Source organism: Rubrivirga sp. SAORIC476 (assembly GCF_002283555.1).
Taxonomy (GTDB): domain Bacteria; phylum Bacteroidota; class Rhodothermia; order Rhodothermales; family Rubricoccaceae; genus Rubrivirga.
Genome location: NZ_MVOI01000018.1, coordinates 1 through 44,701 on the forward strand (window position 1 = coordinate 1; position 44,701 = coordinate 44,701).

Sequence of the window (44,701 nt, forward strand, 5' to 3'; positions counted from 1 at the left end):
GATCCCGATGTTGGCCTGGTACTCGTCCTCGGTGGCGCCGTCGTAGGTGCCGTCGCCGTTGGCGTCCTCCTGGAGGTTCACCTCGACGACCAGGCGGCCGTTGCCCTCGTTGACCGTCGGGCGGATGTAGAAGGTGAAGTACTCGGCGCCGGTCGCGTCGACGCCCATGCCCGGCGCCTCGACCGAGAACCCGGCGAAGGCCGTCGTGCCGCCCGCCATCGTCTCCGTGCCCGGGTCGACGCCGAGGTTGAGCGCCATGCCGTCCATGCCGTCACGGTCGGTGGTCGGGCCGGTGCCCGCCCCGCCGTTGGAGCCACCGTAGAAGGCGCCCGCGTTCGACGTGTCACCGTCGTTGAAGTCGTCGAAGACGATCTGGGCGAACGCAGGCGCCGTAGCGAGCGCGAAGAGAGCGAGGGCGAGCGAGGCGCGCTGCAGGCGAGAAGCCAGGGGCGCCGGGAGTAGCAGTCGGGTCATGAGAGAGAAGGTGGGGGTGGGAAGACTGAGTCAAGGTACAGGCTACGAAAACCTTTTCAAAGTGTTTTCTGAAGCGCTTCCAGGATGAGGCCTCCAACGCTCTCATTCCCACCCCAGGATCCGCCGTTCCGTAGGCAGGGGATCAGGAAACGCCCCGTTCTGCCGACCTGGGGCGGTCACAGACGCCCCAGCGTCGGCGTCGTCAGACGGACACCGGCGTCGCCGTTGACGCCCGGACCACCAGATCGACGGGCACCACCTGATGGTCGAAGTCGCCTTCGGGCAGCTCGCCATTGAGACGAGCGACGAGCCGCCCCACCGCCCGCGCTCCGATCTCGCCGATCGAGACGCGCGCCGTCGTCAGGGGCGGGACGCCGTACTTGGCGCTCATCAACCCGTCGAACCCGGCAACCGCGATCTCGTCCGGGACCGCGATCCCGAGCGTATGGAGCGCGCTCACGACGCCCATCGCGCAGTAGTCGTTTGCCGCCAGGATGGCGGTCGGGCGCACTGTGCTGGCCACGATCGCCTCGGCCGCGACGAATCCATCCTTCCGGTCGTAGCCGCCCTCGAACTCCAGTTCGTCGGTGTCCTCGATCCCTGCAGCGGCCATCGCATCCCGGTACCCGCGGGCGCGCTCTTTCGCATCGCCCGCCGTCTGAGGCCCGAGGACCAGCGCGATCTTGCGATGCCCCTGATCGAGGAGGTGCTGGGTCAGCGCGCGCGACCCGCCGTAGTTGTCGAAGTTGAACACGTCGGCGGGGAGGCCCTCGGCGTAGGTGTTGATGAACACCACCGGCGCGCCCGTGTGAAGGATCGACGCCGCGGCAGGCGCGTCGAGCTCCGGCGCCATGACGATCAGCCCATCGACCCGCTTGTCGAGAAACTGCATGGCCTTCTGGAACTCGGCCTCGTGGCGGTGCGACGTCGAAATGACGAGGATGAGTTCGTTCTCCCGCGCGGCCTCGTCGAGCGTGTTCAGCAACTCGGAGAAGAACTCCCCGTGGACCGACGGCAGGAGCACGCCGAGGGCGCCGGTCTTCTTGTTGAGCAGGCTGAGAGCCGCCGGATTGGGTGAGTAGCCCAGGTCCCGGGCTGCTTCGAGAACGAGGAGGCGCTTGTCCTCGCGGACCTTGCACGTGTTGTTGAGCACACGCGACACGGTCGCGATCGACACGCCCGCACGGCGCGCGACATCATGGATGGTGACACTCATGGGGCTCTCACTGCATCGGGGGGCCGGAAGATACCCGTGGCTCCGTGCTCGCCGAAAAGCTTTTCGCTACGTGCTCGCCGGGTACACCTTCACCGACTCGTAGCGCCTCAGTTGCACCGAGCCTGCCTTCGCGCCGCGCGGCTTGGTCACGTCACACGCACGGCAGACGTGGACGTCCACCTTGCCGGTCGCGTTCTTGGCCTTGGAGTGGCGGACGGCCAGCTCGGCGGCCTTCTTCACGACCCACCGCGGCACCTCCTCCCCCTCCGGCGTCCGCACGACAACGTGGCTACCGGGCGTGCCCCCGCCCACGTGGAGCCAGACGTCGTTGGGCCGGGCCACCTTGAACGTGAGCCGGTCGTTGTCGCGCGCCGTCTTGCCGACGAGCACCTCGTAGCCGTCGATATCGTGCGTGTCGTACTCGGCGAAGACGGGTTCCTTGCGGGCCATGGCGGTGGGATCTTGCGGCTCCGAAACCTAGCCCCGTGCGCACGCTCCTGACGCGAGACCCCGACGAAGCCGCCGCCGTGCTCCGGCGCGGAGGGCTGTGCGTGCTGCCCACAGAGACGGTCTACGGGCTCGCCGCGCTCGCCTACGACGCCGACGCGGTGCGGCGCGTGTTCGAGGCCAAGGGGCGGCCGTCGGACAACCCCCTCATCGTCCACCTCGGAGAGGCCGCCGAGGCGGACGAGGTAGCGCACGTCACCGCCCTCGGGGGGGACCTGCTCCGCGCCTTCGCGCCGGGACCGCTGACCGTGGTCCTGCCTGCGCGCCCGGGCCTGCCGCCTGCCGTCACGGCTGGGCTCGGCACCGTCGCCGTGCGCGTGCCCTTGGCGCCGCTGGCGCGCGCCGTGCTGCGGTCGACCGGCCCCCTGGTCGCCCCATCAGCCAACCGGAGCGGACGTCCGAGTCCGACGACCTGGGCGGCGGCGGCCGAGGACCTCGACGGGCGGGTCGATGCCATCCTGCAGGGTCCGCCGACGACCGTCGGGCTGGAATCGACCGTGGTCGACGCCACGGGCGACGTGCCGCTGGTGTTGCGACCGGGGGCCGTGACGCTGGACGCTCTCGAGGCGCAGTTTCCGGCGTCTCGCGCTGTCGCCGCCGAGGCAGAGCAGACGCGCCGTTCACCCGGCACCCGGCACCGCCACTACGCACCGCGGGCTCAGGTGCACCTCGTCGCACCAGGCGATGCCTCTCCGTCGGGCGACGCCGCCTGGATCGGCCTCTCCCCTCCCCCGTCCGGCTATGCGCTCGCCACGGTCTGCCCCGACGTGGAGGCCTACGCGCGCCAGTTGTTCGACGCGTTCCGCCGTGCCGATGCCGCCCAGCTCTCCCGCATCGACGCCGAGGCGGTGCCGGAGGTCGGCCTGGGGGTCGCCGTCATGGACCGGCTCCGACGGGCCGCAGCGGGCTGAATGCCGGGGAGCACACGGGCGTCCGCCTCGCCGTTCATGGAGAGGCACCTCCCCCGAAACCACGTCTCACCCGCTAGCCGCCTACGACGCCGCGGCCGACGTACATGAGGATGAAGAGCACCAGCCAGACGAGGTTGCCGATGCCGAGGCCCGCCGCGAGTCGCTTCCGGCCGGACTCCGCCTCCGGCGTCCCGACCCCCGCGACCAGCTTGTTCCACCCCGTCCGGATGAGCAGCAGTTGCACGGCGACCAGGATCAGCCCGAGCGTCAGAGCGGTGTGGTAGGGCCACGTGTTGTACTGGGCCTCGAAGCCGAGCTGCATGCCGAGCGTCCAGTTGGCGACCGCGAACCCGTAGAACAGGACCGCGGACCCGTTCATCGCGCCGACCACCTTGCCCCCCTCAGCCGCTCCGGGCCTCATGGCGCTGCGCACCAGCGCCGGGAGCGCGGACGCCATGCCGAACCACGCGGCGGCGAACAGCACGTGCAGGGCGAGGACGACGGTGTGAACGAGGGGAAGCATGGTCCGAGGGGTGAGGTCCCCAAAGCTACGGTGTCGCGTCGCGCTTCACGACCGCGTCTACCTCCACCTCGACGAGCAAGTCCGGCGCGATGAGCGCCGAGACCGCCAGCATCGTCGCCGCGGGTGGGTGAGCGCCGAACGCCTCCGCGTGGGCTCGCCCGACCGCCTCCGCGTCGGCCATGTCGACCACGAACATGCGGGTGCGAATCACATCCTCGGGGCGACCGCCCAATTCGGCCAGTGCGTCCAGGGCGATGCGGAAGGCCGCCGATGCCTGGACGTACGCGTCCGGCCCAGGCGCCGTCGTCCCGGCCACCGCGATCACGTCCCCGAGGCGAACGGCTCGGCGGTAGCCATACACCGCTTCCCACTCTGCGCCACTCGTGACCGTCCGGCGGCTCACAGCGGGATCACGATCCGGACCGGCTGGGCCGCGGCCTCGTCCCCGAACACGTCCGGCATCAGGAAGTGGACCGCCGCGCCCGTCGCCATGCCGATGGCCGCTCCCGCCAGCACGTCGCTCGGGTAGTGGACCCCGTGCCAGACGCGCGCCACGCCCATCGTGCCCGCCCATGCCGCCGCCGGCAGGACCACGTACCACTCGGGGTAGCTCAGGCTGACCGACGTCGCGATCACGAAGGCCGTCGAGGTGTGACCGGAGGGAAACGAGTGCGGGTCGAACACCTCGTCGCCCTGGTGGCCGCGGTCGCGCGCCGAGACCCCCTCCACCGCGACGTAGGGCCGGGGCCGGTTGATGAGGTTCTTCAGGGCGAACGTCACCCCGAAGTTGGCCGCCTGCGCGACGGTCAGCCGGAGGGCCGGATCGAGATCGGCGTCGGCCAGGGCAGCCCCGGCCCAGAGCGCGGGCGCCGCGCCGAAGTAGACCGGATAGGCCGTCTCGTTCACGACGCGGAGCGGCACCACCACGGCCGGGTTCTCCCACGCGTACACGGACAGGAGCAGCCCCACTTCGTACGGCTCGGTCTTGGGCGGCAGCGCCGTCGTGTCGACGGCAGCAGGCTGGGCCGCCAGAGGAGCGGTGAGGGTGAGGGCGATCAGAGACAGGACGAGACGCATGCCGCAAGCTATCCCGCCCCTGCGCGGACGTTCCCCCAAACGCGAGACGCCGCCCAGGCGAACCCAGGCGGCGTCTATGGAATGACGAGTCGAGAGGCTACGCGTCGACGAGTTCGTCCTCCTCGACCGAAGTCTCGGGGGCTTCCGGAGCCGGCGCGTCGGGGTCGGGCATCATGCCCAGCGCGATCTTGACCGCCTGCTTGACGGCCTCGCGGCGGTCGTCGTTGGTCTTCAGCCACTCCTTGGTGGCCTCGCGACCCTGGCCGATGCGCTCCTCGCCATACGAGTACCACGAGCCCGACTTCTGGATCACGTCGTGCTCCAGCCCGAGGTCGATCAGCTCGCCGAGGCTGGAGACGCCCTCGCCGTAGATGATGTCGAACTCGGCCTGCCGGAACGGCGGCGCCACCTTGTTCTTCACGATCTTGACGCGCGTCCGGTTGCCCGTCACCTCCTGGCCGTCCTTGATGGCGCCGATGCGGCGGATGTCCATACGGACCGACGCGTAGAACTTGAGCGCGCGGCCACCGGCAGTCGTCTCGGGGCTGCCAAACATGACGCCGATCTTCATCCGGATCTGGTTGATGAAGATCAGGATCGTGTTGGTCCGCTTGATGGTGCCGGTGATCTTGCGGAGCGCCTGGCTCATGAGCCGGGCCTGGATGCCGACGTGGCTGGCGCCCATCTCGCCCTCGATCTCAGCCTTCGGCACGAGCGCGGCGACGGAGTCGATCACGACCACGTCGATGGCGCCGGAGCGGACCAGCATGTCGCAGATCTCGAGCGCCTGCTCGCCGGTGTCCGGCTGAGACATCAGGAGGTCGTCCGTGTTGACGCCCAGCTTCTCAGCATAGGTCGGGTCGAAGGCGTGCTCGGCGTCGATGAAGGCGCAGGTGCCACCGAGCTTCTGCGCCTCGGCGATGATCTGGGTCGCCAGCGTCGTCTTGCCGGACGACTCGGGGCCGTAGATCTCGATGATGCGGCCGCGGGGCACGCCGCCGATGCCGAGCGCGTGGTCGAGCGTCAGCGAGCCCGTCGAGATGGCGTCCATCTCGACCGGCGGGGCGTCGCCCATCTTCATGACGGCGCCTTTGCCGAATTGCTTGTCGATCTGCTTCATGGCCAGGTCGAGGGCTTTCGACTTGGCCGCAGCGTCGGCGGGAATGGTTGCGGGAGACTTCGCCATGAGGGCAGGGCTCCGAAGAGCAGCTGTTGAATGAGTGGAGGGCCGAGGTTGTGGCCCCTCAGGCAGGGGGAACGCGACAGGGTACCGCCTCCAGGGTGACACCATCGTGTCACGTCCCGATGACCTTTAGACCGCCGTGAAGGACAGACGTAACCTCGGCCGCCCGGAAAAGTTGAGGAGGCTCCGAACTACGCGCCTCGAAGCAGCTGACGCCGGACGAGGTTGAGCACGGCTGTCACGGAAAGGGCGATGTTGGTCGCCCGGTCCGGCGTGAACTGCAGGCAGACGGCGCGCGTCGAGACGCCGTCGTCGTAGGCGAGCCACACCGTCCCGACGGGCTTTTCGGGCGTTCCGCCGCCGGGTCCCGCGATGCCGGTCGTGGAGACCCCGATGTCGGCGCCGAACCGCGTGCGGGCCCCTGCGGCCATGGCGAGCGCGACGGCCTCGCTGACCGCTCCCTCCACCTCGATCAGGTCGGCGGGGACGCCGAGGAGGTCGGTCTTGGCTTCGTTGCTGTAGGCGATCACGCCTCCCTGGAACACACCGCTCGCACCGGGAACCTCCGTGACGCGGCTGGCGATGGCCCCGCCGGTGCAGCTCTCGGCGACGGCCAGCCGCAGCCCGCGCTCCCGCAGCGCCTCGTTGACGACCGCCGCTAGCGTCGTCCGCTCCTCCCCGTAGACGAGCGTTCCGAGTCCGTCGCGAACGGCATCCGTGGCCGCGTCGAGAGCGTGTTGGGCGGCTTCCCGGTCGGCCCCACGAGCCGTGATCCGGAGGCGCACTTCACCGAGGCCGGGGAGGTAGGCCAGCGTCAGCCCCTCGGGGAGTCCCTCGACCTGCTCGCCGATCATGGCTGCGAGGTCGCTCTCCCCCTTCCCCGCCGTCAGCAGCGTCCGCGAGAGCACAACGGCGTCCTGGAGCGCCGCCAGCCGCGGCAGCACGGCTTCTTCGGCGAGCACCTTCATCTCGTGCGGGACGCCGGGCATCATCGCCACGATCTGGCGGCGGCCGTCGTCGAGGTCGCGCGTGCCCCAGAGGCCGGGCGCGCTGCCCTTGGGGTTGTGGAGCGGCTCGAACCCGTCCGGCACCTCGGCCATGAGGCGCCCGACGGCGGGCATCGTCCGCCCGCGGGCCGCGTAGCGATTCTCGATCCAGGTCAGCACGTCCGGGCGAACGGTGACACCGACGCCGAACGCGCGCGCCACGGCCTCCTTCGTGACGTCGTCGTGCGTTGGGCCGAGGCCGCCGGTGACGACGATGAGAGCCGCCCCATCGTCGGTGGCTCGGTCGATGGCAGTCACGATGGCGTCCACGTCGTCGCGCACTGTCTCGCTGCGGAGCACGTCCACGCCGACCTCGGCGAGGCGCTCGCCCAACCAGGCGGCGTTCGTGTTGACGATCTGGCCGAGGAGGATCTCGTCGCCGACGGTGAGGAGGAGACCGGTCATGGTGCGGAGCGATGCAAAAGGGAGGGAAGCCACTGGGCACCTCCTCAACCCCTCTGTGCCGTCGTGGTGCCGGGGCCCCCGATGACCGCCTCACCCCACGCGCTCCGGAATCTGAAGTCGGCGCGCGACCGCGGCCGCAGCGTCGGCCGCGGTCTCCTCCGAGGGGCTGAACTGATGCGTGAGCGGCACCGTCTCGCCCGAGCCGAGCCGCAGCACCACCCGGTACGTCGAGTCTCCGTCGCTGTCGGCCATCTCCTCGACGAACACCGAGCCGATGTCGCTCGGCACGAAAAACCGACTCCGAGCCGGTCGGAGCCCGCCCCGCTCGGTCCACTCGACGCCCCGGCGGCGGACGACGGCACGCGACCAGCGACTCGCACAGAGGAACAGCCCGGCACCGAGATGCGAGGCACCGATGAGGGCCAGGAGGAGGCGAGGCCCCGCGCCCGCCTCGTCGAGCCCACCGCCGCCGCCCAGCGCTGCCCAGAGCGCGAAACTTCCGGTACAGACGAACACGCTTCCGAAGACCCGCACGCACCCGATCGCGTCGACGACACGGTCTTCTCGGTGGGTGGAGACGTGACGGATCATCGAGGGGGAGTCGGTCCGGTTCGGGTATCGACCACCAGTGCGCCCCCTGAAGGCCTACCCCGCCCCGCCACGGGCTACGCTCCACGCGGCCGGGTCGTCGCGCCAATCGCGGAGGACCGCCCAGGCGTCGGGGCCGAGGGCGCCGGTCTCCTGCGCGGCTCGCGCGAGGGCGGCGAAGTCCGTCAGCGTCACCAGCGGCACGCCCGCAGTACCGAAGGCCTGGTCCGCCTCGGCGAAGCCGTAGGAGAACACGGCGAGCACGGCCGCCACCTCCGCGCCCGCCTCCCGGAGCGCCTCGGCGGCGCTGAGGACCGAGCCACCGGTCGAAACGAGATCCTCCACCAGGACGACCTGTTGCCCGGCCTCGACCCGCCCCTCGATCCGGTTTTGGCGCCCGTGCCCCTTGGCCGCGCCCCGGACATAGCTGAACGGTAGGCGTGCGCGGTCGGCCAGCAGCGCGCCGTGTGGGATCCCTGCCGTCGCTGTGCCCGACACCGCGTCCACGTGCCCGCCGAGGGCCTGCAGAGCGCCGAGGAACGCCTTCGCGACCCGGTCGCGGACGTCCGGCACCGACAGCAGCAGCCGGTTGTCGGTGTAGACCGGCGAGAGGCGGCCCGAGGCCCACGTGAACGGCGCGTCGGGGCGGAGCGACACCGCGCCGACCGCGAGCAGGTCGCGGGCGATGGCGTCGGCAGGAGTCATCGAGGCGGGCGAGGTCCTCACGTGGACGTCGGCGAGCGGAAGTAGAGGACGCCGGTGTAGACCGTCACGGCGGCGGTCACGACCAGGAAGACGAGGGCGGCCGGAGACACGAGGGCAGCGGAGAGAAACTGCCCGAGCGCCCCGAGCGCGCCGCCCATCGCTTCCAAGTGGCGCCCGGCGAGAAACACAAACGCGGTGATCAGAAACGTAAGCTGCCAGGCCGTCTTCCACTTGGCAGCCGTGGACGTGGCGAGCGATCGCCCCTGGCGCTCGTACACGGTCCGCAGCACCGTCACCGCCACGTCCCGCGCTGCGATGGCGCCGATGGCGAGCCACGGCAGCCACGCGCCCGCCGGCGCCGTCAGCCCTGTGCCGATCGGCTCCAGAAACGGGATCAGGAAGAAGGCGCCGAGCACCAGCACCTTGTCGGCGAGGGGGTCCAGAAACTGCCCGAGGCGGGAGGAAACGCCGTACTCGCGCGCCAGCCGCCCGTCCAGCCAGTCGGTGATGGCCGCCAGGATGAACAGCACCGCACCGGCCAGCTGTCCCCAGACGGTGCCGGTCCAGAGCAGGTACAGGCACACCGGGGCCGCGATGATGCGGCCAACGGTGAGGGCATTCGGGACGTGCTTCATCGCGGGGAGCACCCGGAAACGGGGGGGTACCGGAAGATACCCTCCCGGCGAGCGCGCTTGAGGAATCCTCGAACGCGCCTGCCATAACGGCAATCGAGACGCTCTGGCACGCGCCTTGTCGAGGTACGGGGGTGGCGTCGCAGGCCTGACGCTTAGACAGTCCGCCCGGTGCGGATCCTCCTCCGCGAGCCTGCGTAGCCACACCAATACCATTCGACCGGGCCGCTCGCTGGCCTTCACCAACAGACTTTACTACTCGACCCCAATGGGCAAGATCATCGGCATCGACCTCGGCACGACCAACTCCGTCGTGGCCGTCATGGAGGGCAACGAACCTGTCGTCGTCCCCAACGCGGAAGGCGGGCGGACGACCCCCTCCGTCGTCGCGTTCAAGAAAGACGGCGAGCGGCTCGTCGGCGCGCCGGCCAAGCGGCAGGCCATCACCAACCCGACCAACACCATCGCCTCGGTGAAGCGGTTCATGGGGCGGCAGTTTGCGGAGGTCTCCGAGGAGATGAAGACCGTGCCGTACGCCGTCACCAAGGGCGACGGCGGCGTGGCCCGCATCGAGGTGGACGCCGCAGGCGACACCAAGCTCTACACGCCGCAGGAGGTCTCGGCGATGGTCCTCGGCAAGCTCAAGCAGACCGCCGAGGACTACCTCGGCGAGCGCGTCACCGAGGCGGTCATCACCGTTCCGGCCTACTTCAACGATGCCCAGCGCAAGGCCACCAAGGAGGCGGGCCAGATCGCGGGCCTGGAGGTCAAGCGCATCCTGAACGAGCCCACCGCCGCCGCGCTGGCGTACGGCCTCGACAAGAAGCAGGAGGACGAGGTCATCGCGGTCTACGACCTCGGCGGCGGCACCTACGACATCTCGATCCTGGAGCTCGGCGACGGCGTCTTCGAGGTCAAGTCCACCAACGGCGACACGCACCTCGGCGGCGACGACTTCGACCAGCGCCTCATCGACTGGATCGCGGACGAGTTCAAGCGGACCGACGACGTGGACCTGCGGACCGACCCGATGGCTCTCCAGCGCCTCAAGGAGGCCGCGGAGAAGGCCAAGATCGAGCTCTCGGCCGCCTCCCAGACGACCATCAACCTGCCGTTCATCACGGCCACTCAGGAGGGTCCGAAGCACCTCACGCTGGACCTGACGCGCGCCAAGTTCGAGCAGCTCGTCGACGACCTCGTGCGCCGTACCATCCCCCCGATGGAGAAGGCCCTCGCGGATGCCGGGCTCACCAAGACCCAGGTGGACGAGATCATCCTCGTGGGCGGCTCCTCGCGCATCCCCAGGATTCAGGAGGTCGTCAAGGAGTTCTTCGGCAAGGCGCCCAACAAGTCGGTCAACCCGGACGAGGTCGTCGCCGTGGGCGCGGCCATCCAGGGCGGCGTCCTCTCGGGCGACGTGACGGACGTGCTGCTGCTCGACGTGACCCCGCTCAACCTGGGCATCGAGACCCTCGGCGGCGTCATGACGGCGCTCATCCCGGCCAACACGACCATCCCGACGCGCAAGTCGGAGACGTTCTCGACGGCCTCGGACAACCAGCCGTCGGTCGAGATCCACGTGCTCCAGGGCGACCGCGCCATGTCGGTCGACAACCGCACCATCGGCCGCTTCCACCTCGACGGCATTCCGCCCGCCCCGCGCGGCCTGCCCCAGATCGAGGTCACGTTCGACATCGACGCCGACGGCATCCTGTCGGTCTCGGCCAAGGACAAGGCGACCGGCAAGGAGCAGTCGATCCGCATCGAGGCGTCGTCGGGCCTCTCGGAGCAGGAGATCGAGGCCATGCGCCGCGCCGCCCGTGAGCACGCCTCCGAGGACGCGCAGCGCAAGGAGTCGATCGACAAGCTCAACCAGGCCGACAGCCTGATCTTCTCGACCGAGAAGAACCTCGCCGAGTACGGCGACAAGATCCCGGCGGAGAAGAAGGCGGCCATCGAGGCCGGTGTGGAGCGTCTCAAGGAGGTCCACAAGAACCAGGACCTCGATCAGCTGGACTCGGCCATCGAGCAGCTCAACACGGCGTGGAGCGCGGCCTCGGAGGACCTCTACCGGGCCCAGCAGGCGGAGGCTGAAGCGGGCGGCGCGCAGGCAGCCGCCGACGCGCAGGCCAATGGCGGCGCCACGCCGGCCGCCGAGGAGGCGGACTTCGAGGTCGTCGACGAGGGGGACACGAACTAGGCTTCGCCTCGCCTCACTGGCGGCGCGCTGCCAGCCAGGATCGCACCGCCCCGGTGGCTTCGGCTGCCGGGGCGGTCTCGTGATGGCCCGTCCGGGCCGAGGCCGTGTGGGGTTGGGTGACACTCCAATCACAGAATTCTGGTGTCAGGGCTACACCCCTTTCCCGCCCATCATGCTCTTGAGCCGATTCGTCGTCCTCCTCTCTCTCACGTGCTCCCTGACTGCCTGCTCTGTGAGCGCCCTTGGAGACATCGCAAGCATGGCTGGGGTGGGAGGCCCTTCCGGGAATGGCCCAGAGGGGCCGGTGTCGCCGCCTGCACTCACCGGCTCCGCCTCGGCCTGCCACCAGGGCACCTGGGCACTCGTCCCTGAGTCCGCGTGGAGTGCCGATAACCTCCAGCGCATGGGGCTGGGAAGCGATGAGTACGAGTACGTCGGCTCCGAGGGCGATGCGTGGCTGACGCTTCAGCCGGACGGGACGTACCAGTGGTCGCTCAACCGGTTCGCGGTGACGCTCCGGAGTTCTGCCGCGAGCCCGTCGTCGCCGACCGATGTCACAGTCCACCTTCACGGCATGCTGTACGGAACCGCTGAGCCGTCCGGTCGAACCGTGCTCGAGATGCACCATGCCGCTCCCGGCACTCCGCCCCTGGCGCTGACAGCCTACGCGCAGGTCACAGGCGGGCCAGCGCCGCTCGGCCGGATCAACCTCAACGCGGGCCGCCTCCTGGGCGCCAATCAGTGGACTGCCGACGTGTCGTGCTCGACGTCCACCCTCTCACTGTCTTCCCGAGACGACGAGACCGGAGCTCTTCAGAACGCTCGCTACACACGCGTGCGCTAGCTCCGCGAGGCCACCGATGGCGCGGCTCCCGACCGCCATGCCGCTGCGCTCTCCGACGGCCGCTGCAGCCGCGAGATCGTCGGAGCACGCGACATCCTGAGGCAGGTCTGGATCAATCGGACCAGGTGGCGTAGGTGCCTCGGATGGGGCATCGCATCAGGGGCGTCTGTACGTTCGGGCGACCCTGCCCCGAGCCTGATGTCCGACTCGACTGACGCCCCCCCGCCCCCCCCCCCTGTCCCGCGGCTGCCCACCCCGAGGTCGCTGCGCCCGCCGAGGGTGCCGTCACCGCGCCGGTCGCTGGCGCTGAAGGTGCTCGCCATCGTCGGGATCGTGCTGATCCTGATGGTGCCGCTGGCGCTGCTGAGCGGTCTCATCTCGGAGCGCGAGCAACTGCGTGAGGAGGCCCGGAGCGAAGTGTCGGCACAGTGGGGCCAGGACCAGACCCTCGGCGGCCCGGTGCTCACGATCCCGTACACGGCCACCGAGCCCGCCGAGGGCGGGGGCCAGCGGACCGTGACGCGCTACGCGCACCTCTTTCCCGACGCGCTCGACGTGGAGGGCCGCCTGGAGCCGCAGGTCCGCACGCGGGGCATCTTCCGCGTCGTGCTGTACGAGACGCAACTGACGGTGCAGGGCCGCTTCCCGTCGGTCGACTCGGCGGCGTTCGGCGTCGCGCGCGGCGCGCTCCGCCTCGACGAGGCGTTCGTCCAGATCGGCCTCTCCGACCTCGTTGGCGTGCGCGACCCGATCCGACTGGAGTGGGACGGCACCACGCGCGAGGCGGACCCGGGCATCGTCACCGGCGACGTGTTCTCGACCGGCGTCTCGATTCCCGTCACCGTCGACGCCGACGGGGCTGCCTTCTCGTTCGACCTGAGTCTCAACGGCAGCGGCAGCCTGGGCGTGCTGCCCGTCGGCCGGGAGACGACGCTGAAGCTGGCCTCGCCCTGGGACACGCCCCGTTTCGCAGGCGCGTTTCTGCCGGAGGAGCGGACGGTCGCCGCCGATGGCTTCGAGGCGCGCTGGCGCGTCCTCCACCTCAACCGGAACTACCCGCAGGCCTTCACCGGGTCCTTCGGCCGGCCGACGGCGCTCCCGAGGCGGGCCAGCTACGAGTACTACGAGCCGGGGTTCGACGGCAGCGGCCCCTCGGCCTTCGGCGTGGAGCTGCTGCTGCCCGTCGACGAGTACCAGAAGACGAACCGGGCCGCCAAGTACGGCGTGCTGTTCGTCTTCCTGACGTTCCTGACGTTCTTCTTCGTCGAGGTGCTCGGCGGGCGTCGGATCCACCCGATCCAGTACCTGCTGGTCGGCTTCGCGGTGACGCTGTTCTACCTGCTGCTGCTGGCCTTCGCCGAGTACATGCCGTTCAACGGAGCGTACGGCGTCGCGGCGGTCGCCATCCTGTCGCTCGTGACCCTCTACGCGCGGGCGGTCTTCGGGGAGTGGCGGCTGGCTGCGCTCGTCGGCGGGCTGCTGACGCTGTTCTACGGCTACTTCTTCGTGCTCCTCCAGCTCGAGGCCTACGCCCTGCTGGCCGGGAGCCTCGGGCTGCTCGTGACGCTCGCCGTCGTGATGTACCTCTCGCGCAAGGTCGACTGGTACGGCGACCCCTTCGGGGGCATCGGCGACCCGGCGGACGCGCCGCCTTCTTCTGACCCCTCCTGACCCATGCCGACGGACGCCGTCCCCCTCGCTCGCCTCCTCGTCACGTGCCCGGACCAGCCGGGCATCGTGGCTGCGGTGAGCGGCTTCCTCCGCAACCACGGCGCCAACATCACGGCGCTCGACCAGCACTCGACCGACCCCGTCGGCGGGACGTTCTTCCTGCGGGCCGAGTTCACCACCCCCGACCTCGACCTCGCGGCGGAGGCGCTGGAGGCCGCCTTTGCGCGGGTCGTCGCCACGCCGTTCGCGATGGACTGGCGGATCGACTACCAGGCACGGCGCAAGCGGATGGCGCTCATGGTGTCGAAGTTCGACCACGCGCTCTTAGAGCTCCTCTGGCTCTGGCGCCGCGGCGAGCTCGACGCCGACATCCCGCTCGTGGTCAGCAACCACGACACGCTGCGCGACGAGGTCGAGCGGTTCGGCGTCGCGTACCACCACGTCCCGGTGACGAGGGAGACCAAGGCGGAGGCCGAGGCGGAGACGGTCCGGCTGTTCACCGAGGCAGGCGTGGACGTGGTCGTGCTGGCGCGCTACATGCAGATCCTCTCCCCCGCGCTCGTCTCGCGCTACGCGGGCCGCATCATCAACATCCACCACTCGTTCCTGCCTGCCTTCATCGGGGCCGACCCATACCGCCAGGCGTTCGAGCGGGGCGTCAAGGTGATCGGCGCGACGGCGCACTACGTGACCGAGGACCTGGACGAAGGCCCGATCATCGAGCAAGGCGTCGCCCGTGCCTCGCACCGGGATAGCATCTCGGACCTCAAGCGGACTGGCCAGTCCCTGGAGCGCGATGTGCTGGCCCGCGCGGTCCGCTGGCACCTCGAAGCGCGGGTGCTGGTCCACGAGAACAAGACCGTCGTGTTCGCCTGAGCCCCCCCGCCTCGGTCGCGCGACGGACCGTGCGGACGGGCTGCCAACGAGGCCTCTCGGCGGCGCGCTACGCGGCCTCCGCGCCCGACGGCGGTGCGTCGTCTACTTGCACCTCGGTCGCCGGGCCGGGGGGCACCCCCGGCGCCGTGGGGTGGTCATCGGCCGGGCCGAACTCCTCGGTGAAGATCTCCCAGACGGTCAGGAACAGACCCGCCACGACGGGCCCGACCACGAGGCCGGAGAACCCGAACGTCGCCAGCCCGCCGAGCGTCGAGAGCAGGATCATGTAGTCCGGCATTCCGGCGTCTCGCCCGACGAGGACCGGCCGGAGGGCGTTGTCGACGGTGCCCATGATCCCCGCGCCGATGCCCGCCAGAATGAGAGCCTTCCCCCAGGAGCCGATGGCCAGCAGGTAGATCGCGGCCGGGATCCACACGATCGCGCCGCCGACGGCCGGGATTAGGGAAAAGACGCCCATGATGACGCCCCACAGGATGGGCGACCCGATGCCGAGAAGTGCGAACGCGACCCCACCGATGGCCCCCTGGACGGCCGAGATCACGAACGTGCCCTTGACCGTCGCCCGCGTGACGGCTGCGAACTTGGTGAACAACCGCCGCTCCCGCGGGTCCCCCAGCGGCAGCGCCCGGATGAGCACCTCCCGCAACGCCTCGCCGTCGCGGACGAAGAAGAACATGACGTACAGCGACACCGCGAGCAGCAGCGTGAACGTCACCGCCTGCTGCCCGAACCCCAGCAGCCGGGAGGCCACCTCCTGGCTGACCGCCAGCGCGGACGTCGCCACGTTCTCCCGGATCTGGTCGAAGTCGACGCCCAGTTCCTGCGCGCGTTCGGACAGCTGAGGCACGAGCCGCTCGACCGCCGCCACCGGCTCCGTCAGGTCGATCTCGCCACTTGCGACCCGTTGGTACACGCCGACGGCCTCCTGAGTGACCAGCATGCCGAGCACGACGAGCGGCACCACGACGGCCACCAGCACCGTCCCCAGCGTCAGCAGAGCTGCCGGGGTCGCGCGACCGCCGAGGCGGCGCTCGAACCAGCGGAACAGCGGCGAGAACAGCACCGCCAGCACAACCGCCCAGAACACCGGCAGCAAAAAGCCGCCCAGCGTCCACGCGAAGGCGACCGTCACCAGGACGATGAGGGCGAGGAACGCGCGATTCTCGAGAGGCTGGATGGGAGTCGAGGAGAGTGGGCGGGCGGAATATCGCAGTGCACGGTGTCGGGTTTCACCTCCCGATGGAAGCAAAAATGCCCCAGGCCTTGACGGAGAAGATTCTGTTCCCTATCGTTCGAGCACCGAGTGAGGTCGAGCCTGGCGATCTGTCCGGGGGGACGACAACCGGCACGGCCCACTTGCTCCACCCCGACCGGCCTTGGGCCGGTCGGGGTATTTGTTGGTGCCTCCTCGGCACGACATCGGACGTGCCCACTGTCGCACAAGGGCTTCTGCGTATCGTCTGACCTGCTACGCGGGCTGCGGGCTCGATCCGCCGCTCAGCGCTCCCCCTCCGGCGAGGCCCGCGCGCCGTCCCGGCGTCCCTATATTCGTGGGTCCCCCCGGCCGCCTTCTGCGGTCGGCGTTGTCTCCTCCCCTCAGCGCCCCCCGTCATGGGCAAGGTCATCGCGGTCGCGAATCAGAAGGGCGGCGTCGGGAAGACCACGACGGCCGTCAACCTGGCTGCGTCGCTGGCCGCCTCCGAGCACCCGACGCTGCTCATCGACACGGACCCGCAAGCGAACGGCACGTCCTCCCTCGGCATCGAGCCGCGGACGGTCGCCTCGTCGGTCTACGACGTGCTCATGGGCGGCTCCTCGGTCGAGGACGTGTCGCTGCACACGGAGATGCCATTCCTGGATCTCATCCCGAGCCACATCAACCTGGTGGGGGCCGAGATCGAGATGATCGACCTGTTCGAGCGCGAGCGCGTGCTCAAGAAGGCGCTTCAGAAGATCCGGCGGCGCTACCAGTTCATCGTCATCGACTGCCCGCCGAGCCTCGGCCTGCTGACGCTCAACGCGCTCACCGCGGCCGACTCGGTGCTGATCCCGGTCCAGACGGAGTACTTCGCGCTGGAGGGCCTGGGGCAGTTGCTGAACACGATCAAGATCGTCCGCCAGCACCTCAACCCAGACCTGGAGATCGAGGGCGTTCTGCTGACGATGTTCGACGGGCGGCTCCGACTGTCCAACCAAGTCGCGGCTGAGGTGCGGCGCTACTTCGGCGACCGCGTCTTCGAGGCCGTCGTCCAGCGCAACGTCCGCATCTCGGAGGCGCCGAGCTTCGGCAAGCCGGTGCTCCTGTACGACGCCATCTCGTCGGGCTCGCGCAACTACATGGCCGTCGCGGCCGAGGTGGTGCGCAACAACCAGCGCTACCTCCAGCAGGCGCCCGAGGCGGCCGACGGCACGCCTCTCGACGACGCACCCGCTCTCCGCGTCCCGACGCCCGCGCCGCGCGTGACCGCCCCCGCGCCCCCTCCGCCTCCTGCCGAGCCGGCGCCCGCGGAGCCGATGCCCGCCCGGACCCGCCCGGCTTCCCCCCGTCTCCCCGCCGGCGACGGCGACGCCTCGGCCCCGCCCGACCGCGTCGTCCTCGCCTCGCGTGCCACCCCTCCCTCGGCCACCGACAGCCTGCCCCGCCCGAGCGGGGACGCTCCCGACGCCTGACCCCCACCATGGCCTCCCCCAAGAAAGCCGCCCTCGGAAAGGGTCTCAGCGCCCTCCTCCCCTCTCAGCCCGACGACGCGGGTGACGAGACGGGCTCGCGCACGCGCCTCTACAACTTCGAGGAGCGCCGCCGCCTCGCGGGCCGCGTCGCCGAACTCGATCTCGACGCGATCCGGCCCAACCCCTACCAGCCCCGGACCGACTTCGACGAGACGGCCCTCGACGAGCTGGCCTCCTCGATCTCGCAGCTCGGCATCATCCAGCCCCTGACCGTCCGCGCGCTGGGCGAGGGGCGGTACGAGTTGATCTCCGGCGAGCGGCGTCTCCGCGCCAGCCGCCGGGCGGGCCTCAAGCGGGTCCCCGCCTACGTCCGCGAGGCGGACACGGAGGCGATGCTGGAGATGGCCATCGTCGAGAACGTCCAGCGCGAGGACCTCAACCCGGTCGAGGTGGCGCTCGGCTACCAGCGACTGATGGAGGAGGTGGGCCTGACCCAGGAGCAGGTGGCCGAGAAGGTCGGCAAGAGCCGCCCGACGGTGGCCAACGCGCTCCGCCTGCTGAAGCTGCCGCCGCGCGTCCAGGCATCGCTGCGGGAGGGCGCGCTCTCGTCCGGTCACGCCCGCGCCCTCGTGGGCGTAGAGAACGACCAGGACCTGCTGGATCTCCACCGGTCGATCCTGGACGACGGCCTCTCGGTCCGCGACGTCGAGCAGCGCACGAAGCAGCTCCGGGAGGGGCCGCCTGCCAAGACGACCTCTGAGTCCAAGGCGACGGCCGACGGCCCCAGCCTGTCGGAGCGCGACCGCCTTCAGGTCGAAGCCATGGAAGCCCGGCTCCGCGAGCACGTGTCGAGCCGCGTCCAGATCAAGCACCGCGCCAGCGACGGAAGCGGCACCGTCGAGATCGCGTACTACTCAATCGACGATCTGGAGCGCGTCGTGGGCCGGCTCTCCGGCGCGTAGGGACGATGCGCTGGCTCTGCGCCGCCTTGCTCCTCGGCGCCCTCGCTGGAGCCCCGGCCGCCCAGGTGGCCGACTCGCTCGCCCGTCCGGCCGCGCCGCCGGTTTCCCTGGACACCCTCACGCGGACGCCCCGGGGAGCTGTCACGCGGGCGCTCCTCCTTCCCGGCCTCGGGCAGGTCTACAACCGGCAGTCGGTCAAGGCGCCCGTGGCCGCAGCGCTGGTCGCCGGGGCCGTGGTCTACTTCGTAGATCGGCAGCGACAGTACATCCTCTACCGCAGGGCAGCGGCGTATGCCGGGTGCGTGGAGTCGCCGGGCGACCCGGAATCCTCCCCGGACCGTGTCACACTCTGTGCCGACGTGCTGGTGGCGGACATGGATGAGTACAACCGTCTCAACGCGCAGACCTCGACGACGCTGACCTCCTCGACGCTGCGGTCGATCCGTGCGACGGCGCGCAGCCAGCGCGACATCGGGGGCGTGGTGGTGCTCGCGGCCTATGCGCTCCAGGCCCTCGACGCCTACGTCTCGGCCGAACTGGCCGACTTCGATGTGAGCGAGGACCTCAGCATTCGCCTTCTCCCCCGGCCGTCAGGTCCTGCCATGGGACTGCGCGTCCGGCTCTGACGAGGAGTTAACCGACAGCGGCGGAGGCCGATACCGTGGAGACGATCCATTCGTCCCATGCGTCTCCTCGTCCTGCTCGCCTCGCTCGCACCCGCCGTGGCTCTCGCCCAGTCCCCGGCGCCCCCCGACTCGACCGAGGCGGCCTCGACCGATACCACGGCGACGGCGTCCGCGCGGCCCCTGTTCTCGTTCGCGGCCCTGTCCGACTCCGTGCGCGCGAGGCAGCCGGCCGAGCCAGAGCCGGAGCCGAAGCCGGAGCCCACGGCGGCACCACTCACCCCCACCCTGCACGTCGTCGGGACGGCCGGTGTCACGATGCTCCTCCCCGCCGGATGGGACGGGCCCGTGTCGGCCGTCGAAACGGAGAACCCCGGGTACGCACTGTACTCCGCACGGAACGACGCACCAGACCACCTGCTGGCGGGAGCCGTGCTGCGCGTCGAGCGGATCACAGGCCTCAACCCGCTCCTGCGGGAGCGCTTCACGCGCGGCCAGACCGGCTACGGCTACCACGGCACCACACCCGTCGGCCCGGCCGCTGTCCCCGACGGCCTCGGCATCGAGGTGGCGGGACCCGGGACCGGTGGCGCGGTCGCGTTCATCACGCGAGGCCCCATCCTGTGGGCCGTGTCCGTCCAGGCGCCCGCCACGACCTGGACCGCGCACCGGGCCGAAGTGATGGGCCTGCTTCTGAGCCCACGCCTGCCGTAAACGCAAGGCGGGGCGCACCGGTGTCGGCACGCCCCGCTGGACCGGACGATGACGCCCGACTAGTTGGTGCAGATCGAGCGGAGCACGCGGCGGCGCTCGTCGAGCGTGTCGCGCCAGCGCCCCTCGCCCACCTCCGAGTCGCCGAGGAAGTAGTCCCAGCGGTCGACGGTGTCCTCGTTGAGGACGACCGAGGTGGTCATCGTGGCCGTCCGCTTGAGGAGGGGCTGGAGGCCCATCTGGTGGACGAACGTGATGCGGCAGTCCCCGCCCTCGACGCGGCGAACGGAGAGCCAGTTGTCGCCGCAGACGTGGCAGGTGAAGAAGCGAGCCTCGTGCTCGTCGGTCATGAAGTCGAGCTCGTCGGTCTCGTCCGCCTCGAGGTCCATCGGGAGCATCGAGAACGAGCCGCAGGCCTTGCACTGTAGGCGATCCATAGGGCGCGGGAGAGTCAGAGTTGGAAATGATTGTCAGGCCGAGGATAACGGGTCGCACGGGATCGTCGCACCCCTGCTGATCGTCTTCACCCCGCCTTGTCTCCCTACCTGTGGCCCGTCCGACCCGCGTTTCTCCCTACCTCGCCGAGCTGATCGCTCGTCCCCACGTCTCCCCGGCGCCCCCAATCGGGAAGACCTTCCGGATGGCGTCCTACAACATTCACCGCTGGGCGGGCGTGCGCGGGGGGAAGCAGTACGAGCCCGAGCGTGCCGTGGCCGTGATCGACGAGATCGGGGCAGACGTGCTCGCGCTCCAGGAAGTCCTCCGGCCGTCCGTCGGCGACGACCCGTTGCGGGCCCTGGCCGAGCACCTCGGCTTTCACCTCGCGTTCGTCGTGACGCGGCTGCACAAGCGGGGTGAACTGGGCAACGCCGTCCTGTCGCGATGGCCGCTGGCGGGCGCTCTCGCCATTGACCTCTCGTTCGGGAGGCTGGAGCGCCGCGCCGCGCTGGCGGTCCGCGTGAGCGACGGCGAGCGTCACCTGCAGGTCGCCGCGACGCACCTCGCGCTGGTCGACCGGACGCGCGCCCGGCAGGTCGAAACCCTCCTCGGGCACCCGCAGCTGGCCGACGGACCGACGGTGCTCGTGGGCGACATGAACGCGTGGCGCCCTACCAAGGCGTCGCGCGCCCTCGACGACCACTTCACAGCGCGCCACCACAACGCCAACTGGCCGGCCTCCTTCCCGGTCGTCCGCCCCGTGCTGGCGCTCGACCGGCTCTACGCGCGTGGCGTCACGGTCGTGGAGATGGGGGCGCACATCAGCGAGGCGGCGCGGCGTGGCTCGGATCATCTGCCGATCGTCGCGACGATCCAATTGGAGAGCCAGACCTCGTAACGCGTCCTCGCCTCGGCGCCGAGGCGGGATCGCTGGCGCGGAGACCCAAAAGCGAGCGGGGTGGGCGCGGCAAACGGCGCAGACCGCACAAGACTTGGTCACATGCACCGACGCATCAGGCAGTCGACACGCTGACAAAATAACGGCATTCCACCAAGCCATAAGTGAGCCAACTGAACAGACGGGTCATATACTTCTACGTATGCCGCACCTTCCTACCTATCCCTAGGCGACCTCAAAACAGTCTACGGTCCCCCTGGCGTATTTCTGTGTCGCTTGCATACCTACCCCGTCGGTTCCGCATCCTCGAAGGGATGCAAACAATGAAGGCTAGTACCATGCCGACTGGACACTGACTACCCTCTACACCTCGAGACCCATGTACAAAGCGTTCGTCGCTGGCCTTCTCATCCTCACAGGCTGCTCCGAGAACATGGACATGTCCGACACGCCCATTCCGGCTGCTGCGCGAGCCGACGTGTTCGGCTTGGCTCCCGAAGGCGAGTCCCCTCCCGACATCGGCGCGATGACAGACGAGCAACGCGACGCGTTCGGGGATGCGATGGTGCAGATGCGCATCGACATCGGGCGTGCGATGGCGACGCCGGGAGGCTGGACAGAAGCGGACGCCCAGCTCCGTCCTCTCCTTGACGACTACCCCGTGCTTCCTGCCTATCAGGTTCGCCAGACAGCGGGCTCGATCATGCTCAACACCTACCTGCTGGGGGACGAGGTGGACGACGCCAAGGCGGACGCCCTCGGCTTCTACACCACCCTGCTCGTCGAGAGCGGCAGCCCAAACGCCCCGCTCATCGAACGGGCGCTGGCCGGACTCCGCGGCCACTGGTCCGACGGGGAGATCGCCGAGGCGGCCACGGCGACCATCGCCGCGGGCGAGCGGTACGTGGCCACCACGGCAGACTGCGCCGACTGCTCCGCGACAGAGGCCCTTCGACGGGTCCAGTCGACGGCGACCGCAGACACCCGCGCTGTTCAGGTCTCGGCCTCCATCGCGAGACTGCAGGAGATGCTGTAGAGTCGCGCCGGTGATCCGTCAACGAGGCGGAGCGGCGAGAACGGGCCTCTCCTCGGGTGGAATCGCGGCTCCCGCCGAAGGGCGGCACGAGCGCCGAAGGCCCCAGCCGCCGACCACGATCAGCAGCACGCACACGGTGCCCCAGCGCCCTCGCCAGGGATGCGGACCCGCGTCCGCCTCGGCGAGCGGCAGCGACGACGCCCACGCGAGGAACGCGTCGCCGACGGGGAGACGGCCCAGGGCGTAGGAGCGCTCCCCCCGCCACTGCAGCGGCAGCCCTGCCGCCTCGACGGTCGCGCGGAGCGCCTCCGCCGTCTCAGCGTCCCCCACGGCCCGCGCCGCCGCCACCCCGACCACGGAGGCCGGCGCGCTCACGCCCAGCACCACCGGCCCCGAGTCGATGTCGCCCTGACCGCGTCGCCCGTGCGGATACTCGCGGACCGTCGGCGCGACGCCGAGCAGGCGCGTGCCGAAGGTCGCCTCGAAGCGCGCGTACTGGTCGCGGGCGAACGCCGGGTCGATGTCGGCGAGGAACGGGATCATCAGCGCCGTCGACGAGCCGCGAGCGTCGGGGCGGACGGCGTCGTGGGGGATCAGCCCGGTCTCCGGGTCGAGCTGCTGACGGACGCGGGCGAGCCATCGTCGCGCCCCCCGTGTGTATGTCGAATCCAGCTCGCCACACTGCGCGAGGGCAGAGGCCCCGACCACGGCGTCGGCGGGCCAGGCCAGCCCCGGGTACGAGTCGGGGAAGAGGGTCGCTCCGTCCAGCGCGGCGCCGAGGCGGCGGCAACTGGCGACGAGGGCGAGGTCGGGCTCCTCCCCCTCGCGCCGAGCGGCCAGCCGAAGCTGGGCCGTCCACGCCTCGTAGAACATCCCGTGCGGCAGCCCGCCCGCCGGGCCGAAGGGCGCGCGCGTCGGGCCGTTCGTCGCCAGGGCAAGGATGGACCGCACCTCGTCGCGCGCGTCAGGTGCGGTCACCGCAGCGCGCTCCACTAGGTGGTGCCACGCCAGCCCGGTGAGCGCGAGCGTGAACAGGCGCCCCTCTGGAAAGAGGCGTTGCATCGCATCCGCCCGGTCGGCTAGAGGATCTCCGTCGCTCGCACCGCCGAAGGCCAGGAAGTCGAGTTGAGCGGCAGTGCGGTCGTCCCAGGCCCGCTCTCCCGGGTCCGGCCCGGCCGTCGCGATCCACAGGCCCCGGACGCCCGCCACCAGCACGACGCTCCAGAGCATCAGCACGGCGACCCGGCGCAGCGAGCGCGTCACGTCCAGTCGAAGAACCACTCCGCGTGCTCGCACACGTCGGACTGGCGGTCCTCGTGGAGCACGAGCGTCTCCTCGCGGAAGGTGACCTCGAACGCGCCCGTGACCGGCACGGCGCGGTAGCGCTCGAACGTCATCCGATCGCCCGGCAGCACGAGCGTGCCTGCGTCGTCGCGGAACGACTGGCGGACGACGTAGGCGACGCCGGCTTCAAGATCGGTGATGCGCATGGGTCGCTCCGCCTCGGGGCCGAGGCGGGGTGGGTCAGGGATCGAGCGGGAGACGGCCGGAGCCGATCTCCGAGCCCAGAAGTTCGTCCGGGATGCCGAACGCGTCGACCAGCTCGACGGCCACCGGCCGGAGGCGGTGCAGCAGCGCGTTGACCTGGGTCCGGACCGCCTTCGCGACCGGCGCGTCGATCAGGTTCTGCTCCAGGAACCAGCCACGGTCGTCCTCGATCCGTTCGAGCGCGTAGAGGGCACACAGGAGGCCGAGGAGGGTCTTGCGCTGGTCGTCCGCGCCCGCCTCGGCCGCAGCCTGGAAGTCTTCGAGCACCAAGCGCTCGGCGTGCGCGCGGGCCAGGGTCAGCAGATGGTCCTGGACTTCGACAAACGCATCGAACGAGTCGCAGCCCTTGTCGATGCGGCGCTTGAGCCGCGCGGCGACCTGCACGAGCAGCGTCCGCTCGCGGCGTTCGAGGAGTTCGCGGTGCCACGCCGGGTCCATGAGGTGCGCCTCGGTCGTGTTGCGGCGGGCCAGCGGGTTGATCTCGCCGAGACGCACGTCCGCCTTGTCGCGCAGGTAGCGGACCAGGCCCCACGCATTCATGTCGGAGAACTCCTGGCGGTAGCCCGCCAACAGGCCCTTTGCGACCTGAAGCTGGAGGACCGTGTTGTCGCCCTCGAACGTCGTGAAGATGTCGGAGTCGGCCTTGCGGTGGGCGATCCGGGCGGACCAGCGGAAGCCCTCGCCGCCACACGCCTCGCGGGCCTCCTGGAGCGTCGAGGTCGCGTGCCACGACGCCATCGTCTTGAGCGCCGACGCCCGGGCCTCGATCTCGCGCGTGTCGCCGCCGGGCTCGAGCGCCGAGAAGTCCTCCGCGACGCGGTTGAGCGCGAACGTCAGTCCGTAGCTGGTCGCGATGCGCGGGATGAGCCGCCGCTGGTGGCTGAGGTAGTCCAGGATGACGACCTCCTGCCCTCCCGCCGGGCCGAACTGCCGACGCCGCGCGCCGTAGCGCACCGCCACCGTCAGCCCCGCCTTGGCCGCGCTGTTGGACGCCGTACCGACCGCGATGCGCCCGCCGACGAGCGTGCCCAGCATCACGAAGAAGCGCTTGCCCGCGCTCGGGATGGGGCTCGTGTAGGTGCCGTCCTCCGAAACCTGCGCGTAGCGGCTGAGCAGGTTCGTGCGTGGGATGCGGACCGCGTCGAACCAGAGGCGGCCGTTGTCGACGCCGTTGAGGCCCATCTTGTGGCCGCTGTCGCCGATGCGGACGCCCGGCGCAGGGTCGCCGTCGGGGGTGCGGATGGGGACGACGAACGCGTGGACGCCGTAGCCCTGCCCGTCGACTTCCAGCTGGGCAAAGACCGTCGCCATCTGCCCGTGGGCGGCGGCGTTGCCGATCCACTCCTTGTGGTCGTGCTCGGTGGGGGTCTGGATCACCCACTCGTCGGTGTCCCGGTCAAAGGTGGCCGTCGTCTCCAACTCGCGGACGTTGGAGCCGTGACCGCGCTCGGTCATGGCGAAGGCGCCCGGCAGCGCCAGCGTCCCGATCTGCGGCAGCAGCTCCCGCCGCTGAGCGTCGCTCCCGAGCGCGTTGATGCTCCCGCCCCACAGCCCGAACTGGACGCCGTACTTGACAACGAGGCTCAGGTCGTGCGTCGCGATGGTCTCGAAGGCCGCCACGAACTTGGCGATGTCCCCTTCGCCACCGGCCCACTCCGGGTAGGCCAGTGCGCCCAACCCCTGGTCGGCCAGCAACTGGGTCCAGCGGAGGACGGTGTCGCGGTAGTCCGCATTCGACACCGACGGATCGGGGTAGGCGAACGCCGGGTCGCTGAGCAGACGCCGAACGCGGTTCTTGATCTCTGCGTGGCGCCCGTCGAGCAGCGCCTGCATGGCGTCCACGTCGAACGCCCGCCGGGGGAGCGCATCGTCCGCCTCGGGCCGGGCTGCGATCAGGTCGCGCACCGCCTCCTCGCCGACGACGCCCAGCAGCGCCTCGACTTCGCTGAGCGCGAGCCGGGCCTCCTCGGGGAGCCCGGCGCCGTCCCCACGTCCGGTGAGGGTGGCGAGGTCGGCGCCGAGGTCGGCGAGCGACTTCTGGGAGACGTCCGGAATGTGATGCGCCGCGCGCCGAATGGCGCGGATCCACCCGAAGTAGGTCGTCGCGGACGGCGGGGCGGCGGGGTCCATCCAAGCAGAGACCTGGGCGAGGTCGGCCTCCGTCATCCAGTCGAGCCCGGCGAGGCGGTCGCGGGTGGCCGCGATCTCAGAGGGCGTCAGCAGGCCATCGGCCCAGGCGACGTAGAGGAGCGGAAGCACAGAGGCCACACCCCGAGACAGATCGGCGAGGGGGTCCTCGGCGGCGTCGAGGCGGGCGGTGTCGGTGGGCGCGTCGGGCATCGGGCTCGGGGCGGTGTGGGGTGACAACGAGCCGGACGCGGCGAGGATGCCATCGATCAAACTTTCACTCATAACTGAAACCTCCTTCTGCCGCTACCACCGCGGCGCCTGGTCGGCCGTGGTGCTGTAGAGCGCGAAGGTCTGGTAGCCCCGGCGCGTCGGCTCGAAGGAGATCCCCCGGCGCTGCAGCACCCGGTTCGTGCTCGCGCTCGTCAGCCAGATCCGCAGGCTCACGCCGTCGACCGTCGCCCGCTCGACGGGGGTGCGGGCCACCTCGACGCGCATCGGCGCCCCTTCCTGCGTGAACTCGATGCGCCACGCAGGCACCGAGGCCGGGTCGGCCGCGGCGGCCTCGGGGCCGAGCCAGGGGTAGCGCTCGATCAGGTCGAGCGGCTGGCCGCCGGGCAGGTCGATCACGTAGCTCTCGGCGAGGGACGCCACGTACTCCGGGAACGTCAGGTCGGGGTTCTCGCGGAGGGCGAGGAACAGCCCGGCTGGCGGCACTCCTGCCAGGTTCGACCCGAAGAACAGACCGTGGGCATCCTCGCTGCCGATGTACTCCTCGAACCAGACGCCTTCGTGCCGATTGATGAGGAAGGCGATCTCCAGGTGGACGTGCGCGCGGTCCCGGCTGATGCCGCGGCCGGTGTAGCCGAGCGTTCCGAGCCGGGCGCCCTGCGCGACCGTGTCGCCCTCGACGACCGCCGTGTCGGCCAGGTGGGCGTAGAGGCTGTACACCGGGCTGTCGCTCCAGTCATGCTCCACGACCACGTAGTTGCCGTACGCCGACGCGCCGGTGTTCACGTACGCCACGACGCCCCGGTCGATGGCCATCACGGAGTCGACGGGTTCGCCGAGCGAGTCCCGCTCGGCGGGCGCGATGTCGATGCCCTCGTGGACGCGCCGGAACGTGCGCCGACCGAAAGCCGCGGGCACGGGGTCGCGGACGAACCCGTACTGTCCCCCCTCCCACTTCTCCTCACGCATGCTGTCGATGGTCACGTTCAGCCCCTGATAGAACCGCTCCGGCGCGTCCTCGAAGAGCGCACGGTTGGCCGTCGGAAGGATCAGCGAGAGGCGGTCGGGGTCGGCGGGCTCGGCGCCCGGAGAGCGAACGGCGGTCGTCGTGGCAGGGGGCGGCGTGTCGGGAGCGGCCTCACAGGCCGCGAGGACGAGGAGGGCAACGACGAGGAGACGGGAGGACATGCGGTCGGACAGAGAAGGCCTCTCGAACCCTGTCGCACGCAGTCTCCGTTCCGCCTGAGCGTGCGGACCCGGCGAATCCCCACCGCCCGCCGGGCGTCCTCCCCCTCCCCATCGCTCTCCGTCTGTGACCCGCGCCCTCGCCGTCTCCCTCGTCTCGCTGCTCGTCGCGCTCCTGTCGCTGGTGACGGCGCTGTTCGCCGTGTTCATCCCCCCCTTCCCGACCGTCGAGGGCCGCCAGGCCGAGCGGTTCGAGTCGTCCAAGGAGGAGGAGGCCTCGCTGCTGGACCACATGGTGCTCATGCAGCGCTACGTCGAAAAGGCCGCGCTGGCATCCGACGCCGGCAACACCGAGCTGACCTCGTTCTACGCCGACAAGATCTCAGAGCGCGCCACGCGCGTCATCGACGGCGGCTACGTGGTGGACGGCATCGACGTGTCCGCCATTGCGGCTGAGGTGGCCGACCCGCGCGCCTCGGCCCTCGTCGAGGCCGCCGCCAGCGGCGACCGCGCCGAGTTCGACGCGGCCTACGAGGTCATGGTGGATGGCTGCAACGCGTGCCACGCCCGCGCCGGGTACGGCCTCATCCGCATCCAGCGGCCCGACGGGGCCGCGTACCCGTCGCAGGTGTTCGGGGAATAGGGAGCCGATGAGGAGCGTGGGCGGACTCCCCGCCACGCTCCTCGACCTCCGCCCTACGGACGAAGCGTCCCGTCGCGGATCTCGGTAACCAGCCCATTGAGGCCGTAGACGTTGGTGAGCGCCTCGACCACGAGCCGGGTGTCCACCATCACGTTGCGTCCGCGCTCGGGGGCGTAGATGTAGTCGCGGACGAGCCCCTCGATGGTGCGGTCGAAGTTGAGCCCGACCAACTCCCCATCGCGGTTGACGACGCCCGAGCCCGAGTTGCCACCGATGGTGTCCGAGGTGGACGTGAAGTTGACCGGCGTCGAGAGGTCCATGCGCTCCTGAGCCTCCAGCCAGCGCGCGGGAAGATCCCACTCGCAGGGATCGGAGGCGCCCGACGAGCAGAAGCTGTGGTAGCGGTCGAAGAGGCCGTAGAGGGTGGTCATGGGCGGCGCGAGGGTGCCGTTGTATGGGTAGCCCATCACAACGCCGTCGGTGAAGCGGAGCGAGAACGTGGCGTCCGGCGGGACCGAGTTGCCGAAGGTCGCGAAGCGGACGCGGCCGAGTTGGCGAGCCACGTCGGCCTCGCGGGCGCGGAGCCCGGCGCTGGCCGAGGAGAACGCCTGGATCTCAGGGAGCAGCCCGCGGACGAGCGCGACGGCGGGGTCGTACTCGGCCTCCTGCGGGTCGGCGGACGGCATCGCCGCCATCGAGGTCTCCAGCAACCGGTCCGCCGCGACCTCGGCGGACGGTCCGTCGATGGCTTCGGGGAGGGCGAGGTCCTGCTCCTGGTAGTAGCGGCGGAGGGCGTCCACCTCGGCGATGAGGTAGGCCCGCTCCAGAAGGTCCGCCGAGGCCTCGACGGCGGCGGCGGCCTCGGCGTCGCCCATGGCGAGCGCGCGGGCGCGCTTCATGAGCGCCGAGCCGTAGTTGCGGTTGAAGAGGGTCGGGAAGGCGCGGTAGGCCGCGGCCATCTCCATCTTCTCGGCCTGGATGGCCGCCTGCTGGTCGATCAGCGCGGCGGCCTCGGGGCTGGCGGCGCGGAAGGCGCGCTCGGCGTCGGCCCGGCGGGCGATGATGATCGGGTCCGAGAGCCCGTCGAGCCGGCCGCCGTAGGCCTTGCGCGAGTTGCTCAGGCCGAAGATGCGGCTCCGGAGCACGTCTGGGTCGGAGTCCATGCCGGTGGCGAGGTAGGCGCGGAGGGCCGCCTCGCGCGTTTGGATGAAGCGGTACGTGCCCGCGAGCCCGGCGTCGCGCAGGAACTCCAGCTCCGCGACCGTCAGCCCGCGCGAGGTGCTGCCGGGATTGCCGATAACGAACACGAGGCTGCCCGCCTCGACGCCTTCGGCCGAAAGCGGGAAGTACTCCGGCGAGTCCAGCGGCTGCCCGTCGTCGCCGTAGATGCGGAAGAGCGCGAAGTCGGCAGCGTAGCGTGGGTAGGTGAAGTTGTCCGGGTCGCCGCCGAAGAAGCCGAGCGCCTGCTCGGGCGCCATCGCCAGCCGCACGTCGCGGTAGCGGCGGAAGGTGTAGGCGGAGTACTTGCCCCCGTCATAGAGCGCGACGACCTGCACGACGAAGTCGTCGGTGTCGGGGTTCGGCGAGGTGATGCCGTACTCTGCGAGCAGGCGCGCAGTGACAGCGGCCTCGGCAGCCTCGAAGGCGGCCTCGCGCTCGGCGTCGGTCTCGGCTGCGTCGACGGCCGCGCTCATGGCGTCGGTCACGTCGTCGATGGCGACGGCCTGGTCCATGAACAGGCCGGGCACGCGGCGCTCCTCGGCGCTCGTTTCGGGCTGGAAGCCGTCGTCGAGCAAGCCCTCCCCGCCGCGGTCCACCGCGACGATGTGGCGCTGCGCGCAGTGGTGGTTGGTCAAGACCAGCCCGTTCGGCGACACGAACGAGGCGGAGCAGCCCGGCATGCGGAGCGACGCCAGCCGGGCGCGGCGGTACCACGCCTCGTCGGGCGCGAAGCCGTAGGTCTCCTGGAGGTACTCGGTCGGCGGGTCCTCGAAGAGCCACATCTTGCCGCCATCGAGCGGCTGGGCGCGGGCGGCCTCGGCGTCCAGCGCGGGCTGGGCGACCGCAGGGACGGCGAGGGCGAGGACGGCGAGGAGCGAGAGCAGGCGCATGAACAGACGGGAGTGGGACGACAGGTCGAAGGTAGCGCGCCGTCTCCGGGTTCCTGAACGCCGGGGCATCTGGCGGTGCGCCTCGTCGGAGGACCACGCGGGCGTGCCGGGCGACTCCCTCCGCCCGCTCCGGAGGCCTCGCCCTGGAAGACGGACGCGACTATGCCCACGAGGAGCGCTCAGGACGCTGTTCTCGGACGGGGAGCGCCGAAGGCATCCACACGCTGCACGCTCGCCCGGAGCACGTCCGCCGCTGCCGGACCGTGGGTCATCAGCAGGTCCAGCACGCCGAGGCCCGGTACGAAGCCCTCCCCCACCTGCCGCCGCTCGGCCTCCTCGAACCGCAGCACGCGGACCGGCACGCCGACCGCCTCGGCGTCCCGCCGGGCCGACTCGGGCAGCGTGAGCACCGTCGTGGCCCCGGCGACATCGGCCACTTCGGCGAGCGCAGACGGCCTCCCCGGCAGGTCGGAGGCGCGGACGATCTCGGCCTCCGACTTCAACCACCGCGCGGTGAAGCGGACCGAGGCGACCGTGAGGTCCGCCAGCGAGCCGGGCGTGGCGAGCACGGCCGCCCACTCCGGCATCACGTGCTCGAAGAACGACGCGGACCCGTAGGCGGCGGTCAGAGCCGCGGCGTGGCGGCGGCGCCAGCCATCGTCGACCACCTCGACCTCGGTGAGCGGCTGGCCGAGGCCGGCGTGGCGGCGGGGGACGGAGAGCCAGAGCGGCCCCTGGCCGGTGCGGATGCGGGTCCGGTTGTGGCCTCCCTGGCGGCTGAAGGCGAACGTGTCGGCCAGGACGAGGCGGTCGGCGGTGAGCAGGAGCGCGGCGTACGGAAGGCGCGGGGCGAACTCGGGCGGACGGATGGCGGTCAAGAGAACCCGGAGGCGGCGGAGCGGATGGAACGCGGACGATGACAACGCCGTCCGCGCCGCATCCTTCCCGCTTCCCTCTCCCGCGCTCACATCGTGCCCTCGCATCGCGTCTTCCGCGTCTCTCTCGGCGTCTTCGCCGCCACCATCGCGTTCGCCATCCTGGGCACGCTGTCGCTGTTCATCCCGCCCGTCCGCGACTTCTTCCTGCCGTACTACGAGACCCTCGTCGCGATGCCGACGTGGACGTACATGGCGCTGCTGCCGGTGGTCTCGCTGGCGCTGTACTGGGACCAGCTCGGCGTACGGCGGTCGCTGCTGTTCCTGATCGCGGCGAGCGTGCTCGGGGCGAGCGCGGAGCTGCTGGGCACCAACACCGGCTTCCCGTTCGGGGAGTACTTCTACACCGACCGCCTGGGCGCCAAGATCTTCGGCGACGTGCCCTACTTCATCCCGACCTCCTGGTACGCGCTCGGCATCCTGAGCTACGACCTCGGCGGCCGACTGGGGCGCGGGCGCCTGGCGCGGGCGCTCTGGACGGCGGTCTTCATGATCGCGTGGGACGTGTCGCTGGACCCGGCCATGAACCAGGGCGGCGGGACGTTCGTGTTCTGGGAGTACCCCGGCGGCGGTGCGTTCTACGGAATGCCGTGGGTCAACTGGCTCGGGTGGGCGGTGACCTCGGTCGCCATCGCGTTCGCGTTCGAGGCGCTGGGCGGCATGGAGCCAGCCGGGAACGGGCTCACCGAGCGGTGGGCGCCGGTGGTCTACGCGCTCAACGTCTTCTTCCCCGCGTCGATCTGCCTGCTGTACGGCCTGCCGAGCGCGGGCGTGATCGGCCTCGTGGTGCTGGGTGCGCTGCTGTACGCCGTCCACCGGCGGACGCCTTTCGTGGGGACGCTCGCCCCCGCGTCCTAGTGGAGGTCTCTCGGTTCCTGCCCTCTCCCCCCCGCTTCGTCGCGCCCGAGGCGCCGCCCGCCGACGCCCCGCGCCGCCAGCAGGACCGGTACCTACGCCAGGCTTTCCGCCACCACAGCCGGACGTTCTCGCTGGCGACGCGCCTGCTGCCGCTCCGGGTCCAGCTGCCCGTCGCCGTCCTCTACCTGTACTGCCGGACGGTGGACACGCTGGCGGACGAGCGCGCCGCAGTAATCGGCGCCGACGCCGCGCTCGCCGAGGTGGACGCCCTCGACGAGGCGCTGCAGGCGACGCTGGCCGGGCGCCCCCCCGCGACCGGCCCGCATGCGCTGCTGTGGCAGCGCCTCGCGGAGGTCCACGCGGCCTACGACCTCCCGGCCTTCCCGCTCCGCCAGTTGCTCGACGGCGCCCGCTGGGACCTGACCGGCCGGACCGTGGGGACCCGCGCCGACCTGCTCGCCTACGCCGACCTCGTGGCGGGCTCCGTGGGCGCGGCCATGCTGCCGTTCCTCGTCCGCGATCGCGCCGACGCGGCCTCCCTCGACGCCCCCGCGCGGGCGATGGGCAACGCGATGCAGATCACCAACATCCTGCGCGACGTGGGCGAGGACTGGCGCGACCTGCGCCGCGTCTACCTCCCCGGCGAGGACCTCGCCCGCCTCGGGCTGGACGTGGGGCGCCTCGTGGACGGCGGCGGCGCCATCCCGGACGCCTACGCGAACCTCGTCGAGTCGCTCATGCGCGACGCCGAGGCGCTCTACGACGAAGGCGGACGCGGCATCGGGGCGCTGCGGCGGCGGGCGCGAGCGGGCATCACGGGCGCGGCGCGCATGTACCGCGAGTTCCTGAACGGCGTCCGCGCCAACGGCTACGACAACCTCTCGCAGCGTGCGGCGGTGCCGCTGCCGCGCAAGCTGCGGGTGCTGGTGGCCGACGACTACGGTCGCCGCCGCGCCCGGTTGGTCCGGTGAGCGGCCGCCCCGACGGTGCTCCGAACGGACCCGGCGCCCGCCTCGCCCGCGCCTTCGCCGAGCGGACGCTCCGCGCCGAGCTGCGCGCCTTCCGCCGGGTCGTCGGTGTGGGCGGAATCGAGACCGACCCTGCGCCCGGACGGCCCCTCGTGCTGACGGCCAATCATCACGTCTACGCCGACAGCTTCCTGCTCTGGCACCTCACCACCCAGGTGTGGCGCCGTCCGATGGTGGTGTGGATGGAGGCCTGGGACCGGGCGCCGCTGTTCGGCCCCGTCGGCGCGCTGCCGTTCCCCGAGGCCGACGCCCGGCGCCGTGTGCGTACGATGCGGGAGACGGCCCGGCGGATGGAGGCCGATCCCCGAACGGCGCTCTACCTCTACCCCGAGGGTCACATGCGCGTCCCCGAGGATGGCCTCGGCCCGTTCCGCGCCGACCTCCCGCGCCTCGCGCGCGTCCTGCCCCCGGCGGTCGGTTGGGCGCCCGTGGGGATCCACACGTCGTGGTGGGGCGAGAGCCGCCCGACCGCCGTGCTCGCGCTCGGCGCGCTCCACGACACGCCCGAGGCCGACGAGCCCGCCCGCCTCGGCGCCGCGCTGGACGCCGCCCGCGCCGCCCGCCCGGCCAGCCTCACCAACGGGACGGCCTCCCTCCTCCTCGGCGGCCGCCCCGGCCCGGACGAGCGCTGGGACCTCTCCCGGCTCGCCCCCCTCTACGAGCGGTGGACGTTTCGGCCGTAGGCAGAGGGTCCCGTTCAGCCGACCGCCCGCCGCACCGGAGATCCTGACCGAGCGATGTCCCCTGAGCGCCAACCCCCGTGAACGTTCTGTGGGAGGGCCCGCACGAACACCCGTCCGTTCTAGGTTGGCGTTTGCGTTGGATGTCCCCCGCCTCCTGATGCTGCTCCCGATCGCCGTGCTCCTCCTCGGGCTCCAGCCCGCCGACGCCTCGACCGTCCGCGACTCGCTGACGCACTACTACGTGCAGCAGGACGCGGCGGCCGTCGAGCGCCTGTACCGGACCCGGGCGCGGACCCGTGAGGACCGCCTCCTTTGCCTGTACCGCCTCTACCCGATGACGCTCGACGAGGGCTACCTCGCCGACATCCCGTCCGAGGCGGGCGTCCAGTCGGCGCGCGAGCTGGCGCTGATCGCGGCGCTGTGGGCCTACAAGGCATCCAGCGGCCCCGCGTGGCGCCTGCCGACCTACGGGCGCCGCTCCGAGCGCATCCTCAATGACGCGCTCGCCCGCGACCCTGCCGAGCCGTACGCGCTGCTGGTTCGCGGGCAGAGCCTCTACTACAAGCCACGCGTGTTTGGCGGCGACGTGGACGCGGCGAGGGAGACGTTCGAGCGACTCCGCCAGCGGGTCGGGCGGACGCGCGTGCCGGGCCTCCACCCGTTCGAGGCCGAGGTCTGGATCTGGATGGCCGTCCGCAGGCAGGACGCCACCGCGGGCACGCAACTCCAGCGTCGGCTCCTCGCGCGCAACCCGCCGCGCATGTTCCGGCAGTTCCTGACCGACCCTCCGTGACCGTCGCCGATGTCCTCTTGGCCGTCGTGCTGCTGATCCACGCAGGCGTGCTGGCCGTGCTCGCGGTCAACCTGCTGGCGTTCGCCCGCGACCGTCGGCGCCCGCTGCCGACCGACCTGCCGAGCGTTTCGGTCCTGGTCCCGGCGCGGAACGAGGAGGACACGCTGCGGCTGCTCCTCCCCACCCTCCTCGGCCAGCGCGGGGTGGACCTGCAGATCGTCGTGGTGGACGACGCGAGCGAAGATGGCACCTGGGACGTGCTCCAGTCCCACGCCGACCCGCGCCTGCTGCCCGTCCGCGGCGACGGACCGCCCGAGGGCTGGGTCGGCAAGCCGCACGCGCTGTACCAGGCGGCAAAGCGCGCCACCGGCGACGTGTTCGTGTTCCTCGACGCCGACGCCCAGCTCCGCGACGACCGCGCGCTCGCCCGGCTGGTCGGCCGCTGGATCGACGGCGGCGGGTCGGGCACCGCGATGACGGGCGTCCCCCGCTACCTCGACCGCGGCGCCGCCGCGCTGCTGACCAGCCTCGTCCCGTTCGCCGTTCTCGCCGCGCTCCCCATCCCGCTGGTCCCGCGGACGGCGTCGCCCGCGTTGAGCGCCCTCAACGGCCAGATCTGGCTCCTCGGTGCCGACGACTACCGCCGCCTCGCGCCCCACGAGGCAGTCAAGAACGAGGTGCTCGAGGACGTGAAGATCGGCCGCTACCTGAAGCGCTCCGGCACCCGGCTTTTCTTCCGCGACCTGAGCGGGGAGGTCGCCGTGCGCATGTACCGCGACTTCGGCGAGGCGTGGCGGGGCTTCCAGAAGAACGCGGCGCTGCTGGCGGGCGGGGCCCCCGGCCGACCGGTCACGGCGGCGTTCGTCGGCTTCCTGCTGCTCTACAGCGTGTCGTGGGTGGCGCCGGGCGTGTTGTGGGCGCTGGCCCCCGGCGGCTGGATCGCGCTCGGCACGCTGGTCCTCATCAAGCTGGCCATCGACTGGACGGGGCGCTTCCCGGTCTGGGTGAGCCTGCTGGCGCCGGTGACGCTGGCGCTGGGCGCGGGGCTGATGCTGGACTCGGCGCGCGTCCACGCGACCGGCGCGGTGTCGTGGAAGGGCCGGACGGTGGGCTGACCGGGGCCGCCTCGGGGGCGAGGCTAGGCTACCCGAACAGGGCGTCCTCCAGCTTGCGGATGGTCTCCTCTTCGCGCGCGATCTCCGCTGCCGGGCTGGCCCAGCCGTCGCCCCCGGCCGCCTCGGTGGGCACGTCGGCCGTCTCGACGATCGGCTCTGCCGCGCGGGCGGCCGCCTCCTCGGCTTCGATCTCCGCCGCGATCTGGTCCTGGAAGGGCTCCTGCGCGCGGGCGAACATGACGTGCGGCTCCTCGACCGGGTAGCCCGCCGCCTGCCGCTCGCGGTACAGCTTCAGGCAGCCATTCCAGAGTGCCCGCCGGAGGCCCCACTTCTCGACCGAGTACGAGCCCGCCTTCCGCTTGCCCGCCGCGTCGACCCAGTTGAGCTGGACGTAGAGCTTCGAGCGCGCGCCCTCGTCTTTCTCGCGAACCGAGAGGCCGACGACGCCGGTGTTGCTCCACGCCTTGCGCGGCTTCTGGGGCTCGTCGGGCAGTTCCTCCAGCAGGCGGTCGCGGTGAGCGATGGCCGCCTCCAGGGCGCCCTCACGCCCGTCGTGCTTCGCGTCGGCGAAGAACTTCGAGAGCCGCTTGCCGTCGCGCCGGGCGCGGACCTGCCAGCCGTGCGTGGGATGCCGCTTGGGATGAGCCTCGGAGGGCTCGATGTCGATCCGCGTGATGTGGTGGAGCCGTCGCGGGGTCGGCTGGCGCTCGTCGGCAGCGCCCTCGCTCTCAAGGGCCATCAGGTCGGGGTGAGTCGGACCGGGACGCGACCGAGGCCGCGGGAGGCGGGTCAGGCAGCATGCGGCGCGACGGCCTCGACGCGCGTGATCTCGGGGACCGCGCGCCGGAGGGCCTGCTCGATGCCGGCCCGGAGCGTCATCATGCTCATCGGGCACGTGCCACAGGCGCCCAGCAGTTCGAGTTCGACGACCATGTCGTCGGTGACCTGCTGGAGGCGCACGCTTCCGCCGTCGGCCATCATGTAGGGCCGGATGGCGTCGAGCGTCTCCTCGATCCGCGCGTGCAGCGCGGGGTCCGAGGGGTCGAGGGGCGTGGGATCTGCCATGTCCGCGGGGGTGAGGTCCGAAGGTACCACCGGGCCGGAGGCCGGGCGTGGGGCTCGGGGAAGACGCGCCAGGGGGCGCCGGTCCTACCCGCTGATGCTACTTGTACAGAATCTCAATGGGGAGCGTCGGCGGCGCGTCGGCGTTGCGGCGCTCCACCTCCGCGACGACGCGCTTCGCCATGGCCCGGAACGCCTTCGCGGACACGCTGTCGGGCTCTGCCAGCACGACTGGCGTGCCGCGGTCCCCCGCCTCGCGGGCGGCCTGCTCGATGGGGATCTCGCCCAGGACCGGCACGTCCAGCTCGGCGGCCAGCTTCTGCGCGCCCGCCTCGCCGAAGAGGAAGTACTTGCGGTCTGGAAGGTCCGGCGGCGTGAAGTAGGCCATGTTCTCGACCACGCCGAGCACCGGCACGTGGACGTTCTCGAACATCTTGACCGCTTTCCGAGCATCCGCCAGCGCGACAGGCTGGGGCGTTGAGACGACGACGGCGCCGGTCAGCGGGACCGTCTGCACGAGCGTCAGTTGGATGTCGCCCGTGCCCGGCGGGAGGTCGATCACGAGATGGTCCAGCTCGCCCCACGCCGCCTGCGAGAGGAACTGGCGGACCGCGCTCGATACCATCGGCCCGCGCCAGATGACGGCGTTCTTCTCGTCGACGAGGAAGCCCATCGAGAGCAACTTGACGCCGTAGCGCAGCAGCGGCACGATGTGGCGCTCGTCGTTCAGACGCGGCTTCTCGTCCTCGGGGACGCCGAACATGAGGGGCACGCTCGGGCCGTACACATCCGCGTCGAGGAGCCCCACCTTGGCGCCCGAGGCGGCCAGGGCCGCGGCGAGGTTGGCGGCGACGGTGCTCTTGCCCACACCGCCCTTGCCACTGGCGACGGCGATGAAGTTGGTGACCTGGGAGACGCCGCGGGGCTTCTGCGGGCGGGGTGCGTCGGACATGGAGGCGGAGGGTTTGGGTGGGGACCCGGCCGCCGAAGCGCGGTTCCGCTCCCAGAGGGATGCGGGGTGAAGAGGGGCGGAGGGGATGCGGTTCGCTGCCGCGCGGGCCTCCCTCGGCCTCCTCGCTACGGCGCTCCGGCCGCCAGCGCCAGCCCGTGGCGGACGCCACCCAACGTCGGCACGTACGACGACGCACCGAACCGGGTCAGGGCGGCGCCGAGGAGCAGGAGTGCCGCCGCGGCCACGTCCTCGCGGCCCGCCAGCACGTCCGGCGACAGGGCGAGCGCCTCGGCGGGCGTGCGGGCGAGGAGCCGGTCGCGCCACTGGCGGACCGCCTCGGCCGAGACCGCGTCGTCCTCTCCGGCCAGGCGCGCCATGAGCCGACCTACGCTGCCGGTCGCCACCAGCGGCATCGCTCCGCGCTCGAAGCCGACCCCAGAGAGCGCGCCCGACGCGTCGGCGAGAGCGGCGGCGATGGCCTCGGGCGAGGGAGGGCGCACCGCAAAGTGCCGTTCCGTGAGCCGGACGCTTCCCACGTCTACGCTCTGTCGCTCCGCCAGTCCGCCCGAGCGGGTGCCCAGCGCCACCTCGGTGGACCCGCCGCCGATGTCGACCACGAGGGCGGCGTGCAGGTCCGGCAGGAGCGCGAGCGCACCGCGGAACGTCGCCTCGGCCTCCTCCTCGCCGGAGAGGACCCGGTAGACGAGCCCCAGCTCGCGGCGGACGCGGCCCTGGAGAACGTCCACGTTGCTCGCGTCGCGGCTCGCGCTGGTGGCGCCGACCACGACGTGCTCGGCGCCCAGCCGCTCGGCCGTCGCCAGCGCGCCCGCGAGCCGGTCCACGACGCGGTCCATCGCCTCCGGAGCCAGCCGCCCGCTCGCATCCACGCCCTGCCCGAGGCGGGCGAAGCGCTCCTCCTCCTCGATCACGACCAGACGGCCGTCCGTCACATCAGCGACGACGCTCATGACCGTGTTCGTGCCGACGTCGATGGCGCAGAGGCGCATAGGGGTGGGGAGTCAGAGGTCGAGCAAGATGCGGCACACCGCGTCTGCCTGTCGCCATTTCCTCGTTCCTATTCCCCACGAGCGAAGCGCGCGCCCCACCACTCGTTCTCCGCCACCTCCGCCTCGGCGCGGTAGCCGAGGCCGGCCATGACGCCGAGGACGTGCTCGCGCTCGGTGGCCAGCAGCCCGGACAGGACGACGGGCGCCTCGGGCGTGGCCTTCGCGACCAGCCCGGGCAACATCGGCTCCAGGATCGAGCGGATGATGTTGGCGATCACGAGATCGAAGCCCGTCTCGGAGACGACCTCCAGCGATCCCTCCCGCACCTCCAGCGCGTCGCCGACGCCGTTGAGCGCGGCGTTGTCGCGACCGTTGTCGACGCTCCACGGGTCCACGTCGACGCCGATGGCGGAGGCGGCGCCCAGCCGCAGCGCCGCGATGGCGAGGACGCCCGTGCCGGTGCCGAGGTCGAGCACCCGGCCGCCCTCGGGGGCACACTCCGCGAGCAGGCGGAGGCAGAGGCGCGTCGTCTCGTGGTAGCCCGTGCCGAAGGCCATCTTGGGGTCGATGCGGAGGACGGTGGCCGCGGCGAGGTCGGGCGGGACCTCGGTCCACGACGGCGCGACGACGAACGGACCCGCCTCGATGGGCTCCAGGCTCGCCTCCCACGTCGCGTTCCAGTCCTGGTCCGGCACGGTCTCCTCGGTGAGCGCATCGACATCGAGTCCACGCTGGCGCATCAGCGCGCCGACGGCCTCCTGGGTCGGTCCGTCCCAGCGGGGCGCGGGGGCATAGGCCACGAGCACGTCGTCGGCCTCCTCGAAGGCGTCGAAGCCGAGGTCGGCGAGGTCGGCGAGGAGCGGCTCGCGGGTGCCGTCGTCGGCGACGGCGAGGGTGAGGCGGAGCGTGTCGGGCACGGATGTCGGGAGTGAGGAGCCCGCGTACGCCTGTCTGCCGGTGGGGTGCCGCGCCTGCGTCCCGGCGGAGGCGGCTCTCGACCGGGCACCCGCACGGCCTCCGCGGCGCGTTCCGCCTAGACCTCGCTGCCCTCCCCTTCCTCCGGCGGGGGCGCCGGGGCAGACTCGGCGTCGGCCTCCGACCCGTAGACGTGGACGCCCCAGAGCGTGTAGCTGCTCGGTCCGAAGTCCCCGAAGTCGCGGCTCCCGTCTGACCGGTAGCGGAGGACGTAGGTCCCGGCGTCGAGCGCGACAGGCCCCTCGAAGCGGCGGTGGAAGAGCGCCTCCCCGCCGGGGACGGTGTTGGCCCAGCCCATCGACCAGACCTCCTTGCCGTCGACGCGCTCGATGGTGGCGTAGTCGTAGGGCGACTCGTCCGACATCTCGCCCTGCGCGACCACGAGCACCTCGGTGGGAGCGTCGAGGGTGAAGCGCACGCGCCGGTCCTCGCTGGTCCCGACCGAGTCGATTCGCGCGAGCAGGCGTTCCGCTGGCGGCAGCGTGAGATCGGAGGACGCGGTCTCGAAGGAGGGCTTGTCCTGCGTCAGAGAGACGCCGAGCGAGGCCACGTCCACCGTCGGGTCGAGGGCGTAGAGGACGGCGCCCCAGAGCGGGTTGGTGGGACCGCCGGAGTTGTAGCCGCCGCCGCAGTCGTGCGAGCCGTCGGTCTCGTAGGTGAGCCGGTACTGGCCTGGCTCCAGGGTGAGCACGGCGACGGCGCGCTTGTTCTTGGACGCGCCGCCGGCCGGTTCGAGGTCGTCGCGCATCTCCCAGATCTCGTCCCAGTCGCCATCCTCGTCCATGCGGTCGAGCTCCGCGTAGTCGTAGCGGGAGCCGGACTCGATCTCGCCGACGGCCAGCAGCAGCACGTCCATCGTCGTCGGCAGGGTGAACGTGGCCTCGCGGTCCTCGTTGGGGCCGACGCACTCGAAGGCGACGATCTGCGGACGGTCGAGGGTGAACGGGTCGAGGCGGGCGACGGCCGCACCGTTCGCCGCGCGGCGAACGGTCATCCCCCAGGAGGACGGCACGAGCGGAGGGTTGGCCGTCCACCCGGAGAAGGCGTGCGAGCGGTCGGCGGCGAAGGCCGCGCGGTAGAGGCCCGGCGCGAGCGTCACGGTCTCCTCGATGAGCCGGTTCTTGAGCGAGCCGCCCGCCCACTGGCCCGGCCCCGTGGCCGTCCAGACGGTGTCGGTGGTGCCGAGGCGGACGATGGACGGCACGTCGGCCACGACGCCGTCGGTGATCTCGGTGACCGCGCGGATCCGGACCTCGGCCGGGGCGGTGACCTCCAGCAGCGTCTCGGGATGCGCGTGGTTGCGGACGCTGAGGGCCTGCCAGACGAACGTCGAGTCGGACGGCGGGTCCTCGTCCTCGGGGTCGCCGAGGCCGGAGGTTCGGGCGGCGCGGGCGCCCTCGTCGACGGCGTCGAGGAGGAAGTGCCAGCGGCCGGCGTCCCCTACCCAGGCGCGCCCGCCCTGGCTCAGGAACGCGCGCACGCGCTCGCGGAAGGAGTCGTCGCGGGGTCCGGGCTCGCGGACGAGCGGGTCGCCGTAGCTGGCGAAGTACACGTCGTAGACGCCCGCCGGAAGGGTGAGCGTGTCCTGAACCGACGCCAGCGTGCCGCGCTCTGGGCGGGCCGGGTCCATCTGCCACATCACCCGCTCATCCCCGCGGCGGACGATCCAGCCGGTGGCGGCCAGCGTGGTGTCCGAGGCCGCGCTGCCCGCCTCCTCGAACGACCCGGCCGCGTCGATGGCGAAGGTGCCCGGCCGGTCGAGGGCGAAGGCCTCGTGGACCAGCTCGTCCGCGTCGATGCGGTCGAGGGCGACCGTTCCGCCACTGGAGCCGTCGGCGAGACGGATGAGGGCGAACACGGCGACGCCGAGCAGGCCGACGAGGAAGAAGCGGGAGAGGAAGGTGCGCACGGGGTCGGGGGAAGGGACGGCGCTACGGGACGAACCCGCCGGGGTTGCCCTGGCCGCCGCCCGATATATTCGCAACACCGCCGCGCGCCTGCCGAACACGGCGCACGCCGCCCCCTCGCCCCCTGCCGACGACCCTCCCCGCCACCCGCCGCGCACTCCGCGCCCTGGTCGCCACCGTCCCCCGCCGGCTGGCGCTGGCCGTGAGCGCGTTGCTGGTGCTGGGCCTGGTCGCGGTGTCGCGCGGAGCGACGGCCGCGCTGGGCGTGCCCGACGGCCTGGCGCTGGCCATCGGGCTGGACCTCGCCGCGGTCCTCTCGGGCGTGGCGCTGTACGTCGCCTTCGCGGGCCTCGGTGGGCGGACGGACCCGCTCCGGAGCCTGGCCGTCCCGCTGGCCCTGTCGGGGGCCGTGCTGACCCTCATCCTCGTGGTCGGGAGCCTGCATGCCGGGTCCATCGACCCCAAGACGGGCCTGCCGGGCCTGCCGCTGACTGCGTTTCTGGGGAGCATCATCGGGACGGCGGAGACCGTGCTGGCGGCGGTGCTGATGGCCTCGCTGCGCCCGCTGGCTCTGCACCGACGGAAGCGGGCGACGCTGGTGACGTGGGGCGTTTTCCTGGGGCTGGTCACCGTGACGGCGCTGACCGTCGCCGGGCGCCCGCTGACCCGCTATGCCCCGGACGTGATGGCGCCGTTCTACCTCGCGGCCGTGTTGGCCGGGGTCGCGCTGACGGTCCGCCAGGGCTGGATCGCCGAGCTGTCGGCGCGGCGCCGGTGGCAGGCGGGGGGCCTCGCGCTCGGGCTGGCGCTGGTGCTGGGCGCGCTCCTCTACTCGCAGATCGACGGACCGGGGACGCTGCTCGTGGGCGACGGCACGGGCGAGGTGCGGGCGGTGCCCTACACGTTCGTGCTGAGCCGGTCGCTCTCCTCGCTGATGCTCATCCCGACGCTGTTCGGCGCCCTCTACGGGCTCGCGGTGACGCTGTCGCTGCTGTTCGGGCTGTCGTCGGCGACGCTGCAGGACCAGCGTGCAGGGGAGCGGCGGGCGCTCCAGTCGCTGGCGGACCTGTCGGGGCGCCTGCTCGACCGCGGCGAGCTGGCGACGGCGGTGGCCCGCGGCCCCGTCGAGGCGGGGCTGGCGGATGCGGCCTGGGTGGCGCTGACAGACCCCGCCCAGGGCCAGATCCGGCCGGTGGTGGTGGCCGCCGCAGGGCTCTCGCTGGACGCCGCGGCCCGTGCCGCCGACGCCGACGCGCTGTACCGCGCCGCGTCCGAGGCGAGCGGCCCGCTGGTGCTGGCGCACGCTGAGAGCGACCACCGCGTCCGCGCCCGGCCGGGCGACGGCGTGGCGAGCCTGGTGGCGCTGCCGCTCGGCGGGATGGACCACGGGCCCGGCGGGCTGACGCGCGGCGTGCTGCTCGTGTCGCGCACCACGTCGGACGCGTTCGAGCCGGACGACCTCGCCGCCCTGGACACGTTCGCCGGGCAGGCCGCGCTGTCGCTCTCCCACGCCGACCTGTTCGCCGACGCGCTCGAACGCGAGCGCCTGACGCGGGAGCTGGCGCTCGCCCGCGAGGTGCAGCAGCGGCTCTTCCCCCAGTCGCTGCCCGAGATCGCGGGGCTGGAGTTGGCGGCGGCCGAGCGCCCCGCCCGCGAGGTCGGCGGCGACTACTACGACGTGGTCCGCCTCGGGGACGACTGCGTCGGGGTGATGGTGGCCGACGTGTCGGGCAAGGGCACCCCGGCGGCGTTCTACATGGCGGAGCTGAAGGGCATCTTCCAGGCGGGCAGCCGCCTGACGCGGTCGCCGGGGGCCCTGCTGGCCGGGGCCAACGACGCGCTGACGCCGTCGCTGGGCCGCGGCGTGTTCGCCTCGGCCGCCTATGCCGTCGTGGATGCCGAGGCGGGGACGCTGCGGCTGGCGCGGGCCGGGCACACGCCCGCCGTGCTCGTCCGCGACCCGGACCGGGCGGACGGCGGGATGTGGCTCCTCCGCGGCGATGGACTCGCCATCGGGCTGGACCGGCAGGGCGATACGTTCCGACGGACGCTCCACGAGCAGTGCCTCCGCCTGGCGCCAGGCGACACGCTCGTGCTCTACACCGACGGGCTCACGGAGGCGCGCGACGCGGCGGGCCAGGAGTATGGCTACGACCGGCTGGCGGCGTTCGTCCAACGGCACGCGCACGCGAGCGCGCTCGACCTCCGCGACCTCCTGCTGGCCGAGGCCCACGCCTGGGCCGGGTCTGACGAGCCCGACGACGACACCACGTTCGTGGTCCTTCGGTGGACCGGCCGCGGCGAGGACGTGCCGTTGGCTGACATCACGGGCGGACCGCCGGTGACCGACCGCGCTTGGATGACGGGCACCGGATGACGGATGGAGGGTCATTCGCCCCCGTTCGCCTCCTCGTCCGCCCCTTCCCTCTTCTCTCTTCCCCGTTCTCCCGCATGAGCTTCTCCGTCACCTTCGACCGCCGTGCCGGGGCGTCTGCCGCGCCCGTGCGCGTGCTCGCGCTCCGGGGCGAACTGGATGCCCACACGGCGCCCGACTTCGAGGCCGCGCTCCAGGCCTGCCTGGACGACGGCGACCACCGCCTCGTGGCCGACGGCTCGGCGCTCGACTACGTCTCGTCGGCCGGGCTGGGGGTGTTCATGGCGTTCGTGGAGCCGGCGCGCGACGGCGGGGGCGACCTCAAGATCGCGGCGCTGCCGGAGCACGTGTTCGACGTGTTCGACCTGCTGGGCTTCCCGACGGTGTTCGACATGCACGAGACGGTGGAGGCGGCCGTCGGCGCCTTCGGGGGGGCGTAGCCGTGGCCGACACCGCCCAGAGCCTGCGCGTCCGCGGGGACACGTCCGAGCTGGCCCGCGTGCGGGCGAGCGTGGGCGCGTGGGCGGACGCGGCGGGGCTGGACGGGAAACCGGCGCGACGGCTCCAGCTGGCGGTGGACGAGGCCATCGCGAACGCCATCGAGCACGGCATGGCGGCGGACGCGCGCGTGATGGTCCGCGGGACGCGGGGCCGGGGGCGGCTGACGGTCACGATCCGCTACCGGGGAGCGCGGTTCGATCCGACGACGGCGCCGACGCGGCCCGCCGACGAGACGGTCCGCCAGCACGCGAAGCACGGCTATGGGCTGCACCTGATCCGGACGCTGGCCGACGAGGTGGCGTACCGCTGGGACCGGGGGACGAATGAGGTGCGGCTAACGGTGGGGCGGACGGCGTAGGCGGAGCTTCAGGTCAGCGCGTCGGGGTCCGATGCCCGATGCTGCGGGATCGACGCTCGCGCCCGTGGAATCGACGCTCGCGCCCGTGGAA

General features: G+C 71.6%; 43 protein-coding genes and 2 pseudogenes. 20 read left to right on the forward strand and 25 right to left on the reverse strand.

Features of this window, described 5'->3' with window-relative positions; genetic code table 11:
• The 3 genes from B1759_RS18920 to B1759_RS18930 all read right to left on the reverse strand — a co-directional run.
• Positions 1-474, reverse strand: a 474-nt coding sequence (locus B1759_RS18920; RefSeq protein ID WP_143537499.1) for a hypothetical protein, incomplete at its 3' end; no start/stop codon positions are given.
• Positions 475-676: 202 nt separating this feature from the next.
• A complete protein-coding gene (locus tag B1759_RS18925) occupies positions 677-1,690 on the reverse strand; it encodes a LacI family DNA-binding transcriptional regulator (RefSeq protein ID WP_095516654.1) in 1,014 nt (337 codons plus the stop codon).
• A 66-nt stretch (positions 1,691-1,756) separates the two neighbouring features.
• On the reverse strand, positions 1,757-2,140 hold the full coding sequence (locus B1759_RS18930) for an NFACT RNA binding domain-containing protein (protein ID WP_095516655.1): 384 nt from the start codon (positions 2,138-2,140) through the stop codon (positions 1,757-1,759).
• A 35-nt stretch (positions 2,141-2,175) separates the two neighbouring features.
• On the opposite strand from B1759_RS18930, the gene B1759_RS18935 reads away from it, so the two are divergent.
• Positions 2,176-3,108, forward strand: coding sequence for an L-threonylcarbamoyladenylate synthase (locus tag B1759_RS18935; protein ID WP_095516656.1), 933 nt, complete (start codon positions 2,176-2,178; stop codon positions 3,106-3,108).
• Positions 3,109-3,181: 73 nt separating this feature from the next.
• Here the strand turns inward: B1759_RS18935 and B1759_RS18940 are convergent, their stop codons facing one another.
• The 8 genes from B1759_RS18940 to B1759_RS18975 form a co-directional block, all read right to left on the reverse strand.
• Positions 3,182-3,631 (reverse strand): hypothetical protein, encoded by a 450-nt coding sequence (locus B1759_RS18940; RefSeq protein ID WP_095516657.1) that lies wholly within the window; start codon positions 3,629-3,631, stop codon positions 3,182-3,184.
• Positions 3,632-3,656: 25 nt separating this feature from the next.
• On the reverse strand, positions 3,657-4,034 hold the full coding sequence (locus B1759_RS18945) for a Rid family hydrolase (protein ID WP_095516658.1): 378 nt from the start codon (positions 4,032-4,034) through the stop codon (positions 3,657-3,659).
• Positions 4,031-4,708, reverse strand: coding sequence for a phosphatase PAP2 family protein (locus B1759_RS18950; RefSeq protein ID WP_095516659.1), 678 nt, complete (start codon positions 4,706-4,708; stop codon positions 4,031-4,033). The genes B1759_RS18945 and B1759_RS18950 overlap by 4 nt, the downstream gene beginning before the upstream one ends.
• Positions 4,709-4,805: 97 nt before the next feature.
• Complete coding sequence (recA, locus tag B1759_RS18955; protein ID WP_095516660.1) at positions 4,806-5,894, reverse strand: recombinase RecA; 1,089 nt, start codon at positions 5,892-5,894, stop codon at positions 4,806-4,808.
• 188 nt (positions 5,895-6,082) lie between these two features.
• Positions 6,083-7,342 (reverse strand): competence/damage-inducible protein A, encoded by a 1,260-nt coding sequence (locus B1759_RS18960; protein ID WP_095516661.1) that lies wholly within the window; start codon positions 7,340-7,342, stop codon positions 6,083-6,085.
• A 90-nt stretch (positions 7,343-7,432) separates the two neighbouring features.
• Entirely contained in the window at positions 7,433-7,933 is a 501-nt protein-coding gene (locus B1759_RS18965; protein ID WP_095516662.1) for a hypothetical protein, read from the reverse strand.
• Positions 7,934-7,987: 54 nt separating this feature from the next.
• Entirely contained in the window at positions 7,988-8,635 is a 648-nt protein-coding gene (gene pyrE / locus B1759_RS18970) for an orotate phosphoribosyltransferase (RefSeq protein ID WP_095516663.1), read from the reverse strand.
• A 17-nt stretch (positions 8,636-8,652) separates the two neighbouring features.
• Entirely contained in the window at positions 8,653-9,282 is a 630-nt protein-coding gene (locus B1759_RS18975) for a CDP-alcohol phosphatidyltransferase family protein (protein WP_233134448.1), read from the reverse strand.
• Positions 9,283-9,535: 253 nt separating this feature from the next.
• Between B1759_RS18975 and dnaK the strand changes: the two genes are divergently transcribed.
• The 4 genes from dnaK to purU all read left to right on the forward strand — a co-directional run bounded on the left by dnaK (position 9,536) and on the right by purU (position 14,858).
• Positions 9,536-11,467 carry a molecular chaperone DnaK gene (gene dnaK, locus B1759_RS18980; RefSeq protein WP_095516665.1) on the forward strand — a complete coding sequence of 644 codons (1,932 nt, stop codon included), beginning with the start codon at positions 9,536-9,538 and terminating at the stop codon, positions 11,465-11,467.
• Positions 11,468-11,771: 304 nt separating this feature from the next.
• Positions 11,772-12,311 (forward strand): hypothetical protein, encoded by a 540-nt coding sequence (locus tag B1759_RS18985; protein ID WP_143537502.1) that lies wholly within the window; start codon positions 11,772-11,774, stop codon positions 12,309-12,311.
• A 198-nt stretch (positions 12,312-12,509) separates the two neighbouring features.
• Positions 12,510-13,982, forward strand: a complete 1,473-nt coding sequence (gene creD, locus B1759_RS18990) for a cell envelope integrity protein CreD (protein ID WP_095516667.1) — start codon at positions 12,510-12,512, stop codon at positions 13,980-13,982.
• Positions 13,983-13,985: 3 nt separating this feature from the next.
• Positions 13,986-14,858, forward strand: a complete 873-nt coding sequence (gene purU / locus B1759_RS18995) for a formyltetrahydrofolate deformylase (RefSeq protein WP_095516668.1) — start codon at positions 13,986-13,988, stop codon at positions 14,856-14,858.
• A gap of 67 nt (positions 14,859-14,925) precedes the next feature.
• Here purU and B1759_RS19000 read toward each other — a convergent pair whose 3' ends face one another.
• A complete protein-coding gene (locus B1759_RS19000; protein ID WP_095516669.1) occupies positions 14,926-16,128 on the reverse strand; it encodes an AI-2E family transporter in 1,203 nt (400 codons plus the stop codon).
• A 362-nt stretch (positions 16,129-16,490) separates the two neighbouring features.
• Between B1759_RS19000 and B1759_RS19005 the strand changes: the two are divergent.
• The 4 genes and pseudogenes from B1759_RS19005 to B1759_RS19020 form a co-directional block, all read left to right on the forward strand.
• A pseudogene (locus tag B1759_RS19005) lies at positions 16,491-17,273 on the forward strand (ParA family protein); the annotation flags it as partial.
• Positions 17,274-17,557: 284 nt separating this feature from the next.
• Positions 17,558-18,511, forward strand: coding sequence for a ParB/RepB/Spo0J family partition protein (locus B1759_RS19010; RefSeq protein ID WP_095516670.1), 954 nt, complete (start codon positions 17,558-17,560; stop codon positions 18,509-18,511).
• A gap of 5 nt (positions 18,512-18,516) precedes the next feature.
• On the forward strand, positions 18,517-19,137 hold the full coding sequence (locus tag B1759_RS19015) for a DUF5683 domain-containing protein (RefSeq protein WP_095516671.1): 621 nt from the start codon (positions 18,517-18,519) through the stop codon (positions 19,135-19,137).
• A gap of 57 nt (positions 19,138-19,194) precedes the next feature.
• Positions 19,195-19,848 (forward strand): hypothetical protein, encoded by a 654-nt coding sequence (locus B1759_RS19020; protein ID WP_095516672.1) that lies wholly within the window; start codon positions 19,195-19,197, stop codon positions 19,846-19,848.
• 59 nt (positions 19,849-19,907) lie between these two features.
• Here B1759_RS19020 and B1759_RS19025 read toward each other — a convergent pair whose 3' ends face one another.
• A complete protein-coding gene (locus B1759_RS19025; protein ID WP_143537503.1) occupies positions 19,908-20,282 on the reverse strand; it encodes a hypothetical protein in 375 nt (124 codons plus the stop codon).
• 110 nt (positions 20,283-20,392) lie between these two features.
• On the opposite strand from B1759_RS19025, the gene B1759_RS19030 reads away from it, so the two are divergent.
• Positions 20,393-21,181, forward strand: coding sequence for an endonuclease/exonuclease/phosphatase family protein (locus B1759_RS19030; protein WP_143537504.1), 789 nt, complete (start codon positions 20,393-20,395; stop codon positions 21,179-21,181).
• Positions 21,182-21,560: 379 nt separating this feature from the next.
• Positions 21,561-22,217, forward strand: a complete 657-nt coding sequence (locus tag B1759_RS19035) for a hypothetical protein (RefSeq protein WP_095516675.1) — start codon at positions 21,561-21,563, stop codon at positions 22,215-22,217.
• A gap of 18 nt (positions 22,218-22,235) precedes the next feature.
• Here B1759_RS19035 and B1759_RS19040 read toward each other — a convergent pair whose 3' ends face one another.
• From B1759_RS19040 to B1759_RS19055, 4 genes are all read right to left on the reverse strand, one after another.
• Positions 22,236-23,480: a hypothetical protein gene (locus B1759_RS19040; RefSeq protein ID WP_095516676.1), complete on the reverse strand. Its 1,245-nt coding sequence runs from the start codon at positions 23,478-23,480 to the stop codon at positions 22,236-22,238.
• Positions 23,477-23,707 carry a DUF3601 domain-containing protein gene (locus B1759_RS19045; protein WP_095516677.1) on the reverse strand — a complete coding sequence of 77 codons (231 nt, stop codon included), beginning with the start codon at positions 23,705-23,707 and terminating at the stop codon, positions 23,477-23,479. Before B1759_RS19045 ends, B1759_RS19040 begins: the two co-directional genes overlap by 4 nt.
• A gap of 34 nt (positions 23,708-23,741) precedes the next feature.
• Positions 23,742-26,105 carry an acyl-CoA dehydrogenase gene (locus B1759_RS19050; RefSeq protein WP_095516694.1) on the reverse strand — a complete coding sequence of 788 codons (2,364 nt, stop codon included), beginning with the start codon at positions 26,103-26,105 and terminating at the stop codon, positions 23,742-23,744.
• 93 nt (positions 26,106-26,198) lie between these two features.
• Entirely contained in the window at positions 26,199-27,311 is a 1,113-nt protein-coding gene (locus B1759_RS19055) for a M23 family metallopeptidase (protein ID WP_158225353.1), read from the reverse strand.
• Positions 27,312-27,435: 124 nt separating this feature from the next.
• Between B1759_RS19055 and B1759_RS19060 the strand changes: the two genes are divergently transcribed.
• A complete protein-coding gene (locus tag B1759_RS19060) occupies positions 27,436-27,951 on the forward strand; it encodes a hypothetical protein (protein ID WP_158225354.1) in 516 nt (171 codons plus the stop codon).
• Positions 27,952-28,004: 53 nt separating this feature from the next.
• On the opposite strand, the gene B1759_RS19065 is transcribed toward B1759_RS19060, so the two are convergent.
• Together B1759_RS19065 and B1759_RS19070 are read right to left on the reverse strand one after the other, a co-directional pair.
• Positions 28,005-30,062 (reverse strand): S46 family peptidase, encoded by a 2,058-nt coding sequence (locus B1759_RS19065; RefSeq protein WP_158225355.1) that lies wholly within the window; start codon positions 30,060-30,062, stop codon positions 28,005-28,007.
• A gap of 179 nt (positions 30,063-30,241) precedes the next feature.
• Positions 30,242-30,940, reverse strand: a complete 699-nt coding sequence (locus B1759_RS19070; RefSeq protein ID WP_158225356.1) for a WbqC family protein — start codon at positions 30,938-30,940, stop codon at positions 30,242-30,244.
• Between the two features lie 93 nt (positions 30,941-31,033).
• Here B1759_RS19070 and cruF point away from each other — a divergent pair, with 93 nt between their 5' ends.
• The 5 genes from cruF (at position 31,034) to B1759_RS19100 (ending at position 35,474) form a co-directional block, all read left to right on the forward strand.
• Positions 31,034-31,855 (forward strand): bisanhydrobacterioruberin hydratase CruF, encoded by an 822-nt coding sequence (cruF, locus tag B1759_RS19075; RefSeq protein WP_158225357.1) that lies wholly within the window; start codon positions 31,034-31,036, stop codon positions 31,853-31,855.
• Complete coding sequence (locus B1759_RS19080; RefSeq protein ID WP_198949032.1) at positions 31,855-32,826, forward strand: phytoene/squalene synthase family protein; 972 nt, start codon at positions 31,855-31,857, stop codon at positions 32,824-32,826. The genes cruF and B1759_RS19080 overlap by 1 nt, the downstream gene beginning before the upstream one ends.
• Positions 32,823-33,566 carry a 1-acyl-sn-glycerol-3-phosphate acyltransferase gene (locus B1759_RS19085; protein WP_095516682.1) on the forward strand — a complete coding sequence of 248 codons (744 nt, stop codon included), beginning with the start codon at positions 32,823-32,825 and terminating at the stop codon, positions 33,564-33,566. The genes B1759_RS19080 and B1759_RS19085 overlap by 4 nt, the downstream gene beginning before the upstream one ends.
• Before the next feature lie 157 nt (positions 33,567-33,723).
• Positions 33,724-34,359, forward strand: coding sequence for a hypothetical protein (locus B1759_RS19095; RefSeq protein ID WP_095516684.1), 636 nt, complete (start codon positions 33,724-33,726; stop codon positions 34,357-34,359).
• Positions 34,356-35,474, forward strand: a complete 1,119-nt coding sequence (locus B1759_RS19100) for a glycosyltransferase family 2 protein (protein ID WP_095516685.1) — start codon at positions 34,356-34,358, stop codon at positions 35,472-35,474. The genes B1759_RS19095 and B1759_RS19100 overlap by 4 nt, the downstream gene beginning before the upstream one ends.
• A gap of 28 nt (positions 35,475-35,502) precedes the next feature.
• Here B1759_RS19100 and B1759_RS19105 read toward each other — a convergent pair whose 3' ends face one another.
• The 6 genes and pseudogenes from B1759_RS19105 to B1759_RS19890 form a co-directional block, all read right to left on the reverse strand.
• Positions 35,503-36,213, reverse strand: coding sequence for an AP2 domain-containing protein (locus B1759_RS19105; protein ID WP_095516686.1), 711 nt, complete (start codon positions 36,211-36,213; stop codon positions 35,503-35,505).
• 50 nt (positions 36,214-36,263) lie between these two features.
• Entirely contained in the window at positions 36,264-36,539 is a 276-nt protein-coding gene (locus tag B1759_RS19110) for a NifU family protein (protein WP_095516687.1), read from the reverse strand.
• Positions 36,540-36,636: 97 nt separating this feature from the next.
• A pseudogene (locus B1759_RS19115) lies at positions 36,637-37,464 on the reverse strand (Mrp/NBP35 family ATP-binding protein); the annotation flags it as partial.
• 149 nt (positions 37,465-37,613) lie between these two features.
• Positions 37,614-38,495, reverse strand: coding sequence for an exopolyphosphatase (locus B1759_RS19120; RefSeq protein ID WP_095516689.1), 882 nt, complete (start codon positions 38,493-38,495; stop codon positions 37,614-37,616).
• 68 nt (positions 38,496-38,563) lie between these two features.
• Positions 38,564-39,412, reverse strand: coding sequence for a 50S ribosomal protein L11 methyltransferase (prmA, locus tag B1759_RS19885; RefSeq protein WP_158225358.1), 849 nt, complete (start codon positions 39,410-39,412; stop codon positions 38,564-38,566).
• Between the two features lie 116 nt (positions 39,413-39,528).
• Positions 39,529-41,379 (reverse strand): hypothetical protein, encoded by a 1,851-nt coding sequence (locus tag B1759_RS19890; protein ID WP_095516690.1) that lies wholly within the window; start codon positions 41,377-41,379, stop codon positions 39,529-39,531.
• A gap of 200 nt (positions 41,380-41,579) precedes the next feature.
• Here B1759_RS19890 and B1759_RS19135 point away from each other — a divergent pair, with 200 nt between their 5' ends.
• From B1759_RS19135 to B1759_RS19145, 3 genes are all read left to right on the forward strand, one after another.
• On the forward strand, positions 41,580-43,754 hold the full coding sequence (locus B1759_RS19135) for a PP2C family protein-serine/threonine phosphatase (RefSeq protein WP_095516691.1): 2,175 nt from the start codon (positions 41,580-41,582) through the stop codon (positions 43,752-43,754).
• Between the two features lie 74 nt (positions 43,755-43,828).
• Positions 43,829-44,191, forward strand: coding sequence for an STAS domain-containing protein (locus B1759_RS19140; protein ID WP_095516692.1), 363 nt, complete (start codon positions 43,829-43,831; stop codon positions 44,189-44,191).
• Between the two features lie 2 nt (positions 44,192-44,193).
• Positions 44,194-44,610, forward strand: coding sequence for an ATP-binding protein (locus B1759_RS19145; RefSeq protein WP_095516693.1), 417 nt, complete (start codon positions 44,194-44,196; stop codon positions 44,608-44,610).
• Positions 44,611-44,701: the final 91 nt, after the last annotated feature.

What these genes read in the sequence shown, in the direction of transcription:
- B1759_RS18925 (WP_095516654.1), bottom strand. Translation starts at nt 1,690, where the DNA reads ATGAGTGTCACCATCCATGATGTCGCGCGCCGTGCGGGCGTGTCGATC.
- B1759_RS18930 (WP_095516655.1), bottom strand. Translation starts at nt 2,140, where the DNA reads ATGGCCCGCAAGGAACCCGTCTTCGCCGAGTACGACACGCACGATATC.
- B1759_RS18940 (WP_095516657.1), bottom strand. Translation starts at nt 3,631, where the DNA reads ATGCTTCCCCTCGTTCACACCGTCGTCCTCGCCCTGCACGTGCTGTTC.
- B1759_RS18950 (WP_095516659.1), bottom strand. Translation starts at nt 4,708, where the DNA reads ATGCGTCTCGTCCTGTCTCTGATCGCCCTCACCCTCACCGCTCCTCTG.
- recA (WP_095516660.1), bottom strand. Translation starts at nt 5,894, where the DNA reads ATGGCGAAGTCTCCCGCAACCATTCCCGCCGACGCTGCGGCCAAGTCG.
- B1759_RS18960 (WP_095516661.1), bottom strand. Translation starts at nt 7,342, where the DNA reads ATGACCGGTCTCCTCCTCACCGTCGGCGACGAGATCCTCCTCGGCCAG.
- B1759_RS18965 (WP_095516662.1), bottom strand. Translation starts at nt 7,933, where the DNA reads ATGATCCGTCACGTCTCCACCCACCGAGAAGACCGTGTCGTCGACGCG.
- pyrE (WP_095516663.1), bottom strand. Translation starts at nt 8,635, where the DNA reads ATGACTCCTGCCGACGCCATCGCCCGCGACCTGCTCGCGGTCGGCGCG.
- dnaK (WP_095516665.1), top strand. Translation starts at nt 9,536, where the DNA reads ATGGGCAAGATCATCGGCATCGACCTCGGCACGACCAACTCCGTCGTG.
- creD (WP_095516667.1), top strand. Translation starts at nt 12,510, where the DNA reads ATGTCCGACTCGACTGACGCCCCCCCGCCCCCCCCCCCTGTCCCGCGG.
- purU (WP_095516668.1), top strand. Translation starts at nt 13,986, where the DNA reads ATGCCGACGGACGCCGTCCCCCTCGCTCGCCTCCTCGTCACGTGCCCG.
- B1759_RS19010 (WP_095516670.1), top strand. Translation starts at nt 17,558, where the DNA reads ATGGCCTCCCCCAAGAAAGCCGCCCTCGGAAAGGGTCTCAGCGCCCTC.
- B1759_RS19015 (WP_095516671.1), top strand. Translation starts at nt 18,517, where the DNA reads ATGCGCTGGCTCTGCGCCGCCTTGCTCCTCGGCGCCCTCGCTGGAGCC.
- B1759_RS19020 (WP_095516672.1), top strand. Translation starts at nt 19,195, where the DNA reads ATGCGTCTCCTCGTCCTGCTCGCCTCGCTCGCACCCGCCGTGGCTCTC.
- B1759_RS19025 (WP_143537503.1), bottom strand. Translation starts at nt 20,282, where the DNA reads ATGGATCGCCTACAGTGCAAGGCCTGCGGCTCGTTCTCGATGCTCCCG.
- B1759_RS19035 (WP_095516675.1), top strand. Translation starts at nt 21,561, where the DNA reads ATGTACAAAGCGTTCGTCGCTGGCCTTCTCATCCTCACAGGCTGCTCC.
- B1759_RS19045 (WP_095516677.1), bottom strand. Translation starts at nt 23,707, where the DNA reads ATGCGCATCACCGATCTTGAAGCCGGCGTCGCCTACGTCGTCCGCCAG.
- B1759_RS19050 (WP_095516694.1), bottom strand. Translation starts at nt 26,105, where the DNA reads ATGCCCGACGCGCCCACCGACACCGCCCGCCTCGACGCCGCCGAGGAC.
- B1759_RS19055 (WP_158225353.1), bottom strand. Translation starts at nt 27,311, where the DNA reads ATGTCCTCCCGTCTCCTCGTCGTTGCCCTCCTCGTCCTCGCGGCCTGT.
- B1759_RS19065 (WP_158225355.1), bottom strand. Translation starts at nt 30,062, where the DNA reads ATGCGCCTGCTCTCGCTCCTCGCCGTCCTCGCCCTCGCCGTCCCTGCG.
- B1759_RS19095 (WP_095516684.1), top strand. Translation starts at nt 33,724, where the DNA reads ATGCTGCTCCCGATCGCCGTGCTCCTCCTCGGGCTCCAGCCCGCCGAC.
- B1759_RS19105 (WP_095516686.1), bottom strand. Translation starts at nt 36,213, where the DNA reads ATGGCCCTTGAGAGCGAGGGCGCTGCCGACGAGCGCCAGCCGACCCCG.
- B1759_RS19110 (WP_095516687.1), bottom strand. Translation starts at nt 36,539, where the DNA reads ATGGCAGATCCCACGCCCCTCGACCCCTCGGACCCCGCGCTGCACGCG.
- B1759_RS19120 (WP_095516689.1), bottom strand. Translation starts at nt 38,495, where the DNA reads ATGCGCCTCTGCGCCATCGACGTCGGCACGAACACGGTCATGAGCGTC.
- B1759_RS19140 (WP_095516692.1), top strand. Translation starts at nt 43,829, where the DNA reads ATGAGCTTCTCCGTCACCTTCGACCGCCGTGCCGGGGCGTCTGCCGCG.